38 protein-coding genes (2 of these 38 cut by a window edge) are annotated in these 57,671 nt (G+C 39.1%); 3 read left to right on the top strand and 35 right to left on the bottom strand.

Features of this window, described 5'->3' with window-relative positions; genetic code table 11:
• From AABK40_RS22765 to AABK40_RS22880, 24 genes are all read right to left on the bottom strand, one after another.
• Window positions 1-1,426 carry the 5' portion of an AAA family ATPase gene (locus AABK40_RS22765; protein WP_338399552.1) on the bottom strand. Its footprint begins 260 nt before the window's first position, so the window shows 1,426 of its 1,686 coding nt (coding positions 1-1,426); it begins with the start codon at window positions 1,424-1,426; its stop codon lies off the left edge, out of view.
• A 583-nt stretch (window positions 1,427-2,009) separates the two neighbouring features.
• Complete coding sequence (locus tag AABK40_RS22770) at window positions 2,010-2,447, bottom strand: hypothetical protein (protein WP_338399553.1); 438 nt, start codon at window positions 2,445-2,447, stop codon at window positions 2,010-2,012.
• Window positions 2,448-2,469: 22 nt separating this feature from the next.
• A complete protein-coding gene (locus AABK40_RS22775; RefSeq protein ID WP_338399554.1) occupies window positions 2,470-3,261 on the bottom strand; it encodes an RHS repeat domain-containing protein in 792 nt (263 codons plus the stop codon).
• Window positions 3,262-3,575: 314 nt separating this feature from the next.
• Window positions 3,576-5,258, bottom strand: a complete 1,683-nt coding sequence (locus AABK40_RS22780; protein ID WP_338399555.1) for an AAA family ATPase — start codon at window positions 5,256-5,258, stop codon at window positions 3,576-3,578.
• A gap of 482 nt (window positions 5,259-5,740) precedes the next feature.
• Window positions 5,741-6,121, bottom strand: coding sequence for a hypothetical protein (locus tag AABK40_RS22785; RefSeq protein ID WP_338399556.1), 381 nt, complete (start codon window positions 6,119-6,121; stop codon window positions 5,741-5,743).
• 12 nt (window positions 6,122-6,133) lie between these two features.
• Complete coding sequence (locus AABK40_RS22790; RefSeq protein WP_338399557.1) at window positions 6,134-7,342, bottom strand: RHS repeat domain-containing protein; 1,209 nt, start codon at window positions 7,340-7,342, stop codon at window positions 6,134-6,136.
• A 9-nt stretch (window positions 7,343-7,351) separates the two neighbouring features.
• Window positions 7,352-9,034: an AAA family ATPase gene (locus AABK40_RS22795; protein WP_338399558.1), complete on the bottom strand. Its 1,683-nt coding sequence runs from the start codon at window positions 9,032-9,034 to the stop codon at window positions 7,352-7,354.
• A gap of 640 nt (window positions 9,035-9,674) precedes the next feature.
• A complete protein-coding gene (locus AABK40_RS22800) occupies window positions 9,675-10,112 on the bottom strand; it encodes a hypothetical protein (RefSeq protein WP_338399559.1) in 438 nt (145 codons plus the stop codon).
• Between the two features lie 2 nt (window positions 10,113-10,114).
• Entirely contained in the window at window positions 10,115-11,323 is a 1,209-nt protein-coding gene (locus AABK40_RS22805) for an RHS repeat domain-containing protein (protein WP_338399560.1), read from the bottom strand.
• The gene (locus tag AABK40_RS22810) at window positions 11,313-12,641 is read right to left on the bottom strand and encodes an RHS repeat domain-containing protein (RefSeq protein ID WP_338399562.1); all 1,329 of its coding nucleotides are present in this window, start codon (window positions 12,639-12,641) and stop codon (window positions 11,313-11,315) included. The genes AABK40_RS22805 and AABK40_RS22810 overlap by 11 nt, the downstream gene beginning before the upstream one ends.
• Window positions 12,642-12,993: 352 nt before the next feature.
• Window positions 12,994-15,108: a glycoside hydrolase family 97 protein gene (locus AABK40_RS22815; RefSeq protein ID WP_338399563.1), complete on the bottom strand. Its 2,115-nt coding sequence runs from the start codon at window positions 15,106-15,108 to the stop codon at window positions 12,994-12,996.
• Window positions 15,109-15,278: 170 nt separating this feature from the next.
• Complete coding sequence (locus tag AABK40_RS22820; protein ID WP_338399473.1) at window positions 15,279-15,428, bottom strand: hypothetical protein; 150 nt, start codon at window positions 15,426-15,428, stop codon at window positions 15,279-15,281.
• Window positions 15,429-15,659: 231 nt separating this feature from the next.
• On the bottom strand, window positions 15,660-17,108 hold the full coding sequence (locus AABK40_RS22825; RefSeq protein WP_338399474.1) for a RagB/SusD family nutrient uptake outer membrane protein: 1,449 nt from the start codon (window positions 17,106-17,108) through the stop codon (window positions 15,660-15,662).
• A gap of 4 nt (window positions 17,109-17,112) precedes the next feature.
• Complete coding sequence (locus AABK40_RS22830; RefSeq protein ID WP_338399475.1) at window positions 17,113-20,187, bottom strand: SusC/RagA family TonB-linked outer membrane protein; 3,075 nt, start codon at window positions 20,185-20,187, stop codon at window positions 17,113-17,115.
• A 263-nt stretch (window positions 20,188-20,450) separates the two neighbouring features.
• Entirely contained in the window at window positions 20,451-21,992 is a 1,542-nt protein-coding gene (locus tag AABK40_RS22835; protein ID WP_338399476.1) for a carbohydrate-binding protein, read from the bottom strand.
• Between the two features lie 299 nt (window positions 21,993-22,291).
• Window positions 22,292-23,089 carry a helix-turn-helix domain-containing protein gene (locus AABK40_RS22840; protein ID WP_338399477.1) on the bottom strand — a complete coding sequence of 266 codons (798 nt, stop codon included), beginning with the start codon at window positions 23,087-23,089 and terminating at the stop codon, window positions 22,292-22,294.
• A 319-nt stretch (window positions 23,090-23,408) separates the two neighbouring features.
• Window positions 23,409-25,082, bottom strand: coding sequence for a glycoside hydrolase family protein (locus AABK40_RS22845; RefSeq protein WP_338399478.1), 1,674 nt, complete (start codon window positions 25,080-25,082; stop codon window positions 23,409-23,411).
• Between the two features lie 186 nt (window positions 25,083-25,268).
• A complete protein-coding gene (locus AABK40_RS22850) occupies window positions 25,269-26,696 on the bottom strand; it encodes a sialate O-acetylesterase (protein WP_338399479.1) in 1,428 nt (475 codons plus the stop codon).
• 215 nt (window positions 26,697-26,911) lie between these two features.
• The gene (locus tag AABK40_RS22855; RefSeq protein ID WP_421953333.1) at window positions 26,912-28,561 is read right to left on the bottom strand and encodes a glycoside hydrolase family 43 protein; all 1,650 of its coding nucleotides are present in this window, start codon (window positions 28,559-28,561) and stop codon (window positions 26,912-26,914) included.
• A gap of 127 nt (window positions 28,562-28,688) precedes the next feature.
• Window positions 28,689-29,573, bottom strand: coding sequence for a family 16 glycosylhydrolase (locus AABK40_RS22860; protein ID WP_338399481.1), 885 nt, complete (start codon window positions 29,571-29,573; stop codon window positions 28,689-28,691).
• A gap of 211 nt (window positions 29,574-29,784) precedes the next feature.
• Window positions 29,785-30,639 (bottom strand): family 16 glycosylhydrolase, encoded by an 855-nt coding sequence (locus AABK40_RS22865; RefSeq protein WP_338399482.1) that lies wholly within the window; start codon window positions 30,637-30,639, stop codon window positions 29,785-29,787.
• Window positions 30,640-30,705: 66 nt separating this feature from the next.
• A complete protein-coding gene (locus AABK40_RS22870) occupies window positions 30,706-32,511 on the bottom strand; it encodes an arylsulfatase (RefSeq protein WP_338399483.1) in 1,806 nt (601 codons plus the stop codon).
• Between the two features lie 36 nt (window positions 32,512-32,547).
• Window positions 32,548-35,757 carry a glycoside hydrolase family 2 TIM barrel-domain containing protein gene (locus tag AABK40_RS22875; RefSeq protein ID WP_338399484.1) on the bottom strand — a complete coding sequence of 1,070 codons (3,210 nt, stop codon included), beginning with the start codon at window positions 35,755-35,757 and terminating at the stop codon, window positions 32,548-32,550.
• 300 nt (window positions 35,758-36,057) lie between these two features.
• The gene (locus AABK40_RS22880) at window positions 36,058-38,226 is read right to left on the bottom strand and encodes a T9SS type A sorting domain-containing protein (protein ID WP_338399485.1); all 2,169 of its coding nucleotides are present in this window, start codon (window positions 38,224-38,226) and stop codon (window positions 36,058-36,060) included.
• A gap of 455 nt (window positions 38,227-38,681) precedes the next feature.
• On the opposite strand from AABK40_RS22880, the gene AABK40_RS22885 reads away from it, so the two are divergent.
• On the top strand, window positions 38,682-40,460 hold the full coding sequence (locus tag AABK40_RS22885) for a sulfatase-like hydrolase/transferase (RefSeq protein ID WP_338399486.1): 1,779 nt from the start codon (window positions 38,682-38,684) through the stop codon (window positions 40,458-40,460).
• Between the two features lie 5 nt (window positions 40,461-40,465).
• Window positions 40,466-41,959 carry an alpha-L-fucosidase gene (locus AABK40_RS22890; RefSeq protein ID WP_338399487.1) on the top strand — a complete coding sequence of 498 codons (1,494 nt, stop codon included), beginning with the start codon at window positions 40,466-40,468 and terminating at the stop codon, window positions 41,957-41,959.
• Window positions 41,960-42,020: 61 nt separating this feature from the next.
• On the opposite strand, the gene AABK40_RS22895 is transcribed toward AABK40_RS22890, so the two are convergent.
• On the bottom strand, window positions 42,021-43,067 hold the full coding sequence (locus AABK40_RS22895; protein WP_338399488.1) for a lactonase family protein: 1,047 nt from the start codon (window positions 43,065-43,067) through the stop codon (window positions 42,021-42,023).
• A gap of 115 nt (window positions 43,068-43,182) precedes the next feature.
• On the opposite strand from AABK40_RS22895, the gene AABK40_RS22900 reads away from it, so the two are divergent.
• Window positions 43,183-43,953 carry an IclR family transcriptional regulator gene (locus AABK40_RS22900; protein ID WP_338399489.1) on the top strand — a complete coding sequence of 257 codons (771 nt, stop codon included), beginning with the start codon at window positions 43,183-43,185 and terminating at the stop codon, window positions 43,951-43,953.
• Between the two features lie 159 nt (window positions 43,954-44,112).
• On the opposite strand, the gene AABK40_RS22905 is transcribed toward AABK40_RS22900, so the two are convergent.
• The 10 genes from AABK40_RS22905 to AABK40_RS22950 form a co-directional block, all read right to left on the bottom strand.
• Window positions 44,113-44,574 carry a MaoC family dehydratase gene (locus AABK40_RS22905; protein WP_338399490.1) on the bottom strand — a complete coding sequence of 154 codons (462 nt, stop codon included), beginning with the start codon at window positions 44,572-44,574 and terminating at the stop codon, window positions 44,113-44,115.
• Between the two features lie 101 nt (window positions 44,575-44,675).
• Window positions 44,676-45,446: an SDR family oxidoreductase gene (locus tag AABK40_RS22910; protein ID WP_338399491.1), complete on the bottom strand. Its 771-nt coding sequence runs from the start codon at window positions 45,444-45,446 to the stop codon at window positions 44,676-44,678.
• Window positions 45,447-45,475: 29 nt separating this feature from the next.
• Window positions 45,476-46,489: a zinc-dependent alcohol dehydrogenase gene (locus tag AABK40_RS22915; RefSeq protein WP_338399492.1), complete on the bottom strand. Its 1,014-nt coding sequence runs from the start codon at window positions 46,487-46,489 to the stop codon at window positions 45,476-45,478.
• Between the two features lie 205 nt (window positions 46,490-46,694).
• Window positions 46,695-47,768, bottom strand: a complete 1,074-nt coding sequence (locus tag AABK40_RS22920; protein WP_338399493.1) for a Gfo/Idh/MocA family protein — start codon at window positions 47,766-47,768, stop codon at window positions 46,695-46,697.
• A 12-nt stretch (window positions 47,769-47,780) separates the two neighbouring features.
• Window positions 47,781-49,013 carry an extracellular solute-binding protein gene (locus tag AABK40_RS22925; RefSeq protein ID WP_338399494.1) on the bottom strand — a complete coding sequence of 411 codons (1,233 nt, stop codon included), beginning with the start codon at window positions 49,011-49,013 and terminating at the stop codon, window positions 47,781-47,783.
• A complete protein-coding gene (locus tag AABK40_RS22930; protein WP_338399495.1) occupies window positions 48,982-50,160 on the bottom strand; it encodes a CaiB/BaiF CoA transferase family protein in 1,179 nt (392 codons plus the stop codon). Before AABK40_RS22930 ends, AABK40_RS22925 begins: the two co-directional genes overlap by 32 nt.
• A 10-nt stretch (window positions 50,161-50,170) precedes the next feature.
• Window positions 50,171-51,319, bottom strand: coding sequence for a CaiB/BaiF CoA transferase family protein (locus AABK40_RS22935; protein WP_338399496.1), 1,149 nt, complete (start codon window positions 51,317-51,319; stop codon window positions 50,171-50,173).
• Window positions 51,312-52,457, bottom strand: coding sequence for an ABC transporter substrate-binding protein (locus tag AABK40_RS22940; protein ID WP_338399497.1), 1,146 nt, complete (start codon window positions 52,455-52,457; stop codon window positions 51,312-51,314). The genes AABK40_RS22935 and AABK40_RS22940 overlap by 8 nt, the downstream gene beginning before the upstream one ends.
• A gap of 38 nt (window positions 52,458-52,495) precedes the next feature.
• On the bottom strand, window positions 52,496-53,566 hold the full coding sequence (locus AABK40_RS22945) for an L-rhamnose/proton symporter RhaT (protein ID WP_338399498.1): 1,071 nt from the start codon (window positions 53,564-53,566) through the stop codon (window positions 52,496-52,498).
• Window positions 53,567-54,156: 590 nt separating this feature from the next.
• A protein-coding gene (locus AABK40_RS22950; protein ID WP_338399499.1) for a hybrid sensor histidine kinase/response regulator transcription factor crosses the window boundary here: on the bottom strand, window positions 54,157-57,671 show its 3' portion. The gene runs 652 nt beyond the window's last position; 3,515 of the gene's 4,167 nt are visible here — the last part of the coding sequence; its start codon lies off the right edge, out of view; it ends in the stop codon at window positions 54,157-54,159.

Raw genomic sequence — 57,671 nt, forward strand, 5'->3', positions numbered from 1 at the left:
ATCGGATGTAGTAATTTTTGTCCAAATGTGCCAGCAAACCCAGCATAAAAGCATGGTAGATCTTTTCTGTGTTGCCCTCTTTTCCAATGTCGAAATAGCTGAAAGATGTTTTTACATATTGTGCCAACGCTTCGGCAAAAGTATTCGCCCTTTGCTCCAATAGCGATTGTATCAGAACAGTGTCTTTGGCTTGGGTGATGCTCGTTCCGATATAATTTTGCAACATATTCTGGAACATACTTTTGATCTCCTGATTCGGGATGCGCAATTCATAGGTATTTAGATCGATGCGATCTTCTGCCGTCAGGTACCCACTAAATAATAACAGACCTAAAACCGTCGTCTTTCGCCCAGCATACAAGTCATTGAAAACTGTGAACTCGTCAATCTGCGCGGCTACCTTTTCGCCTTTCAATAAATCGAAAAGAATATCTTGGGTTGCTTTATCTGCCTTCGGTAAGATCTCTTGTATTAATTCATTGGAAGAAGTATTGACCCAATAAGCCCGTAACCCATCAGGGATGTGAGCAACATAATTCAAAATTGACCATGGATTATAAATCTGCGTCGTGCCACCAAAAGCATAACCATTGTACCAATTCGCAACCTTCTCCCGATCTTCCGTACAGTCCGCATCGTTGAGTAGCCGATCTACTTCCGGCTGCGTCAAACCAAATTTGTCCGAAAACTGACGATTCAAAATCGAGTAGGTCGTAATATTATTCAGGCCTGAGAAAATATTTTCCTTTGCTACTCGCAAGATGCCCGTAATGATCCCTTTGGTCAAATGCTCATTGTCCTTAAAACCAGCCGAAAGGAAATTCCGCATGAAATTGAGCATCTCAGGTAAATACCCGTGGGTATGGGCGGCATGAATCGGAGCGTCGTATTCGTCGATTAAAAGGATGGGTGCGGTGCCGTGGTGTTTATTTAGAATAGCTCCTAACGTTTTCAAGGTCTTTTCTAAATCTGATTGGCTGGCATTAAAGTCGAATAAGCGATTTAAAAATCGTTTTTCACTACGCACCAAGCCTTCTATTTTTTCGATATAAGGGTAGTTGTTTTCAATTATGCCAACGAGAAAGTCCAAGAATTTTTCTAAGAACTCCTCCATAGAAGTACATTTCAATTCCTTAAACGTCAAAAAAATCACAGGGTATTTTCCCTGGTGTTCCCATGCAGGAGAATTTTCAATCGCTAAACCTTTAAAAAGCTTTCTATTTTCCTCGACATGATCAATATCGAAGAAATATTTCAGCATGCTCATGTTGAGGGTTTTACCAAATCGGCGAGGGCGTGGAAATAGTGCGGATTTAACTTTATTACCGACCATTAATTCTTCGATGAATAACGTCTTATCGATATAATAAGCGTCTGTCTCGATGATCTCCTTGAAATCTGATGTGCCGATGGCTAATGCTTTCATAATGCGCTTTAGGTTTTCCTGGTGCAATATAAGGATTTTAGATCAAATCATGTGTCTGTACCAAGTCAAGTGATATTCACCTAATCCCTAACTGAAATCGAATAGGTACGGGTACCCAAAGCCCGATAATGCCAGTTTCCTCCAAAAACTTCTACTTTCAATTTCTGAAATGCACCATCCGAAGATTTAGGCAAACTACCCACATGGTCCTATTTATTACTTTCATTCAGACCACTGCCGAACATGATATTCCGACCGACATAAGGCCGCCCGAAGCTGTTCATAGCCGTGAAAATGAATAAGAGTAAAAATAGTGTTTTGTATTTCATGATTGATGTTTTTGTGATAAGTATAAAAATAAACAGATCATGGAGAGTGTCCATGATCTGTTGTAGTGTTTTGAATGGTATTATACGCCTCGAACTTGGTTTACTACCAATTTTGAAATTTCCCGTGGGATCGTGGCGACTTCTTGAATTGTAATCTAAAAACACTAAACTTAGTAAAGTACAATTGCTTTCAATGTATACCTGATGAAAAAGTGAACGAAAACTGCCAAGTTATTTCAGGATAAGACACAAGGTCACTTCCTTGAAAATAATAAGCTAATAATTACCGCCATTTCATGTTTTTCAATATCTTCTTTAATTGCAAATGAGCCATTATTTAGATTAACAACAGCAATGATCCCCTCCGATTTTTGCAAACAAAATAAGAATTTATTTTGACCTAATAAATTCCCATAAAAAGTATAAAAATCTCCACAATCTGTAGAGTGAAACACTAAATTATTAGCAGAATATGTTTTATTGCCTATAACCATTCTGCAAATTTTGTTATGGATAAAATCAAACTCCATTCCAGGATAAATATCTGATGTATAAAAAGTAGTGTCATTTTTTTTTAGCTTATTACTTGTAACAAAAAACTCCTCTTTATTTGCTAATGTTTGACTCATGGAGCCACCAATAAATAGAGTTCTATCATTTTGACCATAACAATAAGGTAAAGTTATAATCATCAATAACGTTATTATAATTAATCTAATCATCAAATGCATTTATTTCATCTATCAACTCCTTACCCCTTGCTTTCCCTCCACATTGGATATAGACCTTTGCTCGCATATTTTTCAACTCTTTATTTTTTTTCATAATACTATGATGTTGTTTTTCATCCAAATCAACTGTTCCGTCTCTCATAATATCTTTTTGCATTAACTCTAGATGCTGTTTTTCATGTTCAATAGTCATAACCCTACGTGGTCTGATTAAATGCCCATTATAGCGTGGGGCAGGCTTAATCTTGATTTTATGAATTATTCGTTGATCTTTTGATACTTTATTTGTTGCGTTTGAATAACCTTTAATTTCTTCTTTGGTTCCTAATGATTGTGGTTTTCCCTTATCATCTGTGGCATATGCATAGTGTTGACCATGTGTTCCTGGGGCTCCTTTTAAGATATCAAATTCTACTTTAGTGCTAAAAAATTCCCCATCTTCATCTCCATATTTTGCAAAAAAATCTCTCCCACTGTCAGTATTGAATAAATAATGCATTATTAATGCATATGCATTGGAATTATTAATTAAAGCATCTGAAAAGCTTATAGAATCCCCATTCACATCAATAAATTTAATTGGATTATTCGCCCCATACTGATAAGGAGTAAAATCTAAATATTTCTCTGCGAACCTATCTTGGGTATGAAATCTACCAATCCTCGCATCATACATCCTCGCACCATAGTCATACCATCCTGTAATATCCTGCAGTTCCTTGTTGTTATACAGGTATTTATTAACACTTCCAGCATCCCCATTTTGATGAGCCACGAGTCCGAATGGAAATAATCCGTCGATTGCTGTACCACCCCATCTTTATTCAAGACTTGGCGTACGTTCCCTAAATGATCGGTTAGGTTGTAAAAATATTTACCTCCTTTTAAGTCATACTTTCCTTCTCTATGTTGAACAAGTGCTAAGGCTCCATCTTCATAATGGATTCCAGCGACATAATCCGTACTGCCATCAGGATTACTAAATTGTAATTTATTCCCCGCAGCATCATAAAGATAGGTAATTTCCTCACCATTAATGATAACCTTTTGGGGTAAATTGAGGAAGTTGCAGTTGCTCATAATCAGGGATTAACGATCAAAAGCACAAACCACCTGTTTACCTTCAAAAGCAACGCCCATACACAAAATTTCAGTATGCCCGTGGGCTTTGATTTCATCGAGATAATCACGGTCATAGATTTGCTTTAGTGCATCTTCGGCAAGGGATTTCAAATCTCCCTTGTCATCGGCATCTTTCTTCTTGAATTCCAAAATCCAAGCTTTAGGGTTGGTCGTATCTTTTGGGTAAAAATAGATATCTGCACGACCGTAGCCGACTTCCCGATTGGATCGGATGTAGTAATTTTTGTCCAAATGTGCCAGCAAACCCAGCATAAAAGCATGGTAGATCTTTTCTGTGTTGCCCTCTTTTCCAATGTCGAAATAGCTGAAAGATGTTTTTACATATTGTGCCAACGCTTCGGCAAAAGTATTCGCCCTTTGCTCCAATAGCGATTGTATCAGAACAGTGTCTTTGGCTTGGGTGATGCTCGTTCCGATATAATTTTGCAACATATTCTGGAACATACTTTTGATCTCCTGATTCGGGATGCGCAATTCATAGGTATTTAGATCGATGCGATCTTCTGCCGTCAGGTACCCACTAAATAATAACAGACCTAAAACCGTCGTCTTTCGCCCAGCATATAAGTCATTGAAAACCGTAAACTCGTCAATCTGCGCGGCTACCTTTTCGCCTTTCAATAAATCGAAAAGAATATCTTGGGTTGCTTTATCTGCCTTCGGTAAGATCTCTTGTATTAATTCATTGGAAGAAGTATTGACCCAATAAGCCCGTAACCCATCAGGGATGTGAGCAACATAATTCAAAATTGACCATGGATTATAAATCTGCGTGGTGCCGCCAAAAGCATAACCATTGTACCAATTCGCAACCTTCTCCCGATCTTCCGTAAAGTCTGCATCGGTGAGTAACTGATCTACTTCCGCCTGCGTCAGACCAAATTTGTCCGAAAACTGACGATTCAAAATCGAATAAGTCGTAATATTATTCAATCCAGAAAAAATATTCTCCTTTGCTACTCGCAAGATGCCCGTAATGATCCCTTTGGTCAAATGCTCATTGTCCTTAAAGCCTGCCGAAAGAAAATTGCGCATGAAATTGAGCATTTCAGGTAAATACCCGTGGGTATGGGCGGCATGAATCGGAGCGTCGTATTCGTCGATTAAAAGGATGGGGGCGGTGCCATGATGTTTCTTCAAAAATTCACCAAAATAACGCAGAAATCTCTGAATTTGAATCCGTTTCGCTTCCCACTGAATGATCTTTTTAAGGTAGTCTTTATCAAATTCATCCAATTTATCAGAAGAAAGCATATAGCCGAAATTGGATTTTACATAATTAGAAAGCTGATCTTGAATGCTTTCCATAGCTCCATCAAAACTCTTCTCCTTCCAATCCTTAAACGTCAAAAAAATCACGGGATACTTCCCTTGGTGTCCCCATGCAGGAGAGTTTTCGATGGCTAAACCTTTAAAAAGCTTTTTGTTTTCTTCGGCATGGTCAATATCGAAAAAATATTTCAGCATGCTCATGTTGAGCGTTTTACCAAATCGGCGAGGACGTGGGAATAGTAAGGCTTGACTTTTTCCCTCCATTAGTTCTTCGATGAACAATGACTTATCGATATAATAACAGTCCTCTAATCGGATCTTTCTAAAATCTGATGTGCCGATGGCTAATGCTTTCATAATGCGCTTTAGGTTTTACTTGTGCAATATAAGGATTTTAGATCAAATCATGTGTATGCATTAGCATGGGTATGGTTCTCCTAATCCCTAACCGAAATCGAATAGCTTCGCCTACCCAAAGCCCGATAATGCCAATTTCCTCCAAAAACCTCTACCTTCAATTTCTGAAATGCAGCCTCAGAAGATTTAGCCAAACTACCTACATGGTCCTATTTATTACTTTCATTCAGGCCACTACCGAACATGATATTCCGACCGACATAAGGCCGCCCGAAGCTATTCATAGCCGTGAAAATGAATAAGAGCAAAAAGAGTGTTTTGTATTTCATGATTGATGTTTTTGTGATCAATATAAAAATAAGCAGATCATGGTTAGTGTCCATGATCTGTTGTGGTGTTTTGAATAGTGAATGCCTCGAACTTGTTACCTTCAGTTTTGAAATTCCAAACTTAGCGTTGCTGAGAGGCCTATTTTATACACTCTAATTATTAAATGAAGCTATAGTATCTAAAGGCGTTCCCTCAGGGAAGGAAAACTGTAATTTTATGGTATCCCTATTTCTTATCAAATAACAATAGATACTATTTTTTCTTTTATATATGAAATCTCCTTCTTGTATAGTTTCAAAAAATTCGTTTGGGTTGTTTGGTAAAGCAATCATCAACTTACTTGAATCATTCACAACACTAAACCTCGCAATATTATGTTCAGTTGATAATTGTTTTTTATCTTCTATTTTCCCTTTGAAGCTTAATGAATAAAAATATTCATTTTTAACATATGGATTCTCAAAATTTTCTTGTATGAAGAAAAATAATACATATGCTAAAACTAACAAAATTGATATTGATTTTTTTGACATACTATATATTTTTTAAAAAAACCTTGTAACACCAAATGTATATGCTCCTGATACTGGAAAGGATAATTCATCAAAACCACCAAGTAATGGAATACCTACATCCGTAGCTCTATAAGTAGCCCCAACTTTTCTAGGATTAGTGGCATGATAGAATTTTAACATATTCCTACGATTTTCTTTTGGAGTATTCCAAGATTTAGCAAATGATAAATCCGAAAGATATTCTGAGCCTAGAAAATAGCCAGCACCTTCACCCTCCCAATCATTTACTTCAAACGGTCTATTTCTGTATAAACTTGATACTTCCGATGCGGAAAAGCTAATTCCTATATCAAATCCAAATCCGCCATTAATATTCCAAAACCAATTACTATTACCGTATCCATCATAAACTTTACCTACTGAAAACTCAGCTCCTACCCCCGCAATAAATGAACCACCAAATGACCAAGAGTCTCCACTACTATGCTTATGGCTTGTTCCTCTGTCTGTCATTTGATAAGCTATTTGAGTCATTTTACCATCATTAGAAACAAATCGAAATGCTTCATCTCCTTTATTTCCGCCTTCATAAGTATCCACGATAAGCTCAAAACCATCATTATGATTCTGTTGAGCCTGAAGTGCTCTAAATAAAGCTTGAGCTTCCTCTTCACTATCCGATTTTATACTACCATCTTTTTCCACAGTCCACATCCCATTTGGGTCAGTATAGTTTATCGGATTGTTATAAACATAATGATATGGTGTTTGACTAAACGAAAGCCCAACAAACGGATCCACCACATGCCATCTACCAATCTGCACATCATACATCCTCGCACCATAGTCGTACCAACCTGTATGATCCTGCAACTCCTTGTTGTTATATAGGTACTTATTGTTTCCAACCGTACCACCATTTTGATGAGCCACCAATCCAAACGGATAATAATCCGTGGATTGTTGCACCGCTCCATCTTTATTCAAGACTTGGCGTACGTTCCCCAAATGATCGGTTAGGTTGTAGAAATATTTACCTCCTTTTAAGTCATACTTTCCTTCTCTATGTTGAACAAATGCTAAGGCTCCATCTTCATAATGGATTCCAGCAATATAATCCGTACTACCACCGGGATTACTAAATTGTAACTTATTCCCCGCCGCATCATAAAGATAGGTAATTTCCTCACCATTAATGATAACCTTTTGGGGTAAATTGAGGAAGTTGCAGTCGCTCATAATCAGGGATTAACGATCAAAAGCACAAACCACCTGTTTACCTTCAAAAGCAACGCCCATACATAAAATTTCCGTATGTCCGTGGGCTTTGATTTCATCGAGATAGTCACGGTCATAGATTTGCTTTAGTGCATCTTCGGCAAGGGATTTCAAATCTCCCTTGTCATCGGCATCTTTCTTCTTGAATTCCAAAATCCAAGCTTTAGGGTTGGTCGTATCTTTTGGGTAAAAATAGATATCTGCACGACCGTAGCCGACTTCCCGATTGGATCGGATGTAGTAATTTTTGTCCAAATGTGCCAGCAAACCCAGCATAAAAGCATGGTAGATCTTTTCTGTGTTGCCCTCTTTTCCAATGTCGAAATAGCTGAAAGATGTTTTTACATATTGTGCCAACGCTTCGGCAAAAGTATTCGCCCTTTGCTCCAATAGCGATTGTATCAGAACAGTGTCTTTGGCTTGGGTGATGCTCGTTCCGATATAATTTTGCAACATATTCTGGAACATACTTTTGATCTCCTGATTCGGGATGCGCAATTCATAGGTATTTAGATCGATGCGATCTTCTGCCGTCAGGTACCCACTAAATAATAACAGACCTAAAACCGTCGTCTTTCGCCCAGCATATAAGTCATTGAAAACCGTAAACTCGTCAATCTGCGCGGCTACCTTTTCGCCTTTCAATAAATCGAAAAGAATATCTTGGGTTGCTTTATCTGCCTTCGGTAAGATCTCTTGTATTAATTCATTGGAAGAAGTATTGACCCAATAAGCCCGTAACCCATCAGGGATGTGAGCAACATAATTCAAAATTGACCATGGATTATAAATCTGCGTGGTGCCGCCAAAAGCATAACCATTGTACCAATTCGCAACCTTCTCCCGATCTTCCGTAAAGTCTGCATCGGTGAGTAACTGATCTACTTCCGCCTGCGTCAGACCAAATTTGTCCGAAAACTGACGATTCAAAATCGAGTAGGTCGTAATATTATTCAGGCCTGAGAAAATATTTTCCTTTGCTACTCGCAAGATGCCCGTAATGATCCCTTTGGTCAAATGCTCATTGTCCTTAAAGCCTGCCGAAAGAAAATTGCGCATGAAATTGAGCATCTCAGGTAAATACCCGTGGGTATGGGCGGCATGAATCGGAGCGTCGTATTCGTCGATCAAGAGGATTGGGGCGGTACCGTGGTATTTTTTTAATGCGCTGGCGGTATGTTTCAAAAAAGCGGATAAGGAAGTTTCGTCGGCTTCTTCGTTATAAACCTTATTTAAGTATTTTTTTTCTCGAGGTGAAAGTCCTTCAAAATCCAATAAATAGGGAAAATTTTGATCTATAAGATCAGCTAATATCCCCCCCAAACGACTCATCATTTGACTAAAAGTCGGCAACTTCCAATCCTTAAACGTCAAAAAAATCACGGGGTATTTTCCCTGGTGTTCCCATGCAGGAGAATTTTCAATCGCTAAACCTTTAAAAAGCTTTCTATTTTCCTCGACATGATCAATATCGAAAAAATATTTCAGCATGCTCATGTTGAGCGTTTTACCAAATCGGCGAGGACGTGGGAATAGTAAGGCTTGACTTTTTCCCTCCATTAGTTCTTCGATGAACAATGACTTATCGATATAATAACAGTCCTCTAATCGGATCTTTCTAAAATCTGATGTGCCGATGGCTAATGCTTTCATAATGCGCTTTAGGTTTTACTTGTGCAATATAAGGATTTTAGATCAAATCATGCGTATGCATTAGCATGGGTATGGTTCTCCTAATCCCTAACCCAAATCAAATAGTTACGGGTACCCAAAGCCCGATAATGCCAGTTTCCTCCAAAAACCTCTACCTTCAATTTCTGAAATGCACCATCCGAAGATTTAGCCAAACTACCCATATGGTCCTATTTATTACTTTCATTCAGACCACTACCAAACATGATATTCCGACCGACATAAGGCCGCCCGAAGCTGTTCATAGCCGTGAAAATGAATAAGAGCAAAATGAGCGTTTTGTATTTCATAGTTGATATTTTTGTGATAAGTATAAAAATAAACAGATCATGGGTGATGTCCATGATCTGTTGTGGTGTTTTGAATGGTATTATATGCCTCGAACTTGGTTTACCACCAATTTTGAAATTTCCCGTGGTTACTTGGTGTCAACTCGAAATGCATTCTAAAACATATACTTGGCATAGTACAAAATTTAGAAAGTGCAATCAGATGAAAAAGTCGCTATAAGGTGCCAAGTTATTTCAGAACAAGACAAAAATTATCAAAAAATGGCTCGTTATACACAGTTTTTAGGGTAACACATAAACTTATACTTAATTTAATCATATTTACATTGAGGGCAATACCTGTACACTAACTGTTTAGGGATATTTAAGTCTGAATAATTTAAACCATAGTCACTATCCAACACTCTATAGTAAGAAACAGTATCTATTTTACTTTCTAGATTGTCCATAAGCCATTGATGTAGCTCTAATTGTTCGGAAATAGGTAAATAATGTATCATTATAACTCTATCCACAATTGATATTGATTTAATGTATGCAGCTTCCTTATAATATTTTAATGCTTCTATTTTATTTTCTTCCCAAAACTCCTCAATAAATGGCTCATCTAAATTAGTCTGATTGAAATTAGAGTCATTCACAAACAATAAAGTTTTATATATAAATATTGAATCTTGTTTATTAACTGTTCTTTGAGCTAAAACATCGTTGCAAAATACTACAATCAGGAAAATTATTACATACTTCATATCTATTGATTTAAAAATTCACGACTATATGGTACTCCATATTTTATTCCTATCCTTAAAGATTGTCCTCCTTTCTCAAAAGGAACCACAGGTCTTTTTTCTATAATTAGGCGAACAGGCTGACTATCATCAGTAAGATCAGGTATAGCATTAATAATATTAGAAACACCTCCATTTGATCCCGATTTGAATGTTGTTAGACAACCTTGACTGAACCTAGGATCCCATCCATGAAGTGCAATTCCTTTTCTAACTCCATCCTTGCCATTAATAATACGGCTACCATTTTCGTCACCAATATAAAGGTTATATTTACCAGAAGTCGCATCTCCATTTGTTCCTTTTTGAAAAATATAATATTCACCTGGTGGAGCTTCATTATTACTGCCATACCGTTTTTCAGAATGCTTTATTGCTTTCCCTTTCCTCTTCACATAATGGGCATCTCGACCAACATAAGTAGAAAATGATGGATCTGGTAATTCACCGTTTTCCTTTAATTGATTATACTGTTCTAAAGATAAGTTTTCATATACACTTAATTTATAGCCTTGATACGTTTCTTGATTATTTGTTGTTTTCATAAATTGGGTATCTGTCCCTGATATAGTAACAACAGTTGAATCCCCATTCACATCAATAAATTTAATAGGGTTATTTGCTCCATATTGATAAGGAGTAAGGTCTAAATATTTCTCAGCAAACCTATCCTGGGTAAAGAATCTCCCAATCTGCGCATCATACATCCTCGCACCATAGTCATGCCATTCAGTTTCCTCCTGCAATTCTTTGTTATTATATAAATACCTATTCTTTGCAGTAGAGCCACCATGGGCGACTAACCCAAACGGATAATAATCCGTGGATTGTTGCACCGCTCCATCTTTATTCAAGACTTGGCGAACATTCCCTAAATGATCGGTTAGGTTGTAAGAGTATTCAAAATTACTACCATTTTGTTCTCTCTCAACCTTTCCTTCACGAGTCTGAACAAAGCTTAAATCCCCCTTATTATAATGAATGCCAGCAATATAATCAGACATTTCGCCCGCTGAATTCTCCATATTAAGCTTATTACCAAATGCATCATACATGTATTTTATCGATTTCGATTCCTGTTGACCTGTCTCTTTTTCAAAAACAATCTCCAGAGGTAAGTTAAGAAAATTATAGATGATTGTGTCTATCTTACTATTCTTATCAATTGCCATTTTTATCATACCCATAATGCTCTGCCGTCAAATCACTTGAACCTAATTGTTGAAAATCCTTTACAATTTTATCATCATTAAAATCACTGGCATCCTGCACGTTGAGCAACTTGTTCCCTTCATAGTTATATGAAAGAGCATCGATTGGGTTTATATTATGATAATCTGGGTGAAGTCTATTCAACGATTTAATATTCCCGTTCAAATCATAACTCAAATCCGTCACACTATAATTGGGCTTATCAGATGGACTATTCGCCGCAGTCAGCCTATTCAACGCATCATAGCTGAAATTGTAGGCTTGTTCATTCCCATTATTAGTCGCTTCAATCGCGGCTATATTCCCATTGTATTGAGGGGTAACATCAGCAGTCAAGCCTTCATAATATTTTATGTCTTGCTTGTACTTGCTTTCACTCTTATGTGCAATCGAGGTGGTCCAACCACGAATGTTCATCATTGTTGAGATACCATTAGCCTCATTTCCATGCCAATGCTTACCAATCTGTTGCCCCAATTGGTTGTATTCATAGGAAACCAAAGTAATCTCAGGTTCATTATTTACCTTGTGCTTCACATGCAAAGGACGTAGTGCATGATCATACTCCGTGGATTCCTTAATCACCACATCAGCTTTTCCTGGAACTTGATGCGTGCGGGTAGTCGCCAAGACCGTTCCCACAAAATCATATTCCGTTTCGATGATGTCCTTTCCACCCAAATGATTCTCACTGATCACCCGTACAGGTCGGTACTTTTCATCATAGAAGGTAGAAGTCGTCAGCCAGTCGCCTAAGTATAGGTTCGTATCCTTCGAAGGATCTAAGATACGGGTTTTGGTGGTGGTGATTTGGCCTTTTACTAGGTCGGTTTCATTTCCTTGCGTTGGTAATACCTCACTATAAACCGATAAAGAACCATATGTAGCAGCGCTAAATTGGAAATCACCTGTAAAAGTTAATGAACCACCAGCTTTCACATAATATTGACTACTCGTAGCCTGAGATGCAGAAGAAAAACTTTGATTTCCTGAAATGCTCTCGTAGTTTCCTGAAGGCGGATTTGTACCAGGCGTTCCCGTAGTCTCAGGCTGAGACAAGGATTCGTTCCCATATTGGTCATAATAGGTAACCGTAAGAAGGTGCTCCTTATTTGGACTGACTGGGTAGGTTTGACTCATTGTATATCCTTCGTCACTACCATCCCTTATTTCGAAACGAGAACTTACCGCATTAATTGAAGTGTTGATACTCTCTATCAATAATTCGTCATTATTAGGATTACCCGATAATTCCTGTAAAGATGTAAATCCTGTCATAATAGGACGATTCAAAGCATCATACTTTGTGTACATCGCCAAATTACTTCCTCTTTGATTACCATCCTGTGTTAATACTAATCGATCGTATTGATTGCTGACTGCGGCAAGCTGACCAGCTCCTTCAACACGATTGAGGAAAGATTGCGCTAAAAGGTTTTGGATGGTCTCAGCAGCAAGTGGGTCTTGGTCAATGGCTATGATTATTTAATTAACCGAAAAATAGCTCTCGTAATTGTCAGCCAGGAACATCCTTTAATAGAAATTTTTGGTACCCAAAACAACGGTATCAGGTGAGTAACCTTGGCTGAAATTGGCCCAATTTATCAGATTGAAAAATATAAGTATCTGCTTACTTTGCATTTTCAATTGCCTTAAATTGAATCGCCTGCCCTCCTCCTGCAGCCAATTTGATGTTTAACTGATCAGCAGCAGTCACTTCTTTCTTAATGACATCTACCTTATATGGCTTTGTTTTCCAATCATTATTTTCTCCATCGGCATAAATCGTTGCCTGGTACTTTATCCCCTTTGTAAGGAAATCTAAATTAATTGTTAAGTTGCGAGCGTTTTCGTCGGTAATACTGCCTAAATACCAATCATTTGTTCCCCGTTCTTTTCTCACCATTGTGAGATAATCACCAATTTTTGCATGAAGTACTTTTGATTCTGACCAATTGGTCGCTACATCCTTGATAAACTGAAAGGCTTCCAGATCTCTTTCATAAAATTTAGGCAGATCCGCAGCCATCGGAATTGGACTATACATTGTAATAAAATAGGCCAACTGTTTGGCAACAGTTGATCTAATCCTGGGCTCAAATTTTGCCCATGATATTTCCGGTAACATCACTTCAAAGTAACCAACTGTATAATCAATTGGCCCACCCAAAATGCGAGTAAACGGAAGAATAACGCCATGCTCTGGAGAATTTCCTTTACTCCAGGCATTATACTCCCCACCTCGAACGCCTTCACGCGCCAATAAATTAGGGTAAGTACGTTGCTCTCCCGTAAATTTGATAGGTTCATGGTTAATAATCATGATTTTATTCTTTGCGGCTGTTTGAATCATTTTACGATAATGACGCACCATATACTGCCCGTGATGATGTTGTGCATAACTACCTGGCACAGTAGAATTGTAATTCACATCGCCCGTATATCCAACTTTAATCACCCTAATGCCTTTATTGTAAGCGTCTCGATAAAGCTGATCCATTTTAGGCTCATAATGATCAACGTCGGAAATAGTTTCATGGTAAGCCATCATTCGTACTCCTTTTCCAGCAGCATATTTGGTGACCTCATCCAGGTCAAAATCAGTAGCTGGTGTCTCCCAATCAAAAATACCATAACCTTTCCAGTCTGGCTCCATATCATCCCATCCTTTAGTCCACCCCTCGATCAATACATCTTTAATACCATGCTTTGCCGCAAAATCAATATAATACTTGGCGTTCTTGGTCGTCGCTCCATGTGGCCTGCTCGCTGGTAATTTTTTCCCAAATTGCCTCTTTTCTGCCCATGATGAGCGCCCGGTGTGCATTTCCCACCAAAGGCCAATGTACTTTGAGGTATGAATCCAATCTGAATTCTTTATTGCAGAAGGTGGGTTTAAGTTCAAGATCATGGTTGACTCTATTAAATCCCCTGCTTTCTCTGCAATTTGAATTGTACGCCAAGGCGTATGCATAGGAGCCTTTGTTCGTACTAAATCACCATTTCTCCAAGGGGTTAATTTGGCTTTTAATTTTATTCCATCATGTGTATTCAACAGGTTCATTCCTGCATAGTCCACCAAATTAGCCTCATGAATACTGATCAATAAATCATCAGCGATTTCCATCGTTAATGGTGTATTACACATATCTGCACGCTCCTCTTTACCTACTCGACGTTCGAAATTCACGGTATCACCAATCTGGGATATTGGGGAGTGGTAATAAACTTTTTCATAATTATCATAATCAGCAAAATTCCACCATGCTTTGTAATCCCCGGCAAAATCAAAACTTGTCAACTCATCCATTATCGTGAACTTATTCAATTTTTCTTGAGATGGAAATTCATAACGAAAAGCTACCCCATCATTATAGGCTCTGCCGCTTATATTCAAAAGAATGCCTGTTTTTTTTTGCCTTAATTTAATCGTTACCTGCCGATAATGATCTTGTACCGTCTCCCGCTCACCCCAAATTGTTTTCCACTTACTATTGTCTTCTTCTTGAGTCGTTTTTACCACCTCAAAGCCATCCTTCAACGAATATTTTTTTAGCTGAAACCCGAGTACTGATGGCTTGATGACCTGCTTGCCCTTATGTGATATGGAATAAAACAAAGCTCCTTGTTCATTTATACTAAATGAAATTTCATTTTTTGCATCAGGGGAATTGACCTTAGTATCATAAGATTTACCACCACAGGCTGAGGCTAAAAGAAAAAAAATAAACAAAAATGATCTCATGTTAAAATATATCAATGCTAAAAAATAAGCCTTTCCCCACAATTGAGGAAGCAAAGGATTTAAAGCCTAAATTTAGCTTTTCTGCACGCAGTAATGGTCAAAATTAATTTACAATAAGGGGGGGATTTTATTTTAGTTTGTTGAAAGACCTTAAAATCTGTGTGCCCAATTTAGGCAGCTATTTGAAAGCCATTGCTCACTTTTTGCACCACTTCCTTCTTATTAATTTCTGCGACCTTTACAGTATCAAATCCTAAAATTAGCCCAACGATTTTAATTTGTAAATTTTCGATAGGCAAGCTATTGATGAGCAGTTTCATGATACCAAATCACAGCGTTGTTGGATGCATAAAGTGTGGAATATCTGCCAAGAAAAAGCAGCGCAGCTTCGAGGATATCCGATACGCTCATTGGTCTTGTAGTTCGAGAGATATGGGTTACTTTTATCGCCCCAAAAATTCACAAAAACAAACCCCATTCTCGTAGTTAACAAAAATGGGGTTCAATATTTATTTGGAATGTATCTTTTAATTTAGGTCAGGTATTTGAAACTAATATCCTGGGTTTTGCACTAATAATCCATTGGAAATTTGAACATCCTTATTTGGTAAAGGCCTCAATTCACTGACCCCTTCAATAAAACCCTTATCTTTTAGAACCTTGGCTGCTCGACCGGTTCGAACTAAGTCCCAAAATCTTATCCCCTCACCAGCTAATTCGACCCGCCTTTCATGATATATTTTAGTTAACAAAGAGTTTCCTGTTTCCGTAATATCAGGCAGAACATTATTATTTCCTCCTCGGGCTCTTTTCCTGACTTTATTGACATATTCTCGAGCTTTGTCCTCATTAGCTAAATGGTATTCGGCTTCAGCATACAGTAAATAAATATCGGCTAAACGTACTAAACGAGTATTGACACCTCCGTGACTAACACCATTAACAGGCCATGGATAATCAGAATATGGAGCACATGAATATTTTCGATTATACAAATTGGTTCCGTAATCATTACTAACAAACTCGTAAATACTCAAATCTTTTCGAGGATCTCCTTGCTCATAACTATTGGCCAACTCCGTAGTAACTTGACAAAAGCCCGCACCATTTTGAGTTCTCGGGGTAAAGCTTACCGCAGTCCAAGAACCTGGATTTCTACTTCCCCATCCAGCAATACTATTTTCACCATAGTTTACTTCAAAAATAGATTCTTTACAATGCTCTCCAGTAGGTTGAAAAATATCCCCATAGTTAGAAACCAGCTCATATTCATTCAGATTAAACAACCTATTACAGTCTTTAACTACCTGAGCCCAGTCTTGCTTCATTGCATTTAGCTTGATTAAATAGGCGATAGCTGCTCCCTTTGTGGCTCGTCCTAATTCCTTATCTTGATTATACTCTGATTTTTTTGGTAACAGGCTGGCCGCTATTTCCAAATCATGCTCAATAAAGGCCTCGATTTCAGCTTGAGTTGATCTACTTAAATTATATTCACCCGGTTTCAGTGCCTTTTCAATTTTTACAACACCTCCAAATTGAACCATTAATTCAAAGTAAAAATAAGCTCTTAGAAAATGGGCTTCTCCTAAAATCCTACTTTTTAGATCTTCATCCATGGCTATATTCGGGATATTGTCCAAGACTTTATTAACCCTAAAAATTCCCTGATAGGCATTCTTCCACCGATTTGCTATGATTGTATTGGATGAGGTAATTCGGAAGAGTGAGAACTCCGTTAACGCACTTTGATCTCCAGCATGCCCTCCCCCTTTAAACACATCATCAGAGGAACAATCCAATGAAGCCATGTTTGAATCAAAAGCATCTTGTAACCAAGATAAGGGAGTGTAAGCTGCGTCAATCGCTAAAATGGCATCAGCCTGTGTCTTATAGAACTCATCCTCCAAAGCAACGCCCCAGGGTTTTTGATTTAATGCCTCAGTACAACTTACCAGTATCAAACCTATTAAAACGATATATAAATTGATGATTTTCATTTTCTTAAAAAGTTACATTTAATCCTAAAGAAATAATTCGAGCTTGAGGATAAACTCCTCGATCAATACCATAAGCGAGTTGATCAATAGGTTCTTTTCCAATTTCAGGATCCATGCCTGTGTACTTGGTAATAGTAAATAAATTCTGACCACTAACCGATAAGCGAATGTTTTGAAGGTTTAACCTATCTGTAACGGTGGAAGGAATATTATATCCAACTTCTAAGTTCCTCAACCTTAGGAAGGATGCATCCTCCAAAAAATAATCAGAAGCCCTAAGATTGGTTTCTGCATCTCTTTCTGTTAATCTCGGGATAGTATTACTGGTACCTTCTCCATGCCATGAATTCATTAAATTAGGGTTCATATTCCAAACCCCTGAACGATCTGAATAATATCTCATACCATTAAATACCTTGTTTCCATGCACACCTTGAAAGAATGCTGTGATATCAAAGTTACCATAGGTCGCATTGAGGTTAAATCCATAGGTCAATTTTGGAAGAGCAGGTCCACAATAATCTCTGTCATTATCATCTATTTGCCCATTGCCATCTGTATCAACAAATCGGATATCTCCCGGCTTGGCGTCCGGTTGAGCACTTTCCCGAATCTCCTCTTCATTTTGAAATATTCCGTCCGTCTTTAACAAGTAGAACTCACTCATCTGCCTACCAGCTTGTGTTCTGGTTAAAAGAGGAAAACCTCTAAACTGGCCATCATCAACAAATCCATTTTCAGTACCCCAATCAATCATTTTATTTCTTAGTAAAGAGAAATTTCCCCCCACGTTGAAGGAGAATTTTTCACTTACCTGGTGTTTATAAGTACCTGTAAATTCCCACCCCCAGTTTTTTAATTCACCACCATTGGTCCATGGTGCTGTTTGAATTCCTGAATAATCTGGTATTGGAATCTGAAGTAGCATATCTGTAGTGGTTTTATCATAATATTCCACGCCTAATGTGATCTTATCTTGAAGCAGGCCCAGCTCTACACCAACGTTGGATGTTACGGATGCCTCCCATTTTAAATTAGGGTTACCTAACATTAAAGGAGCAGCTCCTGTATGCAAGTGATTACCTGATCCAAAAAAGTAGTATTGGCCACCACTAATCTGACTGTAATACATATAATTGCCAAAATTCTGACTACCGATTTTACCATACCCTGCCGTTAACTTAGTATGTGTAATAATGCTGTTTTTTGGCCAAAAATCTTCATTATGCAAATTCCAACCCATTGCAACTGATGGGAAAATCCCCCAACGATTATCCGCGCCAAATTTAGACGATCCATCCATTCTAAGATTGGCTGTTAGGAGGTATCGATCTGCATAATTGTAGTTTACCCTACCAAAAAAAGATAGTAAGGCACTCTCATATAAATTATCGTTTACGGTTGCGGTACTGATATCCCCTGCTGAGAATGAGGGCTTTGAGATGTTATCAGGAATACCCATTATCCCACTTTGAATTGCACTGTATTTTTCTGTTTGAAACTCCTGCCCCACCAAGGTGGTAAAATTATGATTCCCATAACTCAAGATATAATTTAGCGTATTCGTCCAAGTTTGGGAAAACTGACGTCCGTTGGTTATATTCAAGGAAGAGTTATTTGTAAATTGAAGGGGGGATACCTCATATTTAGGGGTGAAATTTCTATATTCATTTGAGGCAGCCACAAGACCATAGTTGGTACGAAAAGTAATGTTATCATTTATTTTCCAATCTGCATAAATATTTCCCTGAACACTAAATAGCTTGTTATATTCGTTGTGATAATCTACACGAGCAACCGGATTCTCATAATTCCCACCCAATTTTGTATAACCGTATTTACTCGATGGATTATTTGGATCGTAAACTGGAGTGATGGGTTCATGGCCTAATGCATTGGTAAGGATTTTTTGTTTGCTAACATTGCCCATCCCCCACTCAGGAATAATATTTCGTTTACTATTACTAATATTAATGTTATGTCCTATCGTCAAAACTTTATTTAAATGATAGCTATTATTTAATCTGAAAGTCAAACGGCTGAAATCGGTTCCATTCATGATCCCTTCCTGGAGCATTTCATTTATAGACATATAATACGTAACCTTCTCACTACCACCAGATACTGAGAATTGATTATTTCGGATAACCGCATTCCTTGTGACCGCATCAAACCAGTCTGTTCCTTTGCCTAAGCTCGCAGGATCTGCTAATTCAGGCATAGCATGCCAATCCTCATTAGGGTAATTTATTTGATCATTCATGCGGGCTTGATTTCGCAGGTTTGCGTATTGCTCTGCCGTTACAAAATCAATTTTATTACCCGGGGATTGAACCCCTAATCGGCCAGAAAAATTAAAAATAGCCTTTCCTCTCTTACCACCCTTCGTTTTAATAATGATTACGCCATTAGCTCCACGAGAACCATAAATTGCTGTTGCAGATGCGTCTTTCAATACCTCCATAGATTCAACATCCTGCATGTTCAGAGTCGAAATATCTCCGAGAGGAACTCCATCCACAATATACAATGGGTCTGAATTATTTACAGAGCCTATCCCTCTAATATTGACAGAAGCATTTGCTCCTGGGGATCCGGAATTTGAAATAACCATTACTCCTGCTGCCCTTCCCTGTAGTGCTTGATCGATGTTCGGACTCAAGTTCTTTTTTAGCCCTTCGGTTTCAATAGATGAAACAGAGCCTGTTACATCCGATTTTTTCTGGACACCATACCCAATCACAATAAACTCCTCTAAATCAACCACATCCTCTTTCATGATCACATTTATCATGACTTGATCCCCCACCAAAATTTCCTGCGATACTAAGCCAACAAACGAGAAGTTTAAATAATCTTTTGGAGATGCACTTAATTGATAACTACCATTTACGTCAGTAATTGTACCATTTGTCGTCCCCTTCACGGTAATAGAAACACCCGGAATCCCTACTCCGGTGCTATTGGTTACCGTTCCATTAATTAGATTTTGTCCAACGGCAACGTTGGGGTATTGAATAATAAGTAGAAAAAAGAACAAAACCCATTTGCTCTTCTTTAGGAATATAGTCCTATTCATAAAAAATTGTTATTTGATTAAAAAAATGGTTAGGTGATGCATGAAATGTGGATACGCCAAAATAAATATTGGGACAACACATGTTTACATTAAAACAAATAAAACACTATACTTTTTATAGATAAATTTTTACGTAAATGTTATAAATATGTCTTTCTTAAAAAATATTGTAAATATCGTGACTGGCTATATAAGTACTATATGGAATTAACCTTTGCGAACCAATCACCAGTCACTTTATTCAAAACTTAGACATTACAAAATTAATTTTTTACAAGTTTGATAGGTTTAACTCCATTAACTTTCACCAAGTAGATACCAGGCATTAAATGAGAAATATCAATGGTTTCTTGATAAGTTTTGGCAATAGTATTCAGGAGTATTATACCATTTAGATCTAAAATTTGAATGTTACTTTCTGCGGACAAACCTTCAAGAGTAACTTCATTAGATGTAGGATTTGGAAATAATCGGATATTTGCATCAGCTTGGGGTTCATTTATTAAGGAGGAAAACCTTGCACCACTTGTGTTTCTAAACACAAGACCATCAATATTGAATAAATACGATCCAGTTCCTTTATATACTAAGCGAATGGTCTTAGTCCCCCCATCGATAGTCACATTTCCTGTTGCTACTTTTTTATAATCATCCCAATTAGCTGTTTTAGGAATCTGAAAAGTTCCTTTGGAATGGCCATTGATAGTGAAATCAATCGTCCCACCACTCCCTCCTGAGGAGGCATAAATATCTACTGCATAAGTCCCTCCTCCGGTAGGTATGTTAATATAATGTTCCGACCAAGCGTTATTTTGAATATAACCCAGTGCCTTCTTATTATTAGGTGCAGTAACTACTTGAACGCCATTTGATATTGCTTTATAATTTTCGCCTTCAAGGGTGCCTGGCACATTGACAACGGTCCCTGTCCCTCCGCCACTATTACCTGCTGGGTTTCCGCCTTGCCACACCCTGACAGACCTGACCTGAAATGATGGTAAAATATCAGATACGTTTGGTGCATAAAGCGGAGGAGTATCGGGATGTGTCACCACGTGGGGACTTGAAGAAAAGATGAGTTTCAATGGAACGCTTTCCTTACTGGCATCATCTGGCCGATCGGACCATCCATAGGGCTGTCCATCATAATAAAAAACTACCTGGTTTGGCATCCACAACAAACCCCATTTGTGCCAATTAAATTCATCCCGTGGAGAATTTTTGTCAGTAACGGCAAACTTTTTTGGATCGGGACCACTACCGATGGCCGCTTTATTTCGATAGTGATGTGAACTTGTAGCATTATTATTGGCTTTGAAATTGGTCCACCTACTGTATTCCATAATATCAAATTCGGTAGGAATATAACTTCCTTGGCCTCCCTCCCACAGCCACCAAGTAGGCCAAATTTTTCCTCCTTGCCAAGGAAAATTTATCCCCTGTAGATTAATTCTGATATCTGCTTCAAAATATCCGTATTTTGGGAAAGCACCTCCATCTCCAAATTTTATTTTTGAATCAACCCATCCCCCCCGTCGTCCTGCGGTACTATTACTCAGTAGATCATTATTAATTGTAAGAATTCCATTGGCCACATTAACCATATATCCTTTGAACTGTCCTTCTCCATCACCATTGCCTCCATTGTCTTTCACTCTCCATTTACTTTGATCAAGAGCATTTCCGTAGAAATCATCTTCAAATACAGGATTTCCCCACCCACTTCCTGGCGGTTGGGCATAGCTGACTGAAAATAGTAACGCAATTAAAAAAGTCAGGGTAATTTTGGTTGTTGTTTGGGTCATAGTAGTATTATTTTTGAGTGATTTGAAAAATTAATCAGTCTTTTACAGCCAAATTATTCAGGTACACGAGCGAAAAATTGTCCATTCAAATTCCTTTTGGACATACTCAATGATACCTATGCTGTAATTTGTAACATTCAAAAAAATAAATGTAAGAATGTTTACACTCATCCAATATGGGAAACACGTACTACTTTCTTGTCCCAAATCGTGCCATATATGCACCAATATTTCTCAAAGATTGATTTATCCATAAATCACACATTTACCTGTACATAAAAAACAGGTAAAAAGACAGATCAATCAGACTTTGTAGCTGCTTTTAATTGAAATTCAGTTGGTGATACTCCGAAATGCTTTTTAAATAATCTATTAAATGTGGTACGACTATTCATTCCAACCAAAAAACGGATCTCTGCGACCCTAAAACCTCCTTGCTTAATTAATGCGGCGGCACGTTTAAGTCTTGTTAAACGTATTAATTCTTGAGGAGACATATTGGTTAAGTTTCGTATTTTCCTATAAAGCTGCCTTCTACTCAAGCCCAATTCCGCTATCATGAATTCAATATCTAAGGTTTCATCGCTTAAATTGCAGTCAATTAGGTGGATAATTCTATTTAATAATTTTTCGTCATAAGTAGATAATGGCTCCTCGTTTGTGCTTAATAGATTTTCTGCATAAAAATGACGCTTAAGTAATTTTACATTAAACAATAATTGTTGAATCTTAGCAAGTAACACCCCAATCTTGATTGGTTTGGAGAGAAAGCCGTCAACCCCTACCCGAAAACAATCAATAAGCTCATTATCCGACATGTAAGGAGAAATAAGTATGATCGGGATATGACATGTAGCAGGATTTTTCTTTATCATGCCACACAATTTCTTTCCACATAATTCTGGTATGAATTTATTGCACAATACCAAATCTGGCTTGAGCATATTGGTTTTCTGCAGCCCAATAATTCCATTTTCAGCCAACTCTACCCGATAATTACTTTGAAGGTTTATTTTTAAAAACTCAACCATATCATGGTTGTCTTCCACTACCAATATTAAAGTAGAATTTTCATCAATAACCTTATTATTTAACATTTTTGTTGAATTATATGGTTGAGAGGTTACATGCTAATTCATGTTTGTGGGGCTATATTTAATTTCTATTTGAATTCATCAAAAAGCATCACCATATAAATGATTTTCTCTTTTGCATAAAATTACCGCAAGATGATTATCTCAACTTATTGAACAGCACAATAGGAATTCAAATATTCAATTTCACTACCATTTATAGGTAACCTGTCAAAAATATGACCTCAGCCCAATTAAAAACATAATTTATACCATTTTAGGGGCGTTGAATGCAACGCCCCTACCGATAAGTACAAAAATATTCGACAGGCAAGTTTATAGGCTATCGAATCACAACCTTGCCTTGTAAGATTTCTATGGTTTCTGACTGGGAAATTATGTTCACCCTTACCTTGATGGCCTTGCCTCTATCTTCAACCTTTTTCCCCCACATACTGACCCTTTTACTTTCAAAGGGCTTTAATTTTGATAGATTCGATCTTGTAAGCTCTTTCCATTGGTTATCTTGCTGGTACTCAATCAGTATTTTAGCATTAGCTGAAGTCACTAACCCAAAATTTTCAATATCAATATCTAATTTGATACTGTTTTCTATCAAGGATATTTCAGGGTATTTTGCCGACAGGTAAGGTTCCTTGTAATTCACCCAAGGCAGTCTGCAAAATGCGTAGAGTAATTTACCATCTTTATCACTTCCTAAAAGTTTACCAGCAAAATTGTCAGTATTGAATCCATTACCTTTAGCTTTAAAGGTCAACAGCAAATCGTTTCCTAAACGTTCCTTTTTTGTTACGGTACAACCACCACCATAATCTATTACTTGAGGAGCTCCAAAACGCAATGACTTTATATTTATATCAGTTTGAGGGTTGAAACCATTCTCCGCTTTAATGAGCAACTTGATTTCTTTGGTTTTATCGTCTATTTTTTGATCCCCAATTATGGTGATAAGTTTTCCGACCGTTAAGGGAATACTTATATTTTTTGAGCTGTGGTTATCTGAGCCTCTGTCCTGTTTCTTTATGGTGTCACACACCGCAAAGTTTGCCTGATATGCTCTTCCATATTTATCTTGTAACACCTTAATTCGTTCAAACTTATACCAATCTTCGACCTTGCCATTACTTTGCTTAGCAATACCGGGCATATAGGCTTCTCCATCATCAAGCACCCATTTGATTCCATCCTTAGAGCGCATATAGTATGCAATTCGCCCTAACCAATCATTGACGATCAAATGATACTGTACATTCGTTCGCCAAACAACAGGATCCTCGTACTTACCTTCGTATGGTGGGTAAACAGAACCGTTACTTACCATTTTATAGGTTGACTCACCTGTTTTGCTAATCCATATATCTCCTCCTCTACCGACCATCAGCATTGATCCATCAGGACGTTTGGTAAACGTATTATTTGCCATATGATCTGTAATGGGGCGTTGGCGAGCATCAAATTTAAATTCTTTCTTTATCCACGGGCCATCAATATGATCAGAATAATAATAGTCATGTGCACCAAAGTTATTTACATATAAAAAATAGCCCCCATCGCTCAAATGGTGAAGTTCTGGATTATGTCCATGCCCAATGACTTGAGCAACCCTATAAGGGCCAACCGGATTGTCTGCAACGGCTCGAACTACCTCCGCTTTGGGCCAGGCTAAATGCCCTTTCGGCTCGTCTTCCCGCCAACGACAAACGAACATTTGAAATTTCCCATTATCCTTGATGATGTTTCCACCCCAATAGGAATATTCATTATCCTCAATTCCGTTCTCAACGTGTCGTGGCAGAACCTGCTGTGCTCCCCAAGTATCTGAAGACAATTGACCATGGTCGGGTAAGGGTAAAAACCTATCCTGAAAACGCCCCCCATAGACAAGGTTCTCCCATCCAGCAGGTCTTTTTCGCATAACATCCTGTGAGTTAGCTATTGTATTTATCCCTATAGAAAATAAAAAAATAAGGGAAAATTTGATAAAATTAGTATTCATAAAAAATTATATATAGTCTCAGTACAGAAGCCTAATTTATTGATTACCAACCCAATTAAAGGAAAAAAATACCGTTAAGTCAGGTGAAAATTTAATGGATATATTTTTCACCCGAACTCTTTATGATTCCTCCCCCGACATTACAGCTGGCTATACAAACTTACATTGACAAAAGTCACCTATCAGTTATGGTAAAATTTCAGCAACTTTCCACTGATCAGATCGAAACGAGCTAATCGGTAGCCCAAAAGTATTAAATAAGGAAGGTTCACAATAATTCTTGAAGTTATACCGAACAGCAACCGGCTTTGATACTTTATCACACCGTAAACTTACCGCTAATTTCCCCCAAACTATATGGGCCTTAGCAGGGTAAAAAACCTCATCTTCACCTGCGACCTCAAATCCGGTGATTTCTTTTTCAAAATTATCAAACCCCTGGGGAGCGCCTTTAAAGTGAACAATGACATTTTTTTCTTTCGTTTCAAAATAATCAAAAGTAGGTACATCTGTATTAATCCCCTTAATTTGATAGGTCCTATTTAGTGCAAAATACGCCAACCTGTACCCCACTTCGATTTTTTTGGGAGGGTGAATACAGTTTGACCGCCCCAAATCATCGATACAAATCATCGATGTATTTGGTGTTTCCTGTACTGTTTGTAATTGTGCTTCCCGCAAATATGCTGAGTTAACTCCCCCTTTATAGTGTAATGGGGCGATTTGAACGAAGTAGAATGGCAATTCAGGTTTATTCCATTTTTTCCGCCACTGCTGAATCATCGATGAAAATAAGGCTGTATAATGCCATGGTTCATTTCTATTGCTTTCCCCTTGATACCAAATGACTCCCTTTATCTCAAAAGGAATCAAAGGATGAATCATCCCATTATAAAGGACCGTCGGTTGTTGATAATGTGCTTTGTTTGGATTTTCATCAGGGAGCTTAACCTCAGGGAATTTCTGTGACAATAACGCACGATCCATCCACGCCTCTACACGCGTTCCGCCCCAATCACTGGTAATAATACCAACAGGCGTCCCAAGAGTAGTAGCCAGTTTTTTTGCAAAAGAATAGGCGACAGCACTGAAATTTGCGATCCGTTCAGGTGAAGGCATAGTCCACTGGCCAGAAAACTGTTCAGTAGGAATATTACGTGCTTGATTTTTCACATCGAACAAACGTATAAGTGGCTGGTCGGGGTCAGTAATCATGCTCGCACTTTGATATACTGGTTGATTATATAATCCTTTTAATGGCATTTCCATATTGGATTGTCCTGATGCAAGCCAAACCTCCCCAACTAAAACATTAGTCAATGTAATTTTTTTTTCTGCCTTAACTGTTAGTGAATATGGGCCTCCTGCTTGAGGTGTTTGAATATGGGTAAACCATTTTCCTTCATTGTTGGCTACCGTTGTAACGGACTGGGCATTATCCCAGGAAGCAGATATCTTAATCTTTTGATTAGGCCTTGCTATGCCCCAAATCGCTGCATTTGACTCACTTTGCAAGACCATATGATCCCCAAATATAGGAGGCATTTTTAAGGATTGCGCATTTACTGTAAAGCAGTAACAAATGAAACTAAAGAGGATAAAAAATTTTCTCATAATATTTGAATCAAATAATGAAGATTTAAAACAGCCCAAATATGGGAACGAATGAAGATCATTTAAATAAATAAAAAAGTGTTTTTATACCTATTTCATAATAGAATGTTATCCTTTCTGAAAAATACCTGTACTCCACACGTCTCATTTAGTAAAGTTTGAGAGTCTAAATCATCTATTTATACGCTCAAAACAACTGCATATTTTAAAACAGCCTAATTTATATTTTGATTACTTTTAACTTTATAATTGAACCACTTAAAAGTCGCCTGATTACTACTTTCTTCACCCTGTGAAGTTGCATACATTCCCACATATACACCATTAAACCTTTTTGTTGCTTCATCAGAAAGAATAGTGTAATCCTGTCCAGTAGATAATTCAACCATATTTTTCGTCGTCTCACCGTAAAAAAACTTGATTATGTTTCCAGTAACATCCAACCTTAAAATAACAGAATTTGAGTTATAGGGAATCTCAGCAATTAGTTGCAATGTATTTGGAGTATTCACATTTTGATTATGCACCTTATACAAAATAATGCTATTATCAGTTTTCATTAATTGATAATTGTTCCCTGTCATCCTGTAAACAGAAATCCCGGCCATCTCATTGGATTTATCTGTTGTAAAGTTGAGCTTAACTTCTGCGATAAAATCATGATGCTTAACACGTTGCGCAATAAAGGATGGGTTGCATAATTCGATAAGCGATTCCTTTCGCAAGGAAATCTCCAAATGCCCATTCTTGGTTTCGTACCATTTATATTTAGGGCTTTTTAAGAAATTCCACTGAAGCCCCAAAGGGCTATCAAAAGTATCCACCCCCTTTTGCTTCACCACAGGGCTATAGGGTAAATTTGGTCTTGGCTGATGTGATTGTAATAGGCCTTTTTTAGGATTGAAAATAGGAGTAACTCCAGATTCCTGAACGGTCATTTCTACTTTAGCCAGGAAAGTCTCCCTCGATAAAGTACAAAATCCATCTACTTTCCGCTTAGCTAACATCACACTCCACCATTCCCCATTTTGCGTTTGCACAAGATCTGCATGTCCTGTTTGAACAATTGGGTAGTTCTCTCCTAAATGGCGGTGAGTTAGAACAGGGTTTGCATGATTTGGAATATAAGGCCCCAAAATATTTTTACTATTGAATACCGAGATAGCATGATATTCATTAGTACCACCCTCGCTCAACATTAATAAATACTCTCCATTTATTTTATAAATATGTGGTCCTTCAGCCCATCGTGCATTACTCGCATGTCCGTAAGTAAGTTGCTTCTTTTCACCTAATAGCACCCCTTTATCCGGATCAATCTGTTGCATCCATACGCCATTTTTCCCTGGCCACTCCCCTTCACTACCATCAACAATGCCCGCACCAGTATAATAGCATATTCCGTCATCGTCCCAAAAAAGAGAAGGGTCTATGCCCGGTGCATCTTTAATCCACAAGGGATCAGACCACCCTTTTTCAGGGTTATCCGAAGTAATGATAAAGTTTCCCTTCCCTCCTACCATGGTAGTAATGATATAGAATTTGCCGTTATGGTAACGAATAGTAGGAGCAAAAATACCCTTGGAATTTTGTAGATCATCCTTATACTCGACTTGAGTTGGTCTGGATAACCCATAGCCTATCAATTGCCAATTGACCAAATCGTTACTTTTATGGATGGGCAAACCTGGAAACCACTCAAAACTTGAATTCACCATATAATAAGTATCTCCAACTCGACAGATAGATGGATCTGGATAAAAACCTGAAAGGATAGGGTTGGTGAATTCTTTTGGGGCCTCTTGCGCTGAAACAGATAAAGTGAAAAAGAAATAAATACCCCACAGCAATACGCTCAACTTCATAATTTAAGAATTAATTTAATACACTATTACTTCAGTTGCAAAGTCCCCTTGTCAATTTACTTGGGTTTTAGCAACAAAATACTTAACACACAAAGCAGAATGTAAAGCTCCCCTTGGTGCAAATTTTCTATTGAATAATATCGCTTTCAACCAATTTTGATTGCCAAACCCGTACATATTCTACCTTGTATTGCCCATTCAAACGGTTATCATCTGGCAAGCAGCCAAACCATTTATTAGATTCATTATTCAGTATGATATGCAATGGTTGATGCCAATGGGTATTTTCTGCTTCACGGAATAGGACCCCATCCAAATACCATCGTATAACATCTTGATTCCATTCACAACCCCAAACATGGTAGTCTTTTTTTAGGTCAAATGGCACGTAATATTTTTTGCTTCGGTAGAAGTGCTTTTTAACGTTCCCCTGATCTTCTGGAGATTTAAATACATGAATATTAGAATTTAGATCATGCTCATTGCCCGCTACTCCGGGAGCATTTTCACAAATATCAATTTCAGTACCCCATGTAGCTGTTCCTTTTGTCATCCAAAAACAGGTGACCCAAGGAGCATCCATGGCTTTGATCTTAGCTTCAAAGTAGCCATATTTAAATTGTGTGTGACTGCGGATATATCCACTACTATGAGTATATCCCTCGGGTAGTTGGTCCTTCTCATGTTGATTAATCTTGAATGTTAATTCACCATGATCAACAGTTACATTCCTGCCATCAAAATAGGTAGGCTGTCTCCCTTTCCATGTTCGGCAGTAGTCCTGCCACTTTTTCGGATCTAATTTATTCCCTTTAAATTCATCACTAAATTTTTTATTCATTTTCCACTTTCCCATGTTTTTTTGGTCAGATAGTGGATATTTATTACTCAACCTTTTTGGGGCACCATCAAAGCATATAGAATCAGTATAATACTTTTTAGGTGCTGAAAGTTGAGCAAAGGATTGACCAATGCAGCCTGAAAACAAAATCAAAAACAATAATTTCCTCATAACATATATAATCATCAGGTGTACACTTTAAGAATGTTGGCCTATTACAAATGAAATACCTTAACATTTATAGACATCGAAACAACTTCCTGCTTTTTAAATTGATTTTGCCCAATCAGAAACCCCTTTAAGGAATAATCAAAGGCTTTTCAATTTTTTGATCCAGTAAAAAGTTGCCCCGCTGTCTAAATTATATTCAAATACTGTATTATCATTGAATAACTTCACTCTCTACTTGTTTCGATTGCCAAACACGCACGTATTCTACTTGATACTTACCGTCCAAACGGTTATCATCAGGCAGGCAACCAAACCATTTGTTAGATTCATTATTCAGTATGATATGCAGTGGTTGATGCCAATGGGTATTTTCTGCCTCACGGAAAAGGACGCCATCCAAATACCATCTAATCACTTTCTCATTCCATTCGCAGCCCCAAACATGATAGTCTTGCTTCAGATCAAAGGGAATATAGTATTTACCATTTCTGGAGAAGTGCTTTTTGACATCCCCTTGATCCTTAGGGGATCTGAACACATGTATATTCGAATTCAGGTCGTGCTCATTGCCTGCGACCCCAGGCGCATTTTCACAAATATCAATTTCTGTCCACCAAGTAGGAGTACCATTTGTTAGCCAAAAGCAGGTTACCCAAGGAGCGTCCATTGCCTTAATTTTAGCCTCAAAATAACCATATTTGAATTGTGTTTTGCTCCGAATATACCCACTACTATGCGTATATTCCTCTGGCAATGGGTCATCTCCATGTTGATTAATCTTAAAGGTTAACTTTCCATCTTCAATCGTAACGTTCCGACCATCAAAATAAGTAGGCTGTCTGCCCTTCCATCCTCGGCTGAAATCTTGCCAGCGTTTGGTATTTAATTTTGTGTCCCTAAATTCGTCACTGAATTTTTTATTCTTCTTCCATTTTCCTGAATTCTTTTGATCCGATAGCGGGTATTTATCATTAAGCCGTTTAGGTGCATTATCGAAGGAAATAGAATCAGTATAAAACTTTTTGGGGACTGTCAGTTGTGCGAATGATTGACTGTTAAATCCCAAAAACAATAAAATTATAAAAACAAACCTCATAATACGTTAAAAAAATAAGATGAATAAAATATACACTTAAAAGCTTTTAGTTGATGTTGATTTTTGTGCATACACATAATAAGCTCCAATTTGTTGTCCCTTAGAAGTCTCAAAATTTGCAGATAACTCATAGTTCCCCACTTCCAAATAGACTTTAAAGTTGGCGCTTTGGCTATCAGGCTGAATATCATTAACCCATTTTTTTTCATTTAGCTGAAGTGAAGCCTTGATCATTTGATATTGAACTGATTCTGCTGGTCGGTCGGCAAATTCCCAATGATCTACTGGAGCCTGATCATTAAGTTTCAGATGTGTCTCTTTGGGCCATCTTCTCAAAGCAATTTCATACTCCCCCGCCTGGGTCACATTAATTTTCCAATGCCCTGTTTTAACAATCCCCTTTCGGATAAGGTTCTGATTCCATGGCAAGCCTGCTTCTTCTGCCGTAAACCAATCGTGCGCCGTAAGGACAACTGGTTTTGCTAAGCTTAAGGTGATATATGATATTTTTTCAAACTGGCTTTCGAGGTCTGCCCACCATTCATCATATGCCTTTGTCAATTTCGCCATGACTTTCGGATGCTTATCGGCAATATTGTTCAATTGTCCTGGGTCAGTCGATAAATCGTATAGTTCATGTTGACCAATCAATCTCCAATTTCCCCACATAGTTGAAGATTCCCTGTATTTTTCTGGTATGGCAATTCGCTGGGAATCTGTAATCAACACTCTGTCTTTTAGTTGCTGCTTTGATGCATTGAATATGTCTGTACCGTCAAAATCAATTTTTTGGTTTAGGGTTAAGCCACACATTTTTATTAAGCTTGGCATGATGTCTGTATTGGCCGTCAATTCATTCATATCCACTGACTCAGTCATATTGCCATTTGGCCAATGAATAAAGAATGGAACACGATGCCCTCCTTCGTAAGCACTGCATTTTGTGCCTCTCATCCCTGCATTATAGCCACTTTTCAGGTTACCGTCTTTGTCAAAGGAAGCCCCAAAAGCAGTACCGTTATCTGTCATAAAGATAAAAATGGTATTCTTCGTTATGTTCAATTGATCCAGTTCATCCCTAAGATCACCAATGCGTTCGTCCAATTGGGTGATTAAACCATAAAATCTTGAAACAGTATTGTTCAAACCCATTTTTTTATAAGGTTCACTATACTTTGAATCCACATTTAGTGGGGAATGTGGTGCGTTAGTTGAAAGGTAACAAAAGAAGGGCTGATCCTTGTTCTCCTTAATAAAAGAGATGGCTTCATCAAACCAAACATCCGTGCTGTGCCCGGACTGTTTCTCAGCGACTCCATTACGAAAATAGGTATCATCATAATAGTCATTGCCCCAATAATCGGGGGTTTGACCAACACCACCACCACCATGATACAAGGCTAAATCAAAGCCCCTATCCTGTGGCAAGTATGGGGAGTTATCCCCCAAATGCCATTTCCCAAACATGGCCGTTTTATAACCATTTTCCTTAAAAACTTGTGATAAGGTAACCTCATCTGGAAATAAGATCGAACGGCCCATCACGGTATGCCAGACACCTGTTTTATTCGCTCCGCGCCCTGTCAATAGTCCTGCTCGAGTTGGTGCGCAGGTAGGAGCAACGTGAAAATTAGTCAGGTGGGTACTTTGATTATATAACTGATCGATATTGGGGGTTTTGATATATTCATTCCCCAAACAGGCCAAGTCACCATAACCTTGATCGTCGGTCATGACGATTATGACATTTGGTTTAGTTTGAGTTTCGCTAAATTGCTGGCAAGCCGAAAGGCTTGCCGCAATTATAGCTCCCCATACAAATATTTTGGTTTTTGAATTCATAGACTTAAAAAATTATATCCCATGGGTGCTATGCCATTATTTAGAGGTAATCATTTCTGAGGAAGTATAATTGAACCGCCCCCTTTTCACATATTCGGTTGGTTTACCTGTAACAGGAATCAGTTCTATTTCAAAATGATAGTTGTTAGCAGGAACTGTATATTTCTTTAATGCCCGTGCATTAGGGCTCCATGAATCAATTCCCCCGACTCCTTCTTGAATAAGGTCTGTGTTTACTATCCAGGTATCGGATCCTTGAAGCTCATTGATATGTTTTGCCTGAGCTAAATTTTCCTCAGAATAGCCATGAGCAGAAGCTTCCATCGGTTCAGAAGCTTTAAACATCAATCCCTGCCCTTTGGTATTACTCATCACCAACCACCTTACTTCTGTTCTATTACCATTCTCCGTTGGAACGACATAGTCATATTCAAAATCACTTACCTTGCCATGGAATACATTCACATTTGCCGATTGATTTCGGTCAATGTAATTTTCCCAAGGACCCTTCCCATAGAATGTCATGGACTCAAGGGACTTGTTCAATTGCCACTGAAGCCCAAACCTTAATAAAGCAGGTGTTTTTGGGCCAACAGCCAAATCAGTGGTTATTTGCAATGTCCCATCTTGGTAAAACAAATATTTGATTTGCTGACTCGCCGACGTTTGTTTGTAAGATACTGTTGTCAATACCTCTAAATGATCTTCCTTTTGAAGGAATTCAAATTGCTCAAGTTTAGCATTCTGAACAGCGGTAGCCCATTTTGCCATTGGTTTGTTTTGAGGCTTCCAACCTTGTTCATCGTTATCCGTCAACGCTCTCCAAAAATGAGGTAAAACTGGAGAATCGATGACTTTTTGGCCTTTAACACTGAAAGTGTTCAAAAATCCAGACTGCTTATCCCAAGTAGCTGTTGCATATTTTCCTACCCTGACCATAAGTTCATTATCCCGCTCATTGACTTCAAAATCTCCTTTACGCTTAACCATCATCGTTGGTGCTGCCAATTCATTTTGAATTTCAAAAGAAGCAGTAGCAATTTGATGTTCTTTTTTTGCCCAAAGTAAGTCTTTGGTTGTTTCCAATTCAAGATCCAACCAATACTCTGCTCCAGCAATTTTACTGAACTTTTTGACCGGTATATGCAGTTGCTGACTTTCATTCGGCATTACTTGTGGCAACTTCATGGCTCCTGATTGCAATGCTTTGCCCTCCATTCTCAAAGTCCACCGTAACTGAAATTGATCCAATGAATTAAAGTTAAATCGGTTTAATATTTTGACATCAAATGAGGATAAGTCAACAGGGAAAAATGCGACAGGCTGCTGCACATATTTACATTCATATAATGCAGGCTTAGGGGTTTGATCACTGGCAATAATACCATTGATACAGAAATTATTATCATTGGGTTTGTCTCCAAAATCACCTCCGTAAGCCCAATATTTTTTACCATCTTCATCGGTCATCGCAATTCCCTGATCCATCCAGTCCCAAATAAAACCGCCAATTAGGTTCTTTTTCTGACGGATCAAATCCCAGTACTCCTTCATATTGCCCGTAGAATTCCCCATAGCATGTGCATATTCACACATTAAGATCGGCCGCTTCACACTTTTATCCTCAGCCATGCGTTTTAATACATCGATGGTAGGGTACATCCTTGAGAGCACATCCACATACGGAGGATCATTGGGATTAAGGTAGTTGGCATTGATTTCCTTGCTATTCCAAGGTAAATAATCAGCGTTAGTCGGGTCACCTTGAGCACCTTCATAATGTACAAATCGTGTTGGATCCTGATCTTTTAACCAGCCAGCCATGGCGGCATGATTGGCTCCGCAGCCAGATTCATTACCTAAACTCCAGGAGATAATACTTGGGTGGTTTTTATCCCGTTCATACATTCGAATCACACGGTCCATCATCGAATACATCCATTCATTTCTGTTGGATATTTCACCCCTGACTCCATGTGTTTCGATGTTTGCCTCATCCATCACATAAAGACCATATTCGTCACATAATTCATAAAAATATGGATCATTTGGATAATGTGAGGTACGTACCGCATTGAAGTTGAATTGCTTCAATAGCTCGACATCCCGACGCATATCTTCTCTGCTAACAACTTTACCCGTTTTTTCATTATGATCATGGCGATTTACACCATAAAGCAACACAGATTTCCCATTAACCAATAGTTCACCTTCATTATTGATGGACACCTTCCTGAATCCTATTTTTTGCTTTAACACATCAATGGTTTTACCCGAAGGGTCATTGATCTTCACTAATAAGGTATAGAGGTTGGGCTGTTCTGCAGACCATTTTTTTGGCAATTGGACTTCCTTTTTCAACCAACCAAACATCACATTATCTCGCTGAGGGTACCATTCTTTATTCAGTTGTTTTGCTGGACGACTCAGCTGTTCTGCCCAAACAGGTTTTTGATCTTGATCATAAAGTTGTGCCAAAATATGATACCCCGAAAGGTCATCCTGACGATCGGCATTTAAACGAGGACGGATTTCCACCAGACCATTTTGATAATGGGAGTCTAAGCTTGCTCGTACCGAAATATCCAATAAACCTAACTTGGGCATGCGTTCAATAAATACTGAACGATGGATTCCACTCATCCGCCAATGGTCTTGGTCTTCAAGGTAGGAGCCATCACACCAACGAAGTACTTTGGCTATTAATTCATTTTCACCTGCTTTTACATATGAAGAAATATCAAATTCGGCAGGTAAACGAGAACCTTGACTGTATCCTACTTCCTGTCCATTCACATAAAGATACATGGCCGAACTCACCCCACCAAAATGTAGAATCAGATCGTCCTTGGTCCAATTTTCAGGTATATTAAATTGTGTTTGATATATCCCAGTAGGATTTTCCCTCTTGATATAGGGCATCTCATTGGGGAATGGATAGGTCGAATTAGTATAAATAGGCGTTCCGTAACCTTGCATTTCCCAGTTGGCAGGAACAAGAATTTGTTCCCAGGTTTGAGCTTTAATTTCACTTAAAGTATGCGGAACCTTTTGATAGTCTGTATAAAACTGAAACCCCCATTGCCCATCGAGAGATACTTTGCGGTCCTTCGCCACCTCTTGGCTGAGGGCTTCTTGTTCACTATTGAAAGCTTTTCGGCTGGCTTTCGCATTCAATTTATTGTGCTGAATTACTTGTGGATTTTGCCAATCCTGTGCTTGAACTGCCCAAGCATTGACAAACATGAAACATGTTATCCAAAAACAAAACGTTAAACTTTGCTTTGTCATATCATTAAAAAATTATCACCCAAGACTATTTGTAATTGTCAGGTATTGGAATGAAAAATAAAGGAGAACGCATCTGTTCCCCTTATGTTAATTGTCCTTAATAGTCGCTGCTTCCAACAGTGGTTGAGGTGTTCAAGGATCCTCTCCTAAAAATCGGCCACAAATACTTTGGAGGCGGCTTTTGCTCAACCTACTGCATGTTGAAATTTGCAATAACCTTGGCATTTTGATTTTTTATAGCCCCAATCAGCTCGCTTACATCACGATAATTCGCTTTGAAAACTCACCAGAAAGTCCACTTAGCTTAACGAAGTAGATCCCCTTTGACAAGGAAAGGTTATCCACTCTAAACTGCTTCTGTGCAGATTTAATGCTTTTTTTTTCCCTGATCCTTCCCATCTGATCAATGATCTGAAGTTGATCTACCTGAAGGTTATTGGTATTGACCTGAAAGTGATCATTGACGTGTGTGGGGAAAACTTCTATATCTATTTTACCTTGTTCGTCATTACTCAAAGGAGGAGCAACAAAAGTTTTGTGTGTTCCGACCCTAAGAATCATGGTACTAATCGCTCCCCCGTAATCATCGAAAGTGATTTCTACCGTATTGTTTTCTTTAACCAAACTCATCGGTATTGGCACATCAATCACCCCGAAGAAGCTATCACGGTATTGCTGGTCGGAGCCTGCCCAATTGGTAGGAACAGTTACCGCATGGCCGTTGAACAACATTCGAGGTTGTTTTGAAAGCGCATGATTTCTATTGATCCCAATTTGCAATGTAGCCTCTCCTGAACCTGCCATCAAATCAACTCCATTCATCTGGTAAATCATCTTGCGGCCATCAATGATTTCCACAATTTGGTTTTCGTTGTAGTAGGTCTTGTAGTGAATACTATTGTTTGGTTGAAGTGCGGTATTCATGGTATAGGTCAAAACAACCGTTTCTCCAGCTTCCATATTCAGCGCTTGAGGTGCTATACTTAGCGTTTCTTCCGTATATACCGGCATTTCAGTATCATAAATCTTCAATGCTTTTTGGGTTACTTCATCAAAGTTGCCTAAACCATTAATAAATCTTAAGTCAATCGACTTTTGGTTTTTGTCATCCAAATTATTCAGAATCAAATGAACCTTGTTGTCATCAAGAAAAGCTTGTGTCTGAATATCTGGGTCGCTACTAATATTACTGATTCTTTTTCCTTTAACATCTGACCATAGCGCAAAGAAGTGAATTCTTGGCGTAAATCTCCATTTGGTATTTGGACCAACAGGCTGACCGATTTGCCCGTCAATAGGCACTTTCAAAGCCGCCCCATAAGGCTCATAATTATTCTCTGGATTGATATGCCATATCGCCTTGCCTGTTATAAATGGAATTGCTAAATCAACACGATCCTCACGCTCGATCAGCTCCATCATAATATGGTTAATTGACTTTATAGACTGCACACTTCGTAAATCAGAATAGTGGTCTCCATAGCCCTGTTCAATACCGCCGAATTCAGTAATGGCGTGTGGTTTAACTTTGCCCCACTTAATCATACTATAAGTCTCGATCATATCCAAAATCGCCTTACTGTTACTTCCCGAACGTAAAGTGTGATCTCCTTTGACGTTGATGCCGTCGTAAATGTGTGTAGCAAAAGCATCCATATATTCACCCGCAACATCCATAAACATTTTCATACGACTCTCCCAGTGGCCAAAGTCCCAAAGCTCCATTGAAGGCCATGCACTTGAATAACCAATAACCTTAGTTTTTATTCCTTGCTCATGAAATTCCTTCCCAATAGCACCAAACCATTCAGCCATCCGTTGCCGCATTTTAGCTTCGTCAGGTTGTTCTTCTTTGAACACATCATCCCCTGCATGAACAAAAGGCTCATTCATTGGCTCAAAATGGGATGGCAGCAATTGGTCATTAAAAAATCTTTTAAAATATTCGGCAGCCCATTTCGCTCCTTCATTAGTATCAATACTCCATCGTACCACATTACCAGGGTGCTCAGTAATAACGCTGCGTGTTTTATCTACTGTTGCAGGCGCATGTATATGGTTCATCATGCTATTGATATTCTGACTGGCCCACCCATCAATCAGGTCATCATCGGTTGGGTACTTCCCTACCTGCCCATTATTTTTACTCGCAGCAAAGGAATATGGCCCCCAGAAACTACGGCCAAATCCAATACCGTAAACATCCCTCATCTCCTCCATTTCTTCCAATGTAAAATCTCCGTCATTCCAACGGGTGTGCATATTGAAATACTTGGAACGTTCCAATTCCGTCACCTCTCCAACATACTTCTGGATGCTTGGGTCAATCGTCACGGTTACCCGTTGTGCTACCGAAGTACCCACACTTAGAAGTATCCCGAGTAGAATTAAAAAATGTGTTTTTGTATAAGGTCTATTTCTCATAAGATTATTATGAATAGGTTGAAAAAATGATAGCACAATTAGCACATAAATCTCGGATATCCGTCAAAAAAATGCTTCGGTAGAAGGGGTGGGAAAAATAAGTTATTATTCCTACCGCAGTGATGATGCATCAACACAACCGATATTGGGCGCAAAACGCTGATCTAAAAATAAATTATAGAAATCAATCCTTACCGGTTGTCAATATTATTCGCCACCTAAGAATCTGCACTACAGGCTACATATCATAATTTTTTCATCAAAAGTTGCCTAAGTGAAAAACGACTTTCAAATGGGGAATGGAATACTAATTCAAACCTTTGATTTTGCAGAAAAATGGAACGGCATGTATAGTGAATAAAAAATTTAATATTCCCCCCTTTTATCAGATCTTTTTTATGGACAATTATTCTGTGGGACTTAACTAATATTACATTCATTAATCAAAAAGACCTATGCGTAATTTATTCACTATTTTTTTAGGGCTCAGCCTGCTTATTAACCTTCAGGCAAAGGCGGAAAAAAGGCCTCCCAATGTGGTTTTTATTTTAATTGATGACCTCAGTTATTTAGGTGTAACGGCCTATGGTGCCAATCGAATCTCCTCCTTAGAGGGCTTGTTTGATAAAGTAGAATTTGAGACCCCAAACATTGATCGTTTGGCCAAAGAAGGGATAAGAGTGGACAATGCTTTCGCTTATCCAATTTGTGAACCGACAAGGATTGCTTTGATGTCGGCGAAAACCAACGACCGTAATTTTTTGAGATGTAAAGCACAACATTCCTCTGACATCACCTTTGGCGATAGCTTTAAAAAAGCGGGCTATGCGACGGGTATTTTTGGGAAGTGGAAACAGACCCGAGGAAGCAAAGAAGTGGCCGGTAAAGATTATATTTTTGAGTTTGGATGGGATGAATTCACCTGCTTTGATGTCACCACTGAAGGGCAACGGTTCATTAATCCCCACTTGATCAAAAATGGAACCGTCACCAATTATACAGGAAGAAAAGACCTCGATCCACAAACAGGACGCCGATGGTATGGGCCGGATATTGTAAACAGAGATGCACTCAACTTTATCGATCGTCATAAAGATCAGCCTTTCTTTTTATATTACCCGATGTTGCTGGTGCATGATGACCACAAACCAACGCCCGATACGCAACCTGTTACTATTTTTGATGAATTTGATGAGGCCAACCACAATCGTAATGGCCGAAAGGGAGACGACAGACGGTATTTCCCAGATATGATTGCTTATATGGATAAGCTGATTGGTAAAGTCGTAAACAAATTGGAAGAACATCAATTGAGAGAAAACACGCTCATTGTAGTGATGGGTGATAATGGAACGAAAGAATGTTTTGCTCATATTTTACCTGATGGGAGTGTGTATCCTGGCCGTAAGGGAGGCAATGCCGATAACGGTTTGCATGTTCCTTTAGTTATTTCTCAACCTTCTGTCATACCAACAGCGAAAGGCCAAATGCAATATCGAACCTATGATGGTTTGACCAATATCACTGACATTTACCCTACCTTATGCGAAGCAGTAGGAATTGAAATGCCTGATACCAAAGTAGATGGTAAAAGTTTGTGGTCACAAGTCATTGGTAAATCGAAAAAAGAACATCGTGACCATATTTACACCTGGTTCAATGGCAACAGTCCTTATGATGATGTTTCGCAGACCTTAGTTTATGCTTTTGACAAAAATTTCAAATGGTATAAACCCTCAAGGGAGTTTCCCGATGGTCGATTTTTCGATTTGAGAACAGATCGATTAGAAAGAAAAGGGGAATATTACCAAGACCGACGGTGGAAACTTAGATTGTTTAGTGGGTTAGATCAATCGACATTAACGCCAGAGCAACAGGAAGCCAAAGCCCGATTAAAAAAAATTGTCGATAGTCATGAATATGTGGCGGTTGAAAGCCTGAGCATTAAAAAGGATTTCAAAAAAATCCGAGTGGGCCAGCAAAGATCTTTAAGTGCCAAAATCATTCCTGCAAATGCCACACGCAATAATATCATTTGGGAATCCTCGGACCCGACCATTGCCAGCATCAATAAATTTGGGGAGATCGAAGCAAAACAGGCCGGTACGGTAACCATTCGCTTATACTCCTGGGACGATGCTTTTCCTTTATCCACCAATTTAGAAGTCACTTATCTGAAGAATGGTATTCAAGATGAAGTTGAAATTAATATTACAGAAGCTAACATAAATTAATTATTATGCGGTATTTTTTAAGTCTAATCCTATTTTTTACAGGTTTGATATTGCTCCCCTCATGTGAAGAAAAAAAAGAGCAACAAGCGCTGACTTATCAGCCCGAATGGGAATCATTGAAGCAATATCAAGTACCTGAATGGTACAAGGATATGAAATTTGGTATTTACTTTCACTGGGGGCCCTATTCGGTACCCGCTCATGAGACTGAATGGTACTCTCATTTTATGTATGAGAAGGGAAATCCGATCCGTGAATACCATGAAAAAACTTATGGACCACTAAACGAATTTGGCTACAAGGATTTTATCCCGATGTTCACTGCTGAGCATTTTGATGCGGACGATTGGGCGGAGTTATTCAAAAAATCAGGTGCACAATTTGCGGGGCCTGTTGCTGAACATGCCGACGGATTTGCAATGTGGGACAGTGAATTAACGCCATGGAATGCGAAAAATATGGGACCTAAAAGGGACATCGTTGGCGAAATGGGAGAGGCTATCCGTAAACAAGGGATGAAATTCATCACGACCTATCATCGCCATTGGCTGTTTGCTTGGTACAGCACCTGGGATGAAAAAACCGATGCCTCGAACAAGAAATACGCAAGCTTATATGGGCCTAAAGTACCTGAGGGTTCATTTGTGATGGCCGTACCACCAACGCCCCCTCTACCTGATGCCGACTTTAACCAGGAGTGGTTGGATCGCCTGGATGAGATCATGAACAAGTATCAGCCTGATATGATTTGGTTTGATAACAAAATGGATTTCATTGATGAGAAATACCGTAAGGAGTTCTTGGCTCACTATTATAATAACGCAGAAAAATGGGGCAAAGAAGTGGTTACTTTCTACAAGGGGCATGATTTGGAAAAGGGTACGGGCGTATTGGATTTAGAGCGTTCGAGAATGAGTGAAAAGAAGGACTTCCCCTGGCTAACGGATGATTCAATGGATTGGAAAGCATGGTGTCATATCTCGGATCCAGACTATAAATCGACCAACCGGATGATTGATTTTTTGGTGGATGTAGTAAGTAAAAATGGGGCGGTGCTACTGAATATCCCTCCTACTGCTGACGGACGAATTCCACAGGAGGTCAGAGATCGTTTATTGGAAATCGGTGACTGGTTCAAGATCAATGGCGAAGCCATTTATGGTACACGAACTTGGACGGTTTACGGTGAAGGCCCTCAAGAAATTGTGGAAGGTCATTTATCTGAAAATCAAAATCCTGAAGCAACAGCAGAGGACATTCGATTTACGCAAAAGGACAATCACCTTTACGCCATTACTTTGGATTGGCCCAAGGAGGATTTATTCATTAGAACTTTAGGGAAAAATCAGCAATTGCTCAATAAAGACATTCAGCAAATAAATCTATTGGGATATGATCAACCTTTAAAATTTGAGGTGGAAGATGAAGGCCTTCGCATTCAGTTGCCAGATCAAAAGGTTGGAGCTCACGCTTTTAGTTTCCGAATTACTTTACAGTAAAAAATAAAATGACGTTTTTCCACTGTTTCAAGCATTTGGAATGAAACAGTGGAAATCGTTCTCATTCAAACTTCACGCAACAGATCGACCGTATGCCGTCCACTTTCTCGATCAACTGCAACTTTCCTGTGTGCTGGTCAATAGCAAAAGAAATCATGGAAGCAGAGTCTTGATTTCCAACAATCAACATAGAACCGTCGGGAGATATTTCAAAATCCCTTGGGGTAATGCCTAAAGTGGGTACTTCTTCGATGAGGCACAAAACTTCTTTTACATCATCAAAATGTAAAACAGATATGCTGTTGGTCTTGCGTACGCCACAATAGATAAATCCCCCCTCTTTTGATAATTTGATTGCCGAAGCCGAAGCCTCATTATGGTGTTCCTGCGTCATCACAGATACATTTTTGACCCATTGCCAAGCTTTATCTTGCCATTTCAAAATGCTGATCTCCCCCTTCATTTCGTTGCAAACAAAGCAGTAACTACCATTAGGATGTTGAATAAGATGCCTTGGTCCACCTCCAGCAGGGAGGCTTAATTCAGTAAACTGCTCAAAGTAACCGAGTAAATATTTTAGACTGTAGATTTTATCATTGCCAAGGTCGGTCAATAGCAATAGGTCATGGGCTTGGTCATAATGCGACAAATGACCATGAGCTCCTTCCTGACGATCTTTATTGATACTTCCTCCGCTGTATTTAATGTTTTGCGAGCAGGCCAAAGGAATCCCGTTTTCATCTAAATCATATTTCAAAAAATTCCCTGTCTGATAACAACTTACAATCAAACAATTATACTTATCTATATGTGAAATATGACAGGGTAAGCCTCCATCAATTTCCAATGAACATACCAAATCTAATTGCCCAGCGTTGGTTTGAAAACAAAGTAGTCGAGGGCCTAAATTTTGTAACCTTTCTTGGAAAGTATATAGCTTTTGATTTTTCTGGTTTAAGGTGAAATAGCCAGGATTAATAGTTTCATTGCTATGGGACAAAGTGATTTCATATGTTTCACTATTCATGCTAAAATATTGGATGCCAACCCCATTTCCCGACAAACCTGGCCCAACCTCTTCAGTATAAGATGATGTATAAAAATTCATTGAAAATAGCTTTAATTATCAGAATTTGAAAAAATTATTTTAAAGGAAAAACTTGGCGTATTCACCCACTTTAATTTAAACAAATTATTACTTTTGTTAAAACTATTTTCAAGTCATGCCTACATATAATTCACCGGCCCTGGACAAGGGGTTAGACATCTTAGAATTTTTGTCCTCTCAATCGATTCCGCAGTCTCAATCGGAAATTGGCTCGGGAATTAATCGTAAACCCAATGAGATATACCGTATGTTGGTGTGCCTTGAAGAACGTGGTTATATTCGCAAAGAACCCATTTCAGGAAAGTATCAACTGACCCTTAGGTTATTTCAATTATCACATCATCACTCTTCGATTGACTATCTGGTAAAAGCGGCCATGCCTTATTTGGAACAGCTCTCTGAGGCGATTCTTCAGTCCTGTCATCTAAGCTTTTTCTATCGAAATAAGTTATTGATCTTATGTCAAGCCAAAAGCATGACGCCCATTTCACTCTCCGTTGAAGTTGGGGGTGTTTTCCCAATAACACAAACCAATTCGGGGAAGATTATTTTAGCGAATAAATCCGAATCAGAAAGAAAGCAAATCCTGAATGCTTCGGAAGATTTTCAACAGTTATCAAATGCAGAGAAAATCCACTTGGAAAAAGAACTAACCACTTTAAAAGACTTAAAGTGCTTTGTGCAAAAAAGTACCCTAACGGAAGGCGTTACGGATTTTGCATCACCTGTTTATGACATTAATAATGAGGTGATGGCCGTATTGGTCGTTTCTGGTTTGACTTCTCAGCTAAAAAATGCTTCTCAAAAGGGGATCATCAAAGAAATTCTAAAGACAGTGGACGGTATCAACGTATCAATTGGAGGTGTGTCTCGGGATAAAAAATAAGCACCAAACAATAAAGCTAAGAGGGTAGTCAAAAATGTGACCAGTGATCGCTGACTTGTGACTTGACTTTTACCGATCACCAGCCACAGGTCACCAGTCACTTAAATAAGGTATAACCCCTTTGAATTTATGGTGTACTGCTTAAAATTAGGGTAGATTTTATTTCTCAATAAATACCTCTTCCTTTTTTTTCGCTAATAAGATGTGATCACAAACCAAGACTAAATCTCCTCTTTGGTTAATTACCTCAACGTGCTCAATCACCTGTCCTAACCCATCTTTTTTGGATTCGGACTTTTCAGAAATGGTTACTTTGACGTGAATCGTGTCGCCAATGTGTACTGGCTTAACAAAACGTAAACGATCATACCCTTTGGAAAATGCCTCAGGGTTAATCTCCGTTGCTGTCATTCCAATCGCTACACTAAACGTTAGCGTCCCATGTGCTATACGCTCTTTAAATGGCTGTCCCTTACACCATTCAGCATCCATATGATGTGGAAAGAAATCACCCGTATGCCCCGCGTGTACCACAAAGTCTGTCTCGGTAATCGTTCTACCGAGCGTTTCTCTATAGTCTCCGAGGGTGTAGTCTTCGAAAAATTGTGACTTTATATGCATATTTTTTTGTAAACTTTAGTGCGAGTTAAAGGGGAAAAACAGGGGTGAAAAACTACTCAAGCAACCATTCATCTTCACCCCATATCTATCAATAAAGTGAATTAGCGCCCCATCCAACCACCATCAACAAGCATAACCGCCCCTTGCATATAGGCACTTGCTTCAGAGCATAGGAAAACCACTGGGCCTGCGAAATCCGTTGGTTTACCCCAACGTCCGGCAGGGATTCGTGATAAAATTTGCTCCGACCTTACCGGATCATTACGCAGAGCTTCCGTATTGTCTGTATCAATATAACCTGGTGCAATTGCGTTTACATTTACCCCTTTTGAGGCCCACTCATTGGCAAAGGCCATTGTCATCTGGCCAATGGCTCCTTTTGATGCTGCATATCCAGGAACAGTAATTCCACCTTGGAAAGTCAAAAGAGAGGCTGTAAATACGATTTTACCCGCACGACGAGCCACCATTTCTTTACCGAATTCTCGGGTTAGGATAAATTGTGCGTTTTGGTTCACTTCAATCACTTTATCCCACATTTCATCTGGATGCTCAACAGCAGGAGCTCTTAGAATTGTACCCGCATTATTGACAAGAATGTCAACCACCGGGTGATCTTCTTTTACTTCTTTAATGAAAGCATAAAGCGCTTCACGATTGGAAAAGTCGCAGGTGTATGCCGAGAATTTACGACCAACAGCTGTTACTGCTTTTTCTACCTGACTACCTGATTTTTCTAAAGAAGCACTTACGCCGATGATATCTGCACCAGCTTCGGCCAATGCCACGGCCATCCCCATACCAATACCTCTTTTACAACCTGTAACTAAGGCTACTTTTCCTTCTAAGTTAAATGAATTTAAAACGCTCATTTCTATAATTTTTTGAGTTGATATATTAATTATTGACAGTCAATTAGGAATTTCATTCCCGTTGGATTTTTGTCGATATCTTCGAATAATTGTTGGATTTGATCAAGCGGTTTGGTGCCTGTAATAAGCTTTTCGAAGTTATACTTGTTTTCGGTGATTAATTGGATGGACTCTTCATAGTCTTCTTTTTGGTACACACGAGCACCAATCAAACCCAATTCTTTCCAAAAGAATTTAAATAGATCGACGGGTTTTTTCTCCCCGTGAATCGCTACCATAATGATCCGACCTCTGATACCAGCTACCTCCGTCATTACATCCAAAGAAGCTTGTACTCCCGCAACCTCAAAGACGACATCCGCTAATCCCCCTTTGGTTTCTTGATCGACATAAGTAACAAGGTCAGTACTAATCGGATTGACAACCTCCAAGCCCATGTTTTTGGCCATTTCAATTCTGATTTCATTTACTTCAGAAATAATGACACGTGCTCCTTTACTTTTAGCGACCAACGCAACTAATAAACCAATAGGGCCGCCACCTAATACAACAGCCACTTCGCCTTTTTTCAATTCACTCATGCGTACATCGTGACAAGCTACCGATAGTGGCTCAATAAGAGCCGCTAACTTAAGGTCTGTTGCTTCTTTGAGTTTATGCAAGGTAAAAGCAGGAACATTCCAATATTGCTGCATTGCTCCTGGGCTATCGATCCCAATGAACTTAAGGGCTTTGGCAATATGACTATGGCCTTTATCTGCAGGCGTTTCCCCTCGATTGTCTAAGGGACGAACTGTAATTTTATCTCCTACAGCAAAGCCTTCTACCCCTTCACCAATGGCATCCACTGTGCCTGACATTTCATGCCCGATAGTCACAGGAATATTGACACGCTTGTCCATCATGCCGTGGTAAATGTGTACATCTGTTCCGCAAACGCCACAATAGGCGACCTTAATTCTTACCTCACCTGAAGCCGGTGCTTCCATCTCTTTTTCAACAACAGTGAAGGTTTGATTTCCTTCATAAAATGATGCTTTCATAATTTATTGGGTGTGTAGGACTATCGCCTTATGTCAATTTAGAATTACGCTCAAAAATTTATGATACACGATCAATTAACGTATGCTTTCCTACCCTGAAATTCCGTCGTCAGAATATTAGTAGATACACATAATCGGTGAATCATTTGCTGGTCATTATTAAAAAACAGGTAATTCGACAGCCCTGGGTGATGATTTAAAATCTTTAAATTGATCCATACTTGGGTTTTACCCCGCCCTTATCGCTCGACTCATAAGCGGCCTCAACCACATGCATTGTTTTTAAAACATCTTCAATTGAAGTTTCTAAATGGTTTGACTCTCCATTGGCATAGCAAATCAATGATGACATCGTGCCGATAAAAGCATCAGGGAACCAGGAGCCTTCCAATTGTTTGCTTTTCCATTCGGGCTTTTTGCCTTCCTCAAGGATGCAATATTCGAAAGCGTCAGGCATCCCATCCGGATAGTTCATCAAAAGCCCCATTTTGGCATAAATTGCCCCTTTTGTTCCTTCCCACTTCACATAGCTTTCTTGATGGTCAAAGCCAAAAACATGGTCATGATTGGTACTGACCAATGCGCGAATATCATCTGCATATTCCATGATTACATTGGTACGAGTAGAGGACATCGTCTTGGCAGGATGCTTGAGGGTTTTGGCCATGATTCCTTTCGGATCGCCCAAAAATGATCTCACCAAATCGATATGGTGGATGCTATGTTGTTGAATTTCCAGTCTCGGGTGGTTCACCACATTAGGGAATATTTCCCATGGGGTATATACCGACACCTTCACTTCCATATCGTAGATTTGGCCAATGGCACCTTTATTGATTAAATCCCTTGCAGCCATGATGTAAGGGGCAAATCGCAATTGGCAATTGACCGCAGCAATCAGTTTTTTTCTCCTGCACACTTCAATGATTTCCTTGGTCTGTTCAAAGTAATCCCCAAGTGGTTTTTGAATCAAAACAGGAGCACCATCGGGTAGTTTTTCAAGCGTAGCCACAAATTGATTTGGCATTAATGTCAAATCGAAAACAGCACTCTTCGGAGCCTGAGCAATGGCATCGTCGATGCTGTCGAATACTCTTGGAATATCAAATTTTTTGGCAATCCTTTCCGCTCGTTCTTTGGTTCGGTTGGTGATGCCATAGACTTCAAAACCAGCTTTTCTGTAAGCGGGCATATGCGCATCATTTACAATTCCACCTGCTCCGATAATAATGATCGGACGCGATTTTTTTGGTAAAGTATATTGATAATTTATTTCCATGATCCAATAGATTTAACTGTTCACAAGTTCAAGTTGATCCACTTTTTGTTGAGCAGTGGCTAAAATGTTTTCAATGTCTTCCTCAGTATTTATTACCTTCAATACCAACTCATCGATGATATTAGCGACCTGAGGCCAATGCTCCATTCGTGGTAATGATTCGGTGTTTTGGTGCAGCTCTTCGAGCTTATAGTAGTAGGGGATTTCCTGATTTACCTGTGGGCTTCTCCAGGTAGAAATTCGGCATCCAATTCCACCTTCTAAAGTCAGCAGCTCATCGTTTGCGGCGGAAGTAGCAAATTTGATAAAGTCATAGGCCAATGGTTGGTGCTTACTGCCAACGCCAATGACATACATCCAATAGGCATTGAGCGAAACGCTTTCCCCTCCGTCACCAGAAGGGATGTTCGCTACATCAACTTTACCTTTCACTCTTGAATCGGGACTCACTTCACAATTGGCCGCAAAACCAAACCAGTTCAGGCTAAAAGCCGATTCGCCATTGGCAAAAGCTTGCCCTGCCGTAACCGAATCCAATTCCCTGGATTTTGGATGAATAGCCGCCTTGTTTTGTAAAGCTTTGCGATAAAATTTCATCCCTTCAATCGTTGCTTTGGAATAAAGCATCACCTGCCCGTCCTCATTGATCAATTGCCCGCCCCTTGTCCACAACTGAAGGCAGAAATCGAAAACCGTATTATGACCATCAGGATAAGCGGCAAAAGTCATCCCGTAGAGGTTCTTTTCAGGTCGATGAAAGAAAGCGGCAACCTCCATCAGTTCATCCCATGTTTCAGGAACACTCAACTCTCTGTGGTATTTTTTCTTGAATGCAACTTTTTCTTCAAGATCTTCAAGCAAATCAGTCCGGTACATCAAACATTCAGGACCGTTATGAAAAGGAAGCCCCACGAAGACCTTTCCAAAACGTTGTTTGCCCAAAAGGGACTCGCTCCATGCTCCTGCCAGCTCAGATGGGTTCTTCATAAAGGGCATCAAATCAATGATGGAATCGGTGCTGTAAGCCTCCGTAATCCAATCCGTATTCATCAGTGCGATGTCCCATGCTCCCTGCTTCAACCCCTCATTTTTCAGCGTGGTATCATAGAGTGGGTGTAGCTCTAAAGCCACGGCATCCAACTCGACATCGCATGAATTTTTGGTACAGAAATCGTCCCACATCTTTTGGATCGCACTTTCAAAAGGGCCAAATTTACGAATAGCAATTCTCAACTTTTCCTTCATGATCCAATGCGTTTAGTTCTTTTAAAATTTCTTCTGTATGTTCTCCAATGGCAGGAGATCCCAATGTAGAGGTGAGGTATTGACCATCAATTTTTATAGGACAGCGAGTGGTTTTGTATTTGAAACCATCACCCATTTTCACCTGCTGAATCATGTTGAGGGCTTTAAAACCATCATGATTAAACAGGCTGTCCCAATTCAATACATCTGCGCACCAGATATCGGCAGGTTCTAAAATCGACAACCAATGCTCAGTGGTGGCAGTCTGTAAATGTTCGGCGAGAATATGCTTGATTTCATCTCTTTGAGTGAACCAGGTATCAGGTTCAGGATAGTTCTTTAAGGCAGGGCATTTCAATAGTTCTCCCAATACAGGAATAGCTCCCATAGCTAATGCCAAATGGCCATTTTTTGTCGCATAAACCCCATAAGGTGCCCCAAGATAGGCATGGGCATTATTGTTTGCCGTTCGTTGAATCGGTTCGCCACCATCATGATAATAGGTGGTGATGGTCTCGAATTGGAAATCAAGGATCGCTTCGAGCATACTTACTGATACTTTACTCCCTTGATTGGTTTTGAACCTTTTGATTAATGAGGCGATGATACCTTGCGCAAGGTGTGCGCCCGCCAAGATGTCCACAATGGCAATACCCATCGGAACAGGACCTTTATCGGCATTACCACTTAGCCAAGTCAGCCCCGATAATGATTGCAACAACAAATCTTGCCCAGGCTTGGCAGACCATGGCCCTTCAGATCCATATCCCGAAATATCACCATAAACAATCGATGGGTTGATAGCTTTGACGGTGTCATAATCCAAGCCCAAACGTTCGATAACGCCTGGACGGAAGTTATGCACCAAGACATCCGCCTTGGCGATCAATTTCAGGACTTTTTCTTTATCACGCGCTGACTTTAAATCCGCCTGAAAGCTTTCTTTATTTCTGTTGATCGCTCTGAAAACGGAAGATTCCCCATTCAGCATCACATTGGAAACATAAAGCTGACGACAGATATCACCCGTTTGGGGTCGTTCTACTTTGATGACCCTTGCGCCAAGATCTGCCAACCGAAGTGTGGCTGAAGGAGCAGACAAAAACTGGCTTAGATCAACTACTAATATATCTTTTAATGGAAGCATATTTTTGGCTTTATAAGTTGAACTCTTGAGTGATTGCATCATTGTGTTGCCCGACTCTCGGAGCCGGTTTAGAAGCAAATATTTTCTGGTCATTCAAGCGAATTGGACAACGGGTCGTATGGATAAATTCACCGGTATCCAGCGGTAATTTTTGATCCATCTCCAAGACTTTGTAAGCTTCGTGTTGCAACAATTGTTGGTAGTCTAATACCGCTGAACACCAAATGTTAGCAGGTTCAAAAAGATCCAGCCATTCTTGGGTGCTTTTCTCTAAAAGTAATTCACGAAGGATACTCATGATCTCATCGCGCTTCGTGAAGGTTTCCTTTTCTGAATAAGCTTTCAATTGATCTGGTCCAAGTAATTCAGCCAACCTATCAAAGCCGCCCATCGCCAAAGCAATATGACTGTCCTTTGTAGCATAAATGCCATAAGGCGCACCTAAATAGGCATGTGCAGATCCTTTTTCAGCCCTTTGAGGAAGCTTATTTCCGTCGTTTAGATAGGTGGTGATGACCTCAAACTGAAAATCAAGCATGGATTCCAACAAGCTCACTTCAACCAAAGCCCCTTTTTTGGTTTTTGCACTTCTGAGCAAAGCGGCCAATATGCCTTGTGCCATATGTGATCCAGTGATGATGTCCGCAACGGCTAATCCGAATGGTGTTGGGCTGTCATTTTTATCTCCTGTCAATTGTGCCAAACCAGACATACATTGCACCAAAAGGTCCTGTCCAGGTTTGGCAGACCAAGGTCCTTTGGTTCCATATCCGGTTACGGTAGCATATACTATCTGCGGATTAATAGCCTTAACAGTGGAATAATCCAAGCCAATTTTCTCCATCACACCCGGGCGGAAATTATGCGTCATCACATCTGCTTTTGCAATAAGTTCTTTGACCTTTTCAAGGTCATCGGCATCCTTTAAATTGGCTGCATATGACTCCTTATTTCTGTTGAGGGTATGAAAAACCAAGCTACTGCCATCTACCCTTAAATTCTTAATGGCAATTTGGCGACCTGCTTCCCCATGGTTTGGACGTTCGATTTTGATAACCCGCGCACCCAAATCCGCCAAACGCAAACCTGCTGATGGACCCGCCAAAAACTGACAGAACTCCAACACCAAAAGGCCTTCTAATGGTTTTGAATTAGTCATTTTGAGAAAGCGATTTGAGGTACAATTCATTTAATTGATTCAAAAGTGCTTTTGAATCCCCACCCTTGATCATGAACTCACGGATCGGTGCACCAGCTCTATCCTGGAAATACATATGTCCATTGTATCGTGGGCGTAAAAATGCACGATCCAAGGCAGGAAGCGTATCGCTGAAAAAATTCATGCACTGGCTATTCACTCTGTGGTCCGTCCAGGCATTTCGGTGCCCTGGCTGGCCACCATTGTCAAAGAAAATCCCCTTTTGTACCTTTAGTGAACCCGCAAATTCCATAAACCTGGAAGCTAAATCTTTATGCTTACATTTTGAGGATAAAGCCAATCCTGTCCCCCCCAAAGTACTGATCAGTCTTTGACCGTTAACCGAAACCAAATCATGGTATTTTAGAGGCACACGTGCATAGCCTTCTCGGGAGTAATTGGTATAGCCATAGCCAAAAGGCGCATATACATAATCGTCTGTCTTGGTCATCGCCTCACAAACTTTGATCGGGTTCCAATCGTAACTTTCCGCATTGATATTTTCCCCCAAATCCCGTAGCATCTGAAGGGCTTTCAAACCAATTTCCTCTGAAACGACATAATCTTTGGTCTCGCAAACATTTTCGCCCAAAGTAGAGCAAAGCATATAGAAACTCATTAGGGTATCTTGAGGGATACCTGGAATGGCGACTTTTCCTGTTTTAGATAATTCCACTAAATCGTCCCAAGTCTGAGGAAATTTCAACCCCAGCTTTTCAAAAAGATCTGGACGACTCGAAGCTACTGGAGTAGCCGCATCAATCGCCAACGCCCACTGATGATTATTGTAAGCATAGCTTTGATGAGATTTACCCACAGTGTTTTCTTCCAAATCTTTCATAAAAGTCTGTGGAAGCAAGGTGTCAAGGGGCATAATCACTTGAGTACGTGCTGCAAAACCCGCCCAGGGATGATCAATGATCAGGAAGTCATATCTTTCGGCCAATTGATCGATGGGTTCATCGGCAAAGGCTTGGAGCGACCTTTTCTCCCATGATATTTGTACATCGGGATACAGTTCTTCGAAACGCTGAGAAACGGCAACGATCGAGGTAAACCCACGGCTATGATTCCAGGTAATTCCTTTTAATTTTTTCATTTCAGTGCAATATGTTTAGACCAAAAGTATCTTGTTGATTAGTGCCCCATAGCGGCAGTGCCAATGCTACTACCGTAAGTCATGATGAGGAAAGAAACGATCAGGATTCCCAATGCGAAAAGCAAAGTGTTGTAGGTGCGCTTACTGACTTGCGACCACTCTTTCATCAGGATTCCTAAGATGTAGCTGAAAAAGATCAGCATAGACATGTGAATAACCCAACTGGCAAATTTGAATTCACCCATTCTCACATGCCCCATATTGTAAAAGAAGAATTGCCCGTACCACAATGCCCCACTGAGAATGGACATGGAAAAATTGGTACCAATCGCTTTAGACCCTAAGCCTTTGATATCCACAATTTCTTTAAGTGTTTTCTGTTTGATGCCAACCACAACAAACCATACCAAGTTAGTAGCAAATGCGCCCATCGTAGAAAGCATCAGATTGGCATTTCCTTCAAAATAGCCTGCGCCATGTTGCCCTGCAATTTCGGCTATTGGTGCACCCACTTCCAATGAGATGCCAAATACAGCTGACAAAACTCCCGCCACCAAAGTAAGTAGGAATCCCTTTTTCATATTGAAAGAAGGCAGGACAGAGGAATCAATATTTAATGCTTTTAGATCTTTTTCTTTTCGATAACCAGAAACACCGCAGAGCCCTATTCCAATCAAGGAAATGAACATTCCCAAGTAGATAATATTTCCACCAGGTTCATGAAATTTGGAGACCAGGTGGCCGTGCATCATCAATGGAACGATGGTGCCTAAGATGGCCGAAATACCTATTGAAATGGTGTAAGTTAGAGAATAGCCGATTTCTTTGATCGCATAGCCAAAACACATGCCTCCGAAACCATAGATGGTACCTAAAAGAAAGGCATTGCGAATAACTTCTGTCGGAGAAGCGGCAAATACTTCCCATAGATTAGGAACAGTAATATAGCCAACAACAAGCGGAAAAATAAACCAAGCGAAAGCCGCTTGTACCAGCCAATAAGAATTCCAATTCCATTGCTTTACCTTCTGAAAAGGCACATAACAAGTAGAGGCTGAGACGCCCCCCACTGCATGCTGTAGGGTACCGATGATTGGGTGTTGCTGCATTGCAAAAATTCAGATATGAATGATTAATTTAAATATGAAATCAATAACTCACATAAATTTTTAAGCAACAAGAAAAAAATGTAGGGTATTTATTTACCCCCTGAAATTGCACTAAAACCACACCGGTTCAAACTTGAGTAATCTCTAAACATCACCCATAACCTTATACTCACCAACCACTTGTGGTGTTTTTCAGCAAACCAAAATATTATAAATGTTGGGGAAAAATATTGGCAGTATCTGAGGTGTGTTTCAGAAGGAAAGCCATTCTACTGAATGTACTTCATTTCAGAACTTCGCTGTGAATACTAAGGCGAAGGATAATGATCAACTATTAGTGTACAAGAACAAATACCAAAATAATTTCTGTTGAATAAGAGAAGATAGCAGAATCTTATTGAAGATAATATTTCAATATTTATAATATAGATTACAAAGGCAGGCTATTGAGCCTGCCTTAAATTTATCAGAAAACAAAATGTACGGATGTTACTCCATAAATCGTACATCTCTAAAAATAACTAAAGTAAAATCGTCAGCGTAGCAGAAGGTATTCAAAAACCATTACGCTAAAAACAAAGGATTCAAAATCAACTATCTATCTCCTCGTGCTGCGGAATATCTTCCTTCTTCCCATATTGAGATGGGCAAATGCCAAACTCTTTTTTGAAACAGTTTCTAAAATATTTTAGGTCATTAAAGCCTACCTCATAGGTGACTTCTGAAACTGAGAATCGATCCAATTCCAGTAGTTGCGCCGCTCTTTTTAAGCGAACAGTTCTAATGAAACTTTTGGCCGTCTGCCCACTTAAAGCTTTCAGTTTTTGATTAATGCTGATGGTCGAAGCACCGTATTCACGTGCTAACATTTCCACTGTAAATTCCGAATTAGAAATATGTTCTTCCAAAATACTCATTAGCCTTGACAAGAATTTCTCATCCATCGAGGTTGTCGTTACTTCACTTGGTGAAACATCAACCCCCTTTCGGAATTTCTTTTGCATCACTTGGCGGCCATTCACCAAAGAATGAATCCTTGCGATTAATACCTCTGGATTAAACGGTTTGGACACAAAGGCATCAGCACCATTTTCGAAACCATGAATCTGATCTTTGACCTCTGTTTTGGCGGTCAATAATATAATCGGCAAATGACAATAATCTATATCATTTCGAACAGCTTTCACCAATTCATAGCCATCCATCTCTGGCATCATGATGTCTGAAATAATAATATCAGGATTCGAGGTTTTTATGACCTCAAGGGCTTCTTTACCATTTTCAGCCTCATAAAGATAATGGTTTTCTTTTAAGCTTTCCACGATAAATTTACGAATATCGGGATTATCTTCTACGATAAGTACCTTGGGGATTTTACGCTTTCTACCACGGGTTTCCACATACCCAATTTCCTCATTTTCCTCCTCAGCCAGATAGTACTCGTCCTTCTGATCTTGATCAAGGGTGGCGATAATTTCGTCCTCATCATAGGCTTCTTTTTCTAAAGGAAACCATAAGACAAAGGTACTTCCCTCCCCGATTTTACTCTCAAGATCAATTGTACCATGATGCAATTCCACCAATGATTTACTGAAAGATAAGCCAATACCTGTTCCTCGCTTCTTTACATTTCCCAGGGTATTGACCTGATAAAAACGCTCAAAAATTAATGGTTGCTGGTCTTGTGGAATACCACAACCTGTATCTGTAACCTGTACACAAACACCTTTTATATTTTCGTGTTGCTTCAATCCAACCGTTACCTTAACCTGACCAGATGCTTCGGTAAATTTAAAAGCGTTCGATAATAAGTTATAAAGAATCTTTTCATATTTATCCAGATCCATCCATCCTAAGATATTTTTTTGGTCTGAATGAAAACTGATGCTTATCTTTTTTTGATCAGCTAATTCCTGAAATGACAACAAGGCTTGATGCGTAACAAAGTGCCAATCATAAACCCGAACCTTCAAATCCATTTTCCCATTTTCAACCTTACGGAAATCCATCAGCTGATTAATTAGACGCATCAAGTAATTGACATTTTTGGAGATAAGCTGCAGGTCATCGACCTGCTGACCATTGCCCTTAGCCATATTTAGCATCTTTTGCAATGGTCCATGAATCAGCGTCAGAGGCGTTCGCAACTCATGCGATATATTGGTAAAAAACATCATTTTAAGCTGACTCAATTCCTCCAATTTTTCTCGCTCAAAATGATCCATGATTAATTGTTGCTTCTTCTGTGCCGAAATAATGGTAAAACGGGAGGCAAACCATAAGATGATCAGTCCCAGAATAATGTAAACACTAACTGCCCAATGACTGTACCACCACGGCTTCAGTACGGTAATTTTAAGTGTTCGATCCTCATCCTGCATGATCCCATCGTAATTTGCCCCTTTCAACCTAAGGGTATATTCCCCAGAAGGTAAATTGGTGTACCTAATGGTTCTGTTTTGTCCTTGAAGTTTTGACCATTGATCGTCAAAGCCTTCAAGAAAATACTTATAGACGTTGTTTTCCGGAGATCCAAAATGTAAACAAGCAAAATCAATAGAAAAGTTATTTTGATAGTAGTTAAGGGTGATCTCTCGAGAGTAGGTAATAGATTTTTGTAAAATCACTCCTCCTCTATAACTTTTTTGAGGTTGAATTAAAGTATTATTTACATATAAATTAGTAAACTGTATCGGAGCGGTGGTTCTATCCTCTACAATTTCATGTGGAAAAAAATAGTTCACACCATTAACTCCTCCGAACATTAGCCTACCATTAGCCTGCTTAAGGGCTGCATTTTCAGAGAATTCGTTATCTTGTAGGCCTTCACCGTAAGAAAATATCCGAGTGTCAAACGATTCCATATCAATACTATTCAGGCCTTTGTTTGTACTCACCCAAATATTTCCGTAGTTATCTTCTACTATGGCTTTAATGACATTATTCGACAGTGAATTTTTCCCAATTTGGCTAACCTCAAATTTTCCACCCCTACTTTGCCCCTTTCCAAGCTGAACTTTAAAAAGCCCTTTTCCTAAGGTGCCAATCCAATAATTATTCTCTGAATCAACATAAGTACTTAAGATATAGTGGCTTTCTTTGGCAGGCAGCATCGACACATACTCAAACTTTGGCTGATCACTAAGTTTCTCACTTTTGGGCAAAATTCTTAAGCCCAGATCGGTTCCAATTAACAGATTACCCTTTTTATCAACGGCTATCGATCGAACAATTTTTGATGCTAACTGATGCTTATCTTTAGAGCCATTGACAAAATTATCTATTTTGATTTCACCATTTGCTTGCATGGTTTGTCGATACAAACCACCATCATAACTCCCCATCCACAAAATTGAATCGCCATCATTCTTTAGGCAAAAAATAGCGTTGGTGATGTCCTTCCGCTTTTGTTGTTGATCGAGCTGTTTTTGAGTTGGGATACCTTTCTCAAAAACCATCAATTTCTTTGGATACCCACAGCCTATATACACTTTGTTCTTCCATTCACAGATATCATAGGCAACCCTCTGCGAGGCAACTTCCTCACCCTCGACCAGGTGAATGAAATGATCATAATTATTGTCTAAAAAATATTTTCGCTCCAAAAAGTCAATGCCCATTCCATCAAGCCCAACCCATAAATTCCCATTCCTATCCTCGTACAAACTTTTTACTTTACTGATATTTAGCGATTTATCATTTGTGTTTTTCGTGAATTGATGAAATTTCTTTTGATGAGGGTTATAAAAATTTATACCTCCGCCATTGGTTCCTACCCAAATATTTCCATTCTGGTCTTCGGTCAAAAATCGAATAACATTCGTGCTGATACTGTTTTGTTTAAAAACATCATGCTTAAAGTGTTCCTTTACCTCAAGTTTTCCCAGCTGTCGGTTCATCGTGCATTGATATAAACCATTGACCGTCCCTACCCAGATCTCCTTACTCGCTGAGAAAATAAGCGCTCTTATGCCCGTAAGATCCGAGATTTTTTCATAAGGCCTATCTGTATTAGGGTCAAACCAAAAAACTCCTGAATTATTAAACATGATAATTCTATTATTTCCTTCAATTATTCCTAATACTTCAATATTGGGGATATTCT

It is taken from the genome of Persicobacter psychrovividus (assembly GCF_036492425.1).
GTDB classification, from domain to species: domain Bacteria; phylum Bacteroidota; class Bacteroidia; order Cytophagales; family Cyclobacteriaceae; genus Persicobacter; species Persicobacter psychrovividus.

What these genes read in the sequence shown, in the direction of transcription:
- AABK40_RS22825 (WP_338399474.1), bottom strand. Translation starts at nt 17,108, where the DNA reads ATGAAAATCATCAATTTATATATCGTTTTAATAGGTTTGATACTGGTA.
- AABK40_RS22885 (WP_338399486.1), top strand. Translation starts at nt 38,682, where the DNA reads ATGCGTAATTTATTCACTATTTTTTTAGGGCTCAGCCTGCTTATTAAC.
- AABK40_RS22870 (WP_338399483.1), bottom strand. Translation starts at nt 32,511, where the DNA reads ATGAATTCAAAAACCAAAATATTTGTATGGGGAGCTATAATTGCGGCA.
- AABK40_RS22905 (WP_338399490.1), bottom strand. Translation starts at nt 44,574, where the DNA reads ATGCATATAAAGTCACAATTTTTCGAAGACTACACCCTCGGAGACTAT.
- AABK40_RS22945 (WP_338399498.1), bottom strand. Translation starts at nt 53,566, where the DNA reads ATGCAGCAACACCCAATCATCGGTACCCTACAGCATGCAGTGGGGGGC.
- AABK40_RS22940 (WP_338399497.1), bottom strand. Translation starts at nt 52,457, where the DNA reads ATGAAAAAATTAAAAGGAATTACCTGGAATCATAGCCGTGGGTTTACC.
- AABK40_RS22790 (WP_338399557.1), bottom strand. Translation starts at nt 7,342, where the DNA reads ATGAGCGACTGCAACTTCCTCAATTTACCCCAAAAGGTTATCATTAAT.
- AABK40_RS22895 (WP_338399488.1), bottom strand. Translation starts at nt 43,067, where the DNA reads ATGAATTTTTATACATCATCTTATACTGAAGAGGTTGGGCCAGGTTTG.
- AABK40_RS22860 (WP_338399481.1), bottom strand. Translation starts at nt 29,573, where the DNA reads ATGAGGAAATTATTGTTTTTGATTTTGTTTTCAGGCTGCATTGGTCAA.
- AABK40_RS22845 (WP_338399478.1), bottom strand. Translation starts at nt 25,082, where the DNA reads ATGAATACTAATTTTATCAAATTTTCCCTTATTTTTTTATTTTCTATA.
- AABK40_RS22780 (WP_338399555.1), bottom strand. Translation starts at nt 5,258, where the DNA reads ATGAAAGCATTAGCCATCGGCACATCAGATTTTAGAAAGATCCGATTA.
- AABK40_RS22855 (WP_421953333.1), bottom strand. Translation starts at nt 28,561, where the DNA reads ATGAAGTTGAGCGTATTGCTGTGGGGTATTTATTTCTTTTTCACTTTA.
- AABK40_RS22920 (WP_338399493.1), bottom strand. Translation starts at nt 47,768, where the DNA reads ATGGAAATAAATTATCAATATACTTTACCAAAAAAATCGCGTCCGATC.
- AABK40_RS22875 (WP_338399484.1), bottom strand. Translation starts at nt 35,757, where the DNA reads ATGTTTGTCAATGCTTGGGCAGTTCAAGCACAGGATTGGCAAAATCCA.
- AABK40_RS22840 (WP_338399477.1), bottom strand. Translation starts at nt 23,089, where the DNA reads ATGTTAAATAATAAGGTTATTGATGAAAATTCTACTTTAATATTGGTA.
- AABK40_RS22795 (WP_338399558.1), bottom strand. Translation starts at nt 9,034, where the DNA reads ATGAAAGCATTAGCCATCGGCACATCAGATTTTAGAAAGATCCGATTA.
- AABK40_RS22850 (WP_338399479.1), bottom strand. Translation starts at nt 26,696, where the DNA reads ATGAGAAAATTTTTTATCCTCTTTAGTTTCATTTGTTACTGCTTTACA.
- AABK40_RS22910 (WP_338399491.1), bottom strand. Translation starts at nt 45,446, where the DNA reads ATGAGCGTTTTAAATTCATTTAACTTAGAAGGAAAAGTAGCCTTAGTT.
- AABK40_RS22900 (WP_338399489.1), top strand. Translation starts at nt 43,183, where the DNA reads ATGCCTACATATAATTCACCGGCCCTGGACAAGGGGTTAGACATCTTA.
- AABK40_RS22770 (WP_338399553.1), bottom strand. Translation starts at nt 2,447, where the DNA reads ATGATTATAACTTTACCTTATTGTTATGGTCAAAATGATAGAACTCTA.
- AABK40_RS22835 (WP_338399476.1), bottom strand. Translation starts at nt 21,992, where the DNA reads ATGACCCAAACAACAACCAAAATTACCCTGACTTTTTTAATTGCGTTA.
- AABK40_RS22930 (WP_338399495.1), bottom strand. Translation starts at nt 50,160, where the DNA reads ATGCTTCCATTAAAAGATATATTAGTAGTTGATCTAAGCCAGTTTTTG.
- AABK40_RS22805 (WP_338399560.1), bottom strand. Translation starts at nt 11,323, where the DNA reads ATGGCAATTGATAAGAATAGTAAGATAGACACAATCATCTATAATTTT.
- AABK40_RS22830 (WP_338399475.1), bottom strand. Translation starts at nt 20,187, where the DNA reads ATGAATAGGACTATATTCCTAAAGAAGAGCAAATGGGTTTTGTTCTTT.
- AABK40_RS22820 (WP_338399473.1), bottom strand. Translation starts at nt 15,428, where the DNA reads ATGAAACTGCTCATCAATAGCTTGCCTATCGAAAATTTACAAATTAAA.
- AABK40_RS22810 (WP_338399562.1), bottom strand. Translation starts at nt 12,641, where the DNA reads ATGACAGGATTTACATCTTTACAGGAATTATCGGGTAATCCTAATAAT.
- AABK40_RS22915 (WP_338399492.1), bottom strand. Translation starts at nt 46,489, where the DNA reads ATGAAAGCATCATTTTATGAAGGAAATCAAACCTTCACTGTTGTTGAA.
- AABK40_RS22800 (WP_338399559.1), bottom strand. Translation starts at nt 10,112, where the DNA reads ATGAAGTATGTAATAATTTTCCTGATTGTAGTATTTTGCAACGATGTT.
- AABK40_RS22925 (WP_338399494.1), bottom strand. Translation starts at nt 49,013, where the DNA reads ATGAAGGAAAAGTTGAGAATTGCTATTCGTAAATTTGGCCCTTTTGAA.
- AABK40_RS22890 (WP_338399487.1), top strand. Translation starts at nt 40,466, where the DNA reads ATGCGGTATTTTTTAAGTCTAATCCTATTTTTTACAGGTTTGATATTG.
- AABK40_RS22880 (WP_338399485.1), bottom strand. Translation starts at nt 38,226, where the DNA reads ATGAGAAATAGACCTTATACAAAAACACATTTTTTAATTCTACTCGGG.
- AABK40_RS22785 (WP_338399556.1), bottom strand. Translation starts at nt 6,121, where the DNA reads ATGTCAAAAAAATCAATATCAATTTTGTTAGTTTTAGCATATGTATTA.
- AABK40_RS22935 (WP_338399496.1), bottom strand. Translation starts at nt 51,319, where the DNA reads ATGACTAATTCAAAACCATTAGAAGGCCTTTTGGTGTTGGAGTTCTGT.
- AABK40_RS22815 (WP_338399563.1), bottom strand. Translation starts at nt 15,108, where the DNA reads ATGAGATCATTTTTGTTTATTTTTTTTCTTTTAGCCTCAGCCTGTGGT.